The organism is Streptomyces sp. NPDC001156, from assembly GCF_053598275.1.
Genome location: NZ_JBSFJX010000043.1, coordinates 1 through 56,185 on the forward strand (window position 1 = coordinate 1; position 56,185 = coordinate 56,185).

The window sequence follows — 56,185 nt, forward strand, 5'->3', positions numbered from 1 at the left end:
CCGGGCTGGTGAACGTCACCTCGGCGATCTTCGCCACGGGCATGCCCTGCGCGGATAACAGCACCACCTGGGCCCGCCGCCAGGTCACCACCGAACCGGTGCCTCTGCGGATGATCCGCAGCAACCGCCGGCCTTCGTCGTCATCAACCTCCCGGACCTGCACACGTTCAGCCACCTGATCATTCTGGCCGTCCGATACCGCCTGGCGCAGCAAGCGAGCAACGCGTCATGCCAGGGCGAACGTTGATGCGGCACTAGCTACGCCGAATCGGAGGCCGGCCCGGGCAGCAGGCCCTGTGGAGGGCTTCGGGCGGTCCGGCCCGGTCACGCAGCCGATGCCAGGACGGGGGCGACGGGAACCGACGGGGCTGGCTGCTCGGCCCAGACGATCTTCCCGGTGGCGGTGAAGCGGGTTCCCCACCGCTCGGCGAGCTGGGCGACGAGAAAGATGCCGCGACCGCCTTCGTCCGTGTCCGCTGCGTAGCGCAGGTGCGGGGAAGTGCTACTGCCGTCGCTGACCTCGATCACCAGGTTGGTGTCGCGCAGAAGGCGCAGGTGGATGGGGGGTGCCGCGTAGCGGATGGCGTTGGTGACCAGCTCGCTGAGGATGAGTTCGGTGGTGAATGCCGTCTCCTCCAGGTTCCAGTCGGCCAGTTTCGCGAGCACCTCGGTGCGCAGGGCGGGCACCGCGGCGGGAATGGCCGGAATGTCCCATTCGGCGATACGGTCACGGGGAAACGCGCGGGTGCGGGCGACCAGGAGAGCGGCGTCATCGACTGAACGGGCGGGTAGCACCGCCTTCAGGATCCTCTCGCACGTCTTTTCCGGGTCGAGCCCCGCGCCGGAGAGCGTGTCGCACAGCAGCTTCAGGCCGGTCCCGATGTCGCGGTACCGGTTGTGGATGAGCCCGTCGGTGTAGAACACGAGCTGCGTGTCCTCCGGCAGCCGTCGCTCGACGGCCTGAAAGCGCAGGCCGCCCAGACCGAGCGGGGGTCCTTCGGGGAGATCGAGAATCTCCACGCGGCCGTCCGGATGAACGACGGCAGGCGGAAAATGACCGGCCCTTGCCATCGTGCAGCTACGGGAGACCGGGTCGTAGATCGCATACAGGCACGTAGCCGCGACGTTCACATCCTGACTGACGCTCGCCTCCGCATCCATCTGATTAACCAGATCGTCAAGGCGGGCCACCAGCTCGTCGGGCGGCAGGTCAAGGGTGGAGAAATTGAGGACCGCGGTGCGCAGCCGACCCATGGTGACCGCGGAGTGCAGGCCGTGGCCGACCACGTCCCCGACGACCAGGGCGGTGCGGAAGCCTGGGAGGGGGATCACGTCGAACCAGTCCCCGCCGACCTCGGCCTCGGCGGGCACGTAGCGGCACGCCGGCCGGACGGCGCTGGTGTCCGGCAGCACCCGGGGCAGCAGGCTGCGTTGCAGCGTGGTGGCGATGGCGTGCTCGCGGGTGTAGCGGCGAGCCAGCTGAGAGACCGCAAGGCCGACGACGAGCAGCAGCCCGGCGGTGATTATGTCGTCCGCGTTGTTGAAGCGGGTGAAGCTTTCGTACGGGGTGGTGAAGAAGAAGACGTACCACACGGCGGCGGACAGGGCCGCGAGGGCCGCGGCCCAGCGGTAGCTGAGGGCAGCCACTGCCACGACGACCAACATCAGGATCAGAGCCACGTTGGTCTGGGGCAGGGTGGCTCGGACGGGTGCCAGGAGCACACACACGACGAGCGGGACTGCCACTGCCGCAAGGAGCGCGGTCAGCCCCTTCACGAGGCCACGAGGCATGCCACACCTCCCTTCCCTCCGGTGTAGCAGGGCTCACGTGGGGCGGCCAGTCGATGCGGTTCTGGGCCGGAACTCGGGTCGAGGTCCTCGATGGCGCCCACGACCCAGCGGAGAAGCGTGGGCATGCCACTTTGACCAGCTCCTGTCGCCGGAGACAAAAGCCGCGCTTGTCAAGATCGCGTGCGGCGGCTGACACCAGCAAGCGTGAACAGCAGCGGTCGACGCCGGACCTCCCCGGACGATCGACCGGGGCGTAGGAACGGTTGGTCGACGTCGACGGTCCCCGGTGATCGACCTGATAAGGATGAAGCCACAGCTGAAAACTTTTCAGCCGTCCACCGTCGAGGCCACAGCGGCTACGATCTCGCCCACATCAACGGGGAGGAGAGATCTTCGTGGCTATGGGAGCAGCAGGGCTGCCCGGCAGAGAGTGGATGATCAAGGACGCGAAGGGCCGGAAGTACAGCTACGACTCGGAAGAAGAAGCGTTCGAGGAACTGCCCGAGTACGGGGAGGGCGCCACTGTGTGGACCCGCGAGTTCTATCGAGTTCTGTTCGTGACCAAGTCGATCGACGGCTGGAAGCAAGTCCCCGAACCCCGCGGATAGCATGCCCCTCGCGTGCCCGATCGACCGGGAACTGACGAGGAACAGCTCGGCCACAGAAGCCGCAGGTCACAGGCAGGACACCCCTACTTCCGCCTCGAAGCGGCTGTCGCAGGTTCGAATCCTGCCAGGGCACTACATCTGACCAGCGCGTTCACCCGGACGGGGTGGGCGCGCTGATCATCGTGGCCATGGCATTGACCATAAATAGGTTCCGCAGTTGTGGCGAACACGCGATCCAGGCGCCGTCGGCGCGGCAGCGTCTCCCCACGGGGACGGGCTCCAGGCGCGGGGCGTAACCGACCCACTCACCCCCCACTACGAGGACGACTCTCCGCCTTGCGGTGCACCGCACCAGCCGCCTCGGGGCCCGCCCTCAGAGCGGGCCCCGAGGCGATTTGACGACGCGCTCGGCGTCCCGGCGCGAGGCCTGCACGCGCCGGTGCCGCTGATTGCCGACCGCTTCCAATGCGCCATCGGTCCCCCCTTGTACGTGCTTCTCCCACGCCACGTATGACTTCACCATCCCCGCACCTTGGCACGCCTGCCCGTCGCGTGCCCGACCGGGCGGCGATGAGCGGGAACCCACGGGGAACCAGAGGTGCCGGCACCGCTTCTCACAGGTCAGCAACGTCGCAACTGAGGAAGCAACCGCGTACGGCGCCTTTTAACCGGTACTCCAGGTTGTGACCGCACAGGGAATCAGTCGTGGTCTTCCCGTCCGATCAGGGTCGTGGCGTTCCGGTCGCCCGCGGCTGCTCGGTGCCGCAGTGCCGACACTTGGTAGCAGCGGCCGGCAGGTCCTCGGACAGACAGGCCGGGCACGTCTTGACGGGCCCCGGCTCTCCGAAGACCACCGCACCGCGCCGCGCCGCGCCGAATAATGCTTGTACGGTACGACGATGAGGAAGTAGACGACGGCCATGAAGATGATGAAGTAGATGACTGCCGAGATGAAAGAACCGATATCGAGGTACGTGGTCTTGTTGCCCGCTTTGCCGAGTTGCCATCCCAATCCGACTGAACGGCTGCCCTGAGCACGCGCAATGATGGGATTAATGACAAAATCGGTGAACGCCTTGATCAAGGTGCTGAAAGCCAATGCGACAATGAGGCCTACGGCTACGACGATGACGTCGCCGCGCATCAGGAAGTTCTTGAAACCCTTGAGCATTCCCGGCTCCTCGCGATAGGACCCCCGAGCGGGGCAGGGCAGCACGCTACATTCTTCGGCATGCCTTGAGCGTTACGGCGCGGACGCAGGAGGCACTCTTCCCTCGGCCGCCGAAATTCACCGGCGACCGGCACGCCAATTGGACGAATGATCACAACCGGCCAGCCGGGACAGAGGTGGCCTGCGCAGCCTGGCCTACCAGTCGGTGGAGGCCGCCGGCCTGCAGTGAGGACGCCTAACCGGGCTCGTCCTCGAGGGTGAGGACCTCATAGACGCCAGCCAGGCCGCCCAGCGGATCAGCCTCGATCGAGCATGCGAGGCCCGCCTGGTCGCTGAAGAGACCATGGATCACATCCGCGCCACATACGGACCAGACGCGGTTGGCCCGGCCGCCACCTCTCACCGCGCCTTCTGACCCGTTGCAACCCGCGCATGAACACGAGTTCTGTGCTGCTTGACGCCCGAAAGCTGAGAGCTGGGCTGGCCTCCCCGGCGAGAAGGGTTGCCGCACAGCGGGCACACGGCGGGCGTATGACGTGACAGGGCAACGAGCACGGCGATCTAGCAGGTCTTGAAGCGTAGGGCTCCGTGATCCGCAAGGTCGCCGCGCTCGGCTCACATGAGCCACGCACTCGCGATCTACATCATCAAACCGCGCGAACGGGCCTCTCCCCGGGGCTCTGGGATCAACAGCCCCGCATCATTTTGCTTAGACCTAGAACCAGTTGATGCTCTGCCAGGAACCGTTGACGTACTTCTGGTATCCCTCCTGAGTTACGTCGAACGTGGAACCGCACTGGGCGGTGCTGTAACCGGCAGAAGAAAGGACGTTGCCGTAAACCTTCCCCGCTCCCGAGTTGACCCGCGAAAGGCAGTTGGCGACGGCGCGGACCTTCTGCCCACACTTCGGAGCCTCTCAGTAGATCTTGGCGCCGTTGCTCACGCTTTCCTTTACATGTCGAGGTTCCCGGCCGGGAGGGTCAGCCGCCGCCCGGTACCTCGGGAGGATCACCGGCCGCTTCAACGAGTGGATCCTCAGCCGCCCGGAGACTCTCACCGAGCCCGAACAGCGCCGGCTCAAGGCCGTCCGCACGCATTGCCCCGAACTCGATCCCCTCACCCGGCAGGTCCGCTCCTTCGCGGCGATGCTCACCGAGCGCCACGGCGAACGCTGCCGCGGCATGCTCGCCCCCGGTCGGCAGCGCCCGCACTCTTCCCACTCCACAAGAAGTCTACAGCTGTAGACTTACGGGAGAGAGACTTCGTATCACCGCAGAGTGCGGCGTGCGAAGCGGGTCCATGAGAGGGAAATACGAGATGAATCTCAACCTGACCGGTAAGCGCGCGCTCGTCACAGGTTCGAGCGCGGGGCTCGGCGAGGCCACTACGAAGCTGCTGGCGGCCGAGGGGGCCGCGATCGTGGTCCACGGCCGGGACAGGGACCGCACGGAGAAGGTCGCGCGGGAGATCCGCGAAGCCGGCGGCACGGCCGGCACGGTCGTCGGTGACCTCGCCGACGACCGTGCCGCCGCCGACGTCGCCCGGGCCGCCACTGCGGACGGCCCCGTCGACATCCTCGTCAACCACGCCGGCTTCTACCGGCACCTGTCCTGGGCCGAAGCCACCCCCGACGAGTGGCGCGACACCTACAACGTCAACGTCGTCTCAGGCGTCCGCATGATCCAGCACCTGGTCCCCGCCATGCGCGAACGCGGCTGGGGTCGTGTCGTCACCATCGGCGGCGGACTCGCCTCCCAGCCGATGAACACCCACCCCCAGTACAACGCCACCCTGGCCGCCCGGCACAACCTCGCCGTCTCCCTCGCCCGCGACCTCAAGGGCACCGGTGTCACATCGAACATCGTCTCCCCCGGAGCGATCCTCGTCGAAGCCACCAAGGACCTCGTCACCAGCATCGGGCCCGCCCGCGGCTGGGGCCGGACCTGGGACGAGATCCAGCCCAACGCCGTCCAGGCCCTCATCCCCAACGACCAGGAACGCTTCGGCGCACCCGATGAGATCGCCGCAGCCGTCGCCTACCTCTGCAGCGACTACGCCCAGTACGTCAGCGGAGCCACGATCCGCGTCGACGGCGGACTCATCCGCTCCGCCTTCTGAGCCAACACCCCGCCATCCCGCGTGTCGGCGACTGACGGCTACCCATCGGTGCCGTCGAGACCGGTTCCGGGCACAGAAGTGCCACCCGCCTCGCGGATGACCGGTTCAAGCATGTCGGCGAGCAGGGCGGCGAGGCGGCCCTCGTCGGCCCTGACGAGCGGGGTGGTACCGACGACGCTGCGCAGCAGCCACGTTCCGGCGACCAATGCCAGGGCGAGCTGCGCGCGGACGTCGGCGTCCGATCCGTCGAGCAACCCCGCGAGACGGGCGCCCACATGGGTTTCCACACCCTGCCGGACGATGTCCGCCGCCTCCGGATCCGGTGCCGAGCGCAGCAACAGGAGGAACGGGTCGAGCCGCTCGGCGCCGAACGCGGTGCGCTCGGCGAGCGTGTGGGCGATGGCGCCCGCCAAACCGGTGCGTTCGTCGCCGACGACGGTCGGCGGTGCGAAGGCACGATCGACGGCCTGCGCGAACAGGCCTTCCTTCGAGCCGAAGTAGCGGTTGATCATCATCGCCGTCACACCCGCCCGCTCTGCGATCTGCCGTACCCCGGCCCCGGCGTATCCGTGCTCGGTGAACTCCATGACTGCGGCGGCGAGAATCGCCTCGCGTGTCGCGGCGCCGTCGCGCTTACGGGCAGGATGTGCAGTGCTCATGGTCAGGAGCATACGGGGCGCTGATGCGCGGATTTCGGGATCACGGAGCCGCGATCGGCGCGCTGGGCCTCCCCGTCGTCGGCTCTGTGTACCGCGGCCGCACACCCGCCGATCCCGGCAGAGACCACGTCTGGGAGACGTCCTCGTTCACGCTGACCGGCCCGGACGGCCAAACCCTGGGCGTCACCGACACAGTCGTCGACATCACCGACCGCCACCGCACCCGCGAGCGCCTGGCCCTGCTCGACGAAGCCGCCGCCCGCATCGGAACGACACTCGATGTCACGCGCACGACCCAGGAACTTGCCGATGTCCTCGTCCCGCGCGTCGCCGACCTTGCGTCGATCGACCTCCTGGACGGCGTGGCGGCGGGCGAAGAGTCCCCGCCCTCAGGCCCAGGACTGGTCACGCTCCGTCTCACGGCGCGCAAGGCCTCTCGTCCCGAAATCACCGAAGGGCTCCGGCGGATCGGACAGGTCCAGGACTTCCCTGTCGGCTCGCCCCACACCCAGAGCCTCGCCGACGGGCAGCCCATGCTGCTGTCGACCATCGACCCCGAGGTCGACTGGATCCGCAACTCCCCTGACCCCAGAACCCGGAAAGTGCTGACGCACGGGACGCACTCCCTCATGGTGGTGCCCCTTCGCGCCAGGGACACGATCCTGGGAGTGGCGCATCTGTACCGCACAGCGGCCCGCCCGGACTCCTTCGAACCCGACGACCGGATTCTCGTACTGGAGTTGGTCGCTCGCGCCGCCGTCTGTGTGGACAACGCCCGCCGCTACACCGGCGAGCGCGACGCCGCCGTCACCCTCCAGCAGAGCATGCTCCCGCGCAGCGTGCCGGACCAGAGCGCGGTCCACGTCGCGCACCATTATCGGCCCGCCCGCGCACACGCCGGGGTGAGCGGCTGCTGGTTCGATGTGATACCGCTGTCCGGCGCCCGCGTGGCCCTGACCGTCGGCGACATACCCGGCACGGGCGTCGAGGCCACCGCTTGTATGGGGCAGATCTGCTCCGCCGTACGCACCCTCGCACAACTGGACCTAGCCCCCGACGAGGTGCTGGCCCGGCTCGACGACATGGTTCCGCGCCTGGTCGAACGCGAACACACCGCGGGATCCCCGCCCATCATGAAGAAGCTGGTCGGTGCCACGTGCCTGTACGCGGTCTACGACCCGGTCTCCCGCCGGTGCGTCATGGCGAGCGCCGGACACCCCGCGCCCGTGGTCGCCGATCCGGCCGACCAGGTCCGCTTCGCCGAACTGCCGTCCAACCAGCCGCTGGGCCAAGGCGACCCCGTCTTCGGAACCCCACGAAGTGGAGCTTGCCGAGGGAAGCGCCCTCGTGCTGTACACCCAAAGCCTCGTCCACGCTTGTCATGCGGACCGCACGCTGGAGGAGCGGCTCGGCGCGATCATCACGCAGTCCCGCCGTTCACCGGACGAGATCTGTCGAGCAGTTGTCGACGCGGTGACCCCTCACCTGGCGCCCCAGGACGACTTGGCGCTGCTGCTCGCCCGCACCCGCACGCTCGACGCCGAACAGGTCTTCACATGGGACGTGCCACCTGATCCCACCGCCGTCGCCGACGCCCGTTCGCTCGCCCTGCGCCGGGTCCACGAGTGGGGTCTGGAACGACCTGGCCTTCAGCACCGAACTCATCATCAGCGAACTGGTCACCAACGCCATCCGCCACGGCACCCCACCGATCCGCCTCCGGCTCATCCGCGACCGCATGCTGATCCTCGAGGTCAGCGACGCCAGCAGCACCTCACCGCACATCCGCCGGGCCGCCACCACCGACGAAGGCGGACGCGGGCTCTTCCTCGTCGCCCAGTGCTCCCACCGCTGGGGAACCCGCTACCACGCCACCGGCAAGACCATCTGGGCAGAACAATCCATGACCGACAGCCCTCTCGCCGCGTCGCACCGCGGCCCGGAGAAATTCTGAGGGTCCGGACAGCGCGCCTGCCGCTACCGACGACAACGCTGCCACCCGAACAGTCGACAGCGGTCGGGGAGGCGTGCGACCAGTCCGAGCGCACTGCCCGACAACGTCGACGGACGACGGCGGACAAGCGCGCACCGATGAATACGTGGGGCGAGAGGCACGGCCCCGCCCAGGAACCGCCGCTACCGGCCGGACTCACCGCTCTCGACAAGGGGTCTCCAGCCCGCCCGAGGCCCATCCGAGGGTGCTCCACGACGACCGGGAAGCCGCCCTTGGAGCCAATGGGTGACGGCCATCGCGTGGCGGGACGAGGCATGGGCGAGGCGGGTGAGGTGAGCGGGCGGGCAGGCGGGCGGCCAGTTAACCTGACCGGCCAGGAGCCCCCTCGACGTCGGGAGCAGCACGTGGCAAGGCTGGGAGTGTGGAAGTGGGCGGGAGAGCACGGCCGCCTGCTGCCGGCCGTCCTGCTCCTCTTCGCCGTGTCGATGGACCTCGGCACGCCACCCACCGTCAGCGCTTCGGCCCTCTACACGGCTGCGATCCTGGCGGCCGCCCCCCTGCTGTCCCTGCGCGGCACCATCCTCACCGGGGTGAGTGCGTTATTCCTCGACTGGGCCATGTTCGTCAATTTCGGCTATCGCCAGAGTGCGATCGCCTTCAGCGAGCTGAGCATGGTTGCGACAGTCACCGTGATCGCGGCCTTCCTCAATCGCCTCTTGTACCACCGGGAGATGCAGCTTCGGTCCGTACGCGACATTGCCGCCGCTGTTCAGCGTGCCGTCCTGCCGCACCCGCCGGAGAGAATCGGTCCGCTGCGCTTCGCCGCACGCTACGAGGCCGCTCAAACGGATGCGCAGATCGGCGGGGACCTCTACTCGGTGGTCGACACGCCGTTCGGCGTACGCTGCGTGATCGGCGATGTACGCGGCAAGGGGATGGGAGCCGTCAGGGCGGTCGCGGTCGGCATCGGGACTTTCCGAGAGGCAGCCCAGCAGGAACCCAGCCTGATCGGCCTCGTGGAACGGCTTGAGCGAGCCGTCGCTCTCGAGGCCCGGCAGTCGGGGAGTACGACCGAGCTCGAAGGGTTCATCACAGGCGTGTTGGCGGAATTCCCCCGGTGGGGAAAGGAAGTCCGGTTGGTCAACCGGGGACACCCGGCGCCTCTGCTGTTCCTGGGAGACACAGTGCAGTACGTCGAGCCCGGTCGGCCCAATCTGCCCCTCGGCCTGGCTGCCCTCGGTACCAACCCCGAGTGCGTCGACACGATGACGTTCCCCGAAGGGGCCAGTCTGCTGCTCTACACCGACGGACTCACCGAAGCCCGGGACGAGACGGGCACCTTCTACGACCCTGTCGGCAGGTTCAAGGGGCTTCGGCATCCCGGCCCGGAAGCCCTCCTTGACGCCCTGCTTGCCGACGTGTCCCGGCACACCGGTGGCCAGAGAACTGATGACTTGGCGCTGCTGGCCATCACCCGGACACCCGACAACGCTTGACCGACGAGCGCTCGCCGCTGGCACTCCGGCCTCTGGCGGTGTCGCCTCTCACCGACGGGGCTGTACCAGCCCGGGTGCTGCGGCCGTACCAGCAGCGTCACCGCGCGGGTCGGCATCGCTCGCTGTCCCAACGCCCCGCCGCTCACCGGTCGTTCGGGCAGGCTCGAAGAACGGCTCGGGCACGGACTGGGCCACGGAATAAAACCAGAACCTGGGATCGGTGAGGATCCGGTACAGGAACTCCGCGGCGGTCAGGTGGCCTTGGCTCTGTGACGACCGGACCGACAGCTGGGCGTGGACCCCTCGCCGGGGCGCAGCGGCGGTTGCCGTACAGCAGCGGAGTACGGCAACCGCGGTACGGCAACCACAGCAACAGACCATCACCGGCCCCTGACACCCACACGACCCGCCTCCCCAACCGCTATGACCTTGCAGCCGAGAGGAGGGCGTGGGCCGCGTCTCACCCTCGGTCGCGGTACGGGGCAAGGAACGTGGTCAGCGCCCCCAGCATCTCCTCGGGTGCCTCTTCCGCGACCCAGTGACCGCAGCCGGGAATGACCAGGCTCTGCACGTCGTCCGCGACAGCCCTCAAACGGTCAGACGATCCGGTTTTCCGCGCTGACCATCCAGGCGTACTTCTCCAGGGAGTCGATGATCGCGTGCAGCAGGTCGGCCGTGGAGGGATCCTCGCTGTCGACCTGGTCATGGTGGGTGCGCAAGGTGTCGACGGTGGCGCGCAGACGCGTGGTGACAAGATCGACGACCGCGCTCACGCTCAGCTCGCCCTCCGGGAACGGGGGGAGCGTGGTGGTCGTGGCCACGGTGTCGGAACGGCCGTCCGGCCAGGTTCCGAGAGCGCGCATGCGTTCGGCGATGGTGTCGGCCGACTCCCGGGCGTCGTCGACGATCTCGTCCAGTTGAAGGTGCAGATCCCGGAAGTTGTGGCCGACCAGGTTCCAGTGGGCCTGTTTCCCCTGGAGATGCAGTTCGACGAGATCCACCACGATCTGCTGCAGCGCTCGGGCCAGCTGTGGCGAGGCCGTGAATCCGGTGACGTCGGTCTCCGAGCGTCGGGAACCCCCAGGAGAAGCGGTCATGGCGTGTCTCCTTCAGAAAGCACCACACAGCAGACCCCCTGGAACAGGGGGCCTGTTCATCTACGCGATCAACCCTACGTAGGCCTCCCCGTACCGCCACTGCGCCTGATCCGGTCGGGCGGACATCCGAGGGGTACGTGCCGCCGCAGACAGAGCCCGTAGGGTTCCACCCATGGTGACTGCGACCGTCCGCGAGTGGAGCGACGAGGAAGGATGGGGCGTGCTCGACTCACCCGAGACGCCCGGCGGCTGCTTCGGCCACTTCTCCGCCATCCAGATGACCGGCTTCCGCACACTGTCGCCCGGACAGCAGGTGGACCTCACCTGGGAAGCCCCCGGCTTCGAACAGGACGGGTACGACTACCGCGCAGTGAACATCGTGCCTCGGCCTGCCTGACATCCGCATCCGGCTGTGAGGGTGTCGATGGAGCCGCCTGAAGTCTGCCCCTTCATCTGACAATGCGTGCTGCCCGGTTGATCGATGGCACGCCGATCACTCAAGGGAGATCAGGCAGCAGACGACGACGAACGCGGTGAACCAGCCGGTGAGCGCAGCGATTGTTCCGATGGCCCAGGGCCATTCGAGCTCCCACCGGGCGACGGCGCGCCACAACATGTGGACCGAAGCGAGGAGTGCCACGGCCAGCCCCGGAACGCCGAGGACGAATGCGGCGAAGAGCCAGGTGTCGTGAGGGTTGAGTTCGCAGCCGAAGCCGATCCCCTCGCATCGGCCCTCGGCGACCGACGTGGGGAGCTGCGTCCACCACAGGGTCAGGCCGCCGATGAGCATCGGGTTCACGATCGTGAGCGTACCCAGCCGTCCGGTGCGTACCCGTCGGCGTACTCACTCGCGCTGAGCAGGATCCTTGATCGCCACCCGGGCGTACGCCGTGCGCTCGTCGGTGTCATTCGCCGGACGTGCGGCCGGCCCGCCTCTCCAGGCGCATCGCGTCTCGGTGGCTTCTCACCGAACTGCGCATCCACACCGCGGCTACGAGGAACACCAGGCCGGACACCACCGCCAGCCCCCAGGACGCGTACGCGATGCCAAGGACGCACCCGGCCAGCCCGATCAGCGCGACGAGCACGCTTCTCCAGGCCGTCCACAGGACGCCCCGCTGCGCACTGTCGAACAGCATGCCGCCTACGCCGAAGCTGGTGACAGGACCGTTCTCGCTGTCCTCTCGTTTCGGCATCCCGGCAGTGTGCCGCCTCAAGACGTGGGCGCGCGTTAATGCCCGTCCAAGGCCAGCCGTCGATCCGGCGGCGGCTTCGCTCCCGTCTGGCAACGTGCTGGTGAGCGCGGTGGCCGTCAACAGGCTGATGCGCGAGGGGCGGTGAGTTCTCAGGCCGACTTCACGAGGGTGCCTTTCGCGAGCGGCACGGACAGCTCGCGAGCACCGTTCCCGGGCGCCTGGGCGGAACGCGCCCTGACGGCAGGGAAGTTGCAAGCGAAAGGTTGCCGTTCGACAACTGACGGATGTTCTGCGCGTGCCACCTCCACGCGCATGGCCCACCTGTTGTCGGAGCTGCCCCACCCGGGGGTCCCTGCGGGATTCACAGGACTCGGCACTGACGTTCCCCACCTGGATCGCCGCCGGGGCCACTGTCGGTGCCCCCGTCTAGATTCACCGCGTGACCGAGTCCTCCTACCTCGCCGCGGTCCGGGAGTCGTACGACACCGTGGCCGCCGCATACACCGCTCGTGTGAAGACCCCCGCCGAGCTGGACCCCTTGTCCCGCTCGATGCTGGCCGCGTTCGCCGAACTCGTACGGGCCGATGACCGCGGCCCGGTCGCGGACCTGGGGTGCGGCCCCGGCAAGGTGACGGCACACCTGGCCGGCCTGGGAGTCCCGGCATTCGGGATCGACGTGTCGCCGAAGATGATCGAACTGGCGCGAGAGGCCCATCCGGGCCTGCGGTTCTCTGTCGGTTCGATGACGGCGCTGGAGCTCGATGACGGAGTGCTCGGCGGGATCCTGGCCTACTACTCGACTCACCACACGCCGCCGGACTTGCTGCCGGTCGTGTTCGCGGAGTTCCATCGCGCCCTGGCGCCCGGTGGGCATCTGCTGCTGGTCGGTCATGTGGGGGACGGCGAGCAGGTGCGTCCCACGCACGCCTATGGTGGCCACCCCGTCTCGTACCGGTCCTATCTGCTACCGGTGGACCGGCTCGCCGAACTGCTGGACCAGACCGGGCTCGTCGTCACCGCACACCTGATGCAGCAGCCCGACGAAGGGACGAAGAGGACGATCGCCAGCTTCCTGGTCCGCAGACCGGAGCTTCCCGGGGCTTGAGATCACGGCCAGGGACGGGCTCAAGCCCTTCCTGGCCGCACCCGCCGAGATCCGGCCGGTGGAGCGAATCCTCCGCGGCGATCCCGACAAGGGCATGATCCAGTAGCGACCGGCCCCCTCGGGCCGTCACTGCGGAGCCCGTCGATGCGGTGTCCGCGCGGGGGCCCTGCGGACCACGGCGGCCGGGGCCGCCTCGACGCCACCACCCGGCGTTACTGCTGTGCACCCATCTGCATGCTCGACGTCGTACCACGGTCGGCTTCGTCGTGGACCAGCAGGGAGAGCAGGGACGCCACGGTCAGACCGGCCTCGGCCGGATGCCGCAGCACCTTGCCCGGCTCGATGCGGTAGGTGTTCGTGCGTCCCTCGCGCATGTGCGACAGATAACCGTCCTGCTCAAGATCGGAAATGATCCGCTGAACGGCGCGTTCAGTGAGCCTGCAGTGAGCAGCGATGTCTCGGATGCGGACGTTCGGGTCATCAGCGATGGCCGCCAGCACGCGTGCGTGGTTGGTGACGAACGTCCATCCGCTATGAGGTTCAGGCACTCCAACCATGGGTGAATCTTAAGGTTCACCCTTGGCTGCAGTCGAATACGTGACATATATTTCGTGCAAGAAATGACGTGTTCGATCGTGGGAAGACCCCGCGACGGAGGATGACCGGGTGTCCTGGGGAGAGACCGTGATACCGGAGCACGCCTCGGGAATGCAGGCATCGCCACAAGGTGAGGGCCAAGCCGCCCCATCGCCGAAGCTGCCGTACGTCATGACCCTCACCACCCGTCCTGAGGGCGACAGGGTGGTCGTGGTGCTGCGCGGCGCCATCGACTGGGAGGACGAAGAAGCGCTCAGGCGCGCCCTGCTCGACGCTCTCGGCCGGACCGTCCGGGGAATCGACCTCGACCTCAAGGAGGTCTCCTTCTGGGACTGCTCCGGCCTCAATGTCCTGCTCGCCGTGCGCCGCGTGGCATTGCTGGACGGCAAGACAGTGGTCCTTCGGGCGACCAGTCCCGTGGTGGATCGCGTACTCGAGTTGACCGACACGCTGGCGCTGTTCACTGTCGGCGCCGAGCAGTGATCTCTTCGGCGGTGCCGGGCCCACCAGGCTGACGCGCTCGCCGACCTCTCGGGCCGACCACGCCCCGCAGACCCTTGGGTAAAGTCTCCCCGTTGATCAGAAGGGGGCTCACATGCGACTTCGCTGTGCCGTGCTCGACGACTTCCAGCAGATCGCGACCTCCGTCGCGGACTGGTCGCCGCTGGAGGACCGGGTCGACGTCGTGTCCTTCGCCGAGCACTTCGCCGACGAGGACACCTTGGCCGAGGCACTCGCCGAGTTCGACATCGTCGTCACGCTGCGCGAGCGCGTCGCGTTCCCCCGCTCGCTGCTCGCCCGGCTGCCCCGTCTGAGGCTCCTTGTCGCCTCAGGGATGCGGAACAGTGTCATCGACTACGCCGCCGCCGAGACGCACGGAGTGACCGTGTGCGGCACAGCGAGTTCCTCCACGCCACCCGTCGAACTGACCTGGGCCCTGCTGCTCGGGCTCGCACGCGGCATCGTGGAGGAGACCAACGCCGTGCGCGACGGCGGGCCTTGGCAGAGCACCGTGGGAGCCGATCTGCACGGGCGGCGGCTGGGAGTGCTCGGCCTCGGGAAGATCGGCAGCCGGGTGGCGCAGGTCGGGCTCGCCTTCGGCATGGACGTCGTCGCCTGGAGCCGGAATCTCACCAAGGAGCGCGCGGACGAGGTCGGCGCCGAACTCGCCTCCTCAATGGACGTCTTGCTCGCAAGCAGCGACTTCGTCTCGGTGCACCTCGCGCTCGGCGACCGCACCCGCGGGCTGCTCGGCGCTCGCGAACTCGCGTTGCTGAAGCCGACCGCCTATCTGATCAACACCTCCCGCGCCGCCATCGTCGACCAGGACGCCCTGCTGGCAGCGTTGCACGAGGGCCGGATCGCGGGCGCCGGCATCGATGTCTTCGACGTGGAACCGCTTCCGGCCGACCACCCGATGCGCACCGCACCGCGCCTGCTCGCCACCCCGCACCTGGGTTATGTGTCGCGCGCCAACTATGCGACGTACTACGGCCACGCCGTCGAGGACATCCAGGCATACCTCGCTGGAGAGCCGGTACGCCGCCTGGGCTGATCCAGCCGGCCCGGTATCCCGGTCCCACCGGCCCCGCGGCGCGTCCGTCGTGGTCGGCCCGCCCCGTGCCGTACGCGGTCGGCTGCCGGTCCCGCGCGCCGGGCGCCGACCGCGCCCTGGCTCAGCCGCGCAGGTTGCGCGTCGGCAGCAACACGTGCGCTGCGGTGCTCAGGGTTTCCACCGCGCCCGCGAACGAGGCCAGTCGCGCCGGTGCGACGGGTCTGCCGGGCGCCGCCTCGGGCCAGGGGCGGGTGGCGAACATGAAGTAGGCGAAGCCGCGCGTACGGACCGCGGCGAACCACTCCGGAGGCACCGAGCACTGGGCATTGAGGTACGGCATGGTGAGGACGGCCTGACCCGCCTCTGCCAGCAGCGTCATGGGCAGGCCGGGGCGCTGTGCGCCGTCCACGACCTCCCCGCCCAGGTTCAGCCCGTTGTTGCGCAACAAGGCCGCCACGGCGGCCTCGGAGCCTTCGGGGCCGTTCGCGCCGTCGCCGAGGGAGTAGGCCAAGAGATAGGGCATGTCCCCGTCGGGAGCTTGCCCGCTCCAGGCCAGAACGACGAGCGTACCGAGGTCGACGGCACGGAAAGGACGCGTATCGCTGGGAGTTGTGGTCACCGCGGAACCGTATCGACGGGCCGCGGCGCCGCTGGACACTTCCTCGCTCGACCGGGGGATTCAGGCGACCGTGACCACACGAACGAGGGATCCACGGTGACGGCACAGTCGCGGGCAGCGGCGGAGGTCACCGGCCCGCGAGAGGAAGCCCGCCCAGCAGCCGGGCGGGAGTGCCCTGCTGGTTGAGCGTCTTCGTCGTGCTGTTCACGGTGCTGAGCACGGAGTCCTTGTTCTCGGTGTCGAGTCCGTCCGACTGGTGCGCGAGGGGGCGCACGTCCAGTGACTTCTGGCTGGTGATGGTCTTCAGGGCGCCGTTCAGGCTGGTGGGCGTGATGTCGGAGGTGTCCCCGGCGAATGCGGGAGCGGCGAATGCGGGAGCGGCGACACCGGTGGCGGCCAGGGAACCGGTGAGGACGGCGGCGACCTTGAGGGACTTCATGGTGTTCCTTTCTTCGGCGACCCATGTCACCGGGGGAAGGGGTGCTTCCTGGCTAACGAGCCCCCTGACCCGCGGAAACCCCGCTCGCGAAAGATTTCTGCGGCCCCTGCGGAAGAAAGGCGCACGTCCCCCGGACGGTACGACGCCGTACGCGTCCGAGGGACGTGCCGATGCTGCGAGTGTGCGGGTGCGGCGGACAGCCGTCGGGGTTCTTCACGAGCGGACCGGCGACTGTCCGGCGCGTGGGGTACCCCGACTCACATCATGGGACGGGACGGCGAGGCCGTGGACGGCGCGGTGAGGCTGGGGCTCGGCATGGGCCGCAGGCTGGGCATCGGGGGAAGACTGGGCGTGGGCGGCAGGCTGGACATCGCCGGCAGGCCGCCCTCGATCATGTCGGAGACGACGACCTTGACGAGCGCGCCCAGCACCCGTGCGGCAGCCGGCAGCACCCTGGTGGAGTCGCCCGAGGTGGCGGCCGCCATCAGCCTGTCGACCGTCGTCTGCAGGTCGGCGAGTGCGTCGCCGAGCACCGCCGACCGGGTGGGCGAGGTCATCGGCGCGGGCGACGCCGACCGGGTGGGCGAGGTCATCGGCGCGGGCGACGCCGGACTGCCCATCTTGGCGATGGCGTCCTTGGCGGCCTTGCCGAGCCTGGCCGCATCGCTCGCGGAGAGCTGACCGTTGTCCGCCTTGAGCACGGCGGTGACCAGTTCGGTGACCGGTACCACGGCGCTGTTGATGCTGGACAGCTCCTGGGCCCGCGCCAGCAGCGCGTCGGCGCCGGGCAGGGGTGCCGTCGCCACCTGCGGCCGGCCCCGAGCTGAGTCGTGGCCGGCGGCCACGGCGGCCGGCCCGGTTATTCCGAGGAGGAGCGTGGCGCAGAGGGCGGAGGAGGCGAGGCGGCGGGCGGGCAGAGCACGCATGGGTGTTCCCTTTCGTTGTGAGCCTTGAGCCTTGAACTCACCGTGAAAGGTGACATCGTCGCCTGCAACCGATCGGATGCATTCCGTGCTGTCCGCAACCCCCCGTAACCCGCTTCTTGCCTGGTCAGAGGCTCTTGCATGAGTTGAAACCCGATCCGCCCGTTCGAGTAACGCCCGGACGGGCGCACAACGCCAACCGGCCGTCCCCCGGAGGGGGGACGGCCGGTAGAAGGGTCCGCTGAGGCGTCAGCCGTTGACGCAGCTGTTGCCGAACGCAGGGTTCAGCAGGCCGACCACGTCGACCGTGTTCCCGCACACGTTGACCGGAATGTGCACGGGGACCTGCAGGACGTTGCCCGACAGGACGCCCGGGGAGCTGTCGGCGGCGCCGCTTGCGCCGCTGTCGGCGGCGGCGATGCCGGCGGTGCCGGCCACGGCCGCAGCAGCAACGGAAGTCAGGGCCAGGCCCTTCGCGATACGCGACATGGAGAGGTACTCCTTGGGAATCGTCACAACAGCCGGGGCGGAATGCCCGACGTTGAGTCAACTGCGAGGTGGACGCCGTGGTTGCGCCTCCGATGGGGTGATGTCCCACATCACCGTGGTTTACGTCTCCGGCGCATGTGGCCCACGCTCCACGGCCCCGGCCCGCGGCCGACGACCGGGACCGCGCCCATCGAGAACAGGTCGGCCCACCTGGAGCGGGCCCGCCCAAGCAAGAGGGCCGGACCCGCTGCGCCGGGCCCGGCCCGCCGGTCCGCGCGTCCCCCGAAGCGACGGCCGGCGCGCCCAGCCTGCCGTCAGATGATCCTTCCGGTCTTGGAAAAAAGCGCACTCCGGTTCGGCGGGAGCACAAGACTGGTCGCTTCACCGCTGATCCGGTCCGGCCCGGGCAACCCGGCCGGACCCGCCACGATCGCCCCGCGCGCCGCCGCGAACTCTCGCGGCGTGCAGCCGGTCAGCGCCCGGAACTCCCCGCTGAGATGCGCCTGGTCGTAGAACCCGCAGATCGCCGCGGTCTCGGCGGCCGACCTGCCGGACGCGAGCAGACGTCTCGCGCGTTGCATCCGCAGTACACGTGCGGCGACTTTGGGGGCGAGCCCGATCTGCTCGCGGAACCGGTTCTCCAACTGCCGTACGCTCCAGCCGACCTCGTCCGCGAGCCGCGGTACGGGGACGGCGCCCCCGCTGCGCCGCAGCACCGACCAGGCGCGCACCACCCTGGCCGAACTCGGCGGCCCCGTCCGGAACCAGCGGGTGAGCACGTCGTCGAGCAGGTCGAAGCGTTCCGTCCAGCCGGGCAACGTGGCCAGCGCGGCGGCGAGTTCACCCACGCTCGCCCGTCGCAACGTACCCGGCGGCCGGCCGCGGGCGAGCGCATGGGGCAACGCGTCCGGGTCCACCGCCCGGTTGGTCAGCTCATGCTGCGGCGTGCCGATCAGCGTGAACGCGGCCCACGGCGCGAGCAGAACCTCGATGCCGGCGATCCGCCCCCCGTGATCGCCGACGGCCGGGGTGGTGGTCGGCCCGGAGTAGACCGACACCAGGCTCGTCGTGGGCGCCCCGGCGCGGGAGATGCGTACGGGACCCTCGAAGCCCAGCAGAAGCGTCGCCGCGCCGATCGGGGCCTCCAGACGGCTGCGCGGACCGTTCAGCGCCAGCCGGAGCCCGCGGTAGGCGATCACGCCCGGGCGCAGCCGCGGATGGGGCGGCGCCACCACGGTGTCCCAGTCACCGCCGGGCCCGTGTCCGCCCCGCGACGCCATCGCACGTTCCATCGGCCCTCCCCCAGCAGACACCGGGACCCACCATGGTGCACGCCATCGGAGGAGGCCGGAACCCCCGTCTGCCGCCCTGTGCCCGTCGGTCCTCGTCCGCGGGTCTTCGTGGCGCCTACGCCCCGCAGGACCTCAGGAACGCCCGGGTCCGCTGTGCGATCGGCAGCGGCTTGTCCGCGTCGCACGGGTACATGTCCTGCTCCACGATCGCGAACAGGTCGACGTCGAGTTTCTGCGCGGCCGCCAGCACCGGCTCCAACGCGGGGACGCCGGAGGGCGGTTCGCACATCACGCCCAGCGCCACCGCGGGTCCGAACGGGATCTCGTCCGTCCGGACCCGGGCCAGGATCTCCGGGTCGACCTGCTTGAGGTGGAGGTACCCGACGCGCTCCCCATAGGTCTCGATCAGCTTGACGCTGTCGCCGCCGCAGTACGCGTAGTGCCCGGTGTCCAGGCACAGCGAGACGACCGAGGAGTCCGTGGCGTCGAGGAACCGGGTGACGTTCTCCTCGCTGTCGATGTGCGTGTCGGCGTGCGGATGGACGACGATCTCCAGTCCGTACCTCTCGCGCACCTCGCGTCCAAGCCGCTCCGTCTGCGTGGTCAGGTGCCGCCACTGCTCGGCGGTCAGCGTGCCCGGCTCCAGCACCTCGCCCGTCTTGTCGTCCCGCCAGAACGCCGGGATGACCACGAGGTGCGAGGCGCCCATGGCCTGGGTCAGCGCGGCGATCTCCGAGACGTGCGCCCAGGTGGAGTCCCACACCTGAGGCCCGCGGTGCAGTCCGGTGAAGACCGTGCCCGCGGAGACCCTGAGGCCGCGCTGCCCGGTCTCCTCGGCGAGCACCGCGGGATCGGTGGGCAGGTAGCCGTACGGGCCCAGTTCGATCCACTCGTACCCGGACTGGGCGACCTCGTCGAGAAAACGCCGCCAAGGCACCTGCCGGGGGTCGTCCGGGAACCAGACGCCCCAGGAGTCGGGGGCCGATCCGATGCGGATGCGGGAGAGTGGGCCTTGAGGCCACAACGACGTCATGGGCGTCAGCTTCCGATCCCTCCGAAGCCATGTCAAGCTGTCGTCCGAATGTCTGGACAAAACATTGACACGGCTCCCTCAGCGCGGCTAGACCTGGGGGCAGCCGATGCGAAGGGAACTCGATGGAGGAGTTCAAGGAGCCCGCGCCGCACTCCGCCGAAGGGCCCGGCGGCCCGCCCGGCCCCGGCGAGCCGTACGACCTGATCACCATGGGCCGGATCGGCGTGGACCTCTATCCGCTGCAGACGGGCGTGCCGTTGCCGCAGGTGACGTCCTTCGGGAAGTTCCTCGGCGGTTCGGCGACGAACGTCGCGGTCGGCGCCGCACGCCTCGGACGACGCACGGCCGTGATCACACGCACGGGCGACGACCCCTTCGGCACCTACCTCCACGAGGCGCTGCGCGGTTTCGGCGTGGACGACCGCTGGGTCACGCCGGTCGCGGGACTGCCGACTCCGGTGACGTTCTGCGAGGTGTTCCCGCCGGACGACTTCCCGCTCTACTTCTACCGGCAGCCCAAGGCTCCGGACCTGGAGATCGACGCGCACGAACTGGACCTGGACGCGATCCGCGCCGCGCGCGTCTTCTGGATGACGGGCACGGGCCTGAGCGAGGAACCCAGCCGCACCGCCACCCTGGCCGCGCTCGCCCATCGAGCCAAGGCCGGGATCACGGTCTTCGACCTCGACTGGCGGCCCATGTTCTGGCAGGACCCGGCAGCCGCGCGCCCGTTCTACACCGAGGCCCTTCGCCACACCACCGTCGCCGTGGGCAACCTCGACGAGGTGGAGATCGCCACCGGCGAGCGGGACCCGCACACCGCCGCCCGCGCGCTGCTGGACGCCGGCGTGGAACTCGCGGTCGTGAAGCAGGGCCCCAAGGGCGTCCTGGCCGTCGCCGGCACGGGCGAGTCGGCGGAGGTCCCCCCGCTCCCGGTCAAGGTCCTCAACGGCCTGGGCGCCGGTGACGCCTTCGGCGGGTCCCTCTGCCACGGGCTGCTCGCCGGCCGGCCGCTGGAGCAGATCATGCGGCACGCGAACGCCGCAGGCGCCATCGTCGCCTCCCGTCTCGAGTGCTCGTCCGCCATGCCCTCGGCCGAGGAGATCGAGGACGCGGTCACGGCGGGAGCGGTGCGATGACGGCCGGGCGCGGCGGGGACGCACGACCCGACGGAGCCGGCACCGTCCACCGGACGGGCCCCGCGGTCGTGCGCGCACGTGTGGAGAACCAGGAGGCCGCTGCCGCGCGCATGCATGAAGAGAAGAACGCGACCGCGAGCACGGCACAGAGAAGGGCCCCCAGCGCGCGCGTGGCACACGAGCAGACTCCCGCCGCGCGCGTGGACATCGCCGATCTCGTCCTCCTCCGTGCCCATCGTCCCGAGGCGATCGCCGAGGCGGCCGCTCGCCGGGCCCGCCGCCCCCTGATCGACGACGCCGGCCGGCTGATGATCGTCGCCGCCGACCACCCCGCCCGCGGCGCCCTCGGTGTCGGCGACCGCAGGATGGCGATGGCGAGCCGCGCCGACCTGCTGGAGCGGCTGTGCCTGGCACTGTCCCGTCCCGGTGTCGACGGGGTGCTCGGCACCGCCGACATCCTGGACGACCTGCTGCTGCTCGGCGCCCTGGACGGCAAGGTCGTCATGGGGTCGATGAACCGCGGCGGCCTTCAGGGCGCCTCCTTCGAACTGGACGACCGGTTCACCGGCCACCGCCCGCAGGACATCGAGCGGCTCGGCTTCGACGCGGGAAAACTGCTGCTTCGCATCGACTACGACGACCCGGGATCGCTCAACACCCTGGAGTCCGCCGCGCGTGTCATCAACGAGATGGCCGAGCGCCGACTGCCCGTCTTCGTCGAGCCGTTCATCAGCCGCCGCATCGCCGGGGGCGCGCTCCGCAACGACCTGAGCGCGGACGCCGTGACCAGGTCCATCGCCATCGCCAGTGGTCTGGGCGGGAGTTCGGCGTACACCTGGCTGAAGGTCCCCGTCACGGAGAACCCGGACGACATGGCCCGGGTCATGGAGACCTCCACGTTGCCCGCCGTGCTGCTCGGCGGTGACGTCGGAGAGGACCAGGAGGGCGCGTACGAGAAGTGGCGCGGAGCCCTCCAACTGCCCACTGTCAAGGGCCTGGTGGTGGGCCGTTCGCTGCTGTACCCGGCGGACGGCGACGTCATCGCGGCCGTGGACACCGCCGTAGGACTTCTGTGAGGGCCGCATGAGCAACGAGCTGTACGTCCCGAGGGGTGCCACCGCGAACGCGCAGTACGCCCTCGACATCGACCCCAAGCGGGCCGGCTGGAGTCACAGCAGCCTTCGGATCGTGGAACTCGCGCCCGGCGGTTCGCACATGTTCACCACCGGTGACAGCGAGTGGATCGTACTTCCCCTCGAGGGCGCCTGTAACGTGCACATTGAGGATAAAAGGTTCGAACTCCTAGGCAGGGACGACGTATTCGCGGGAGCTTCCGACTTCGCGTACGTGCCCCGGGACGCCCGGGTCCAGATCGCCTCCGGCGCGGGAGGCCGCTTCGCCCTGGCAGGAGCGAAGTGCGAGCGCCGACTCCCCGCCCGCTACGGCCCCGCGCCGGAGGTCCCCGTCGAAGAGCGCGGCAGTGGCACCTGCGCCCGCCGGGTGCGCAACTTCGCCTCGGCCGACGCCTTCGAGTGCGACAAGCTCATCGCCGTCGAGGTGATCACGCCCGGCGGCAACTGGTCCTCGTACCCGCCCCACAAGCACGACGAGACGCGGCCGGGCGAGGAGACGGAGCTGGAGGAGATCTACTACTTCGAGATCGAGGGCCCGAACGGTTTCGGGTACCAGCGCGTATTCCCCTCCCGTGAGGGCGGATCCGACGTCCTCGCCGAGGTCCGCAGCGGCGACGCCGTGCTCGTCCCCGACGGCTGGCACGGCCCTTCCATCGCCCAGCCCGGACACACCATGTACTACCTGAACGTCATGGCCGGGCCGGGTGAGGAGCGCCAGTGGCGGATCTGCTTCCACCCGGACCATACGGAGGGATACCGATGACCTCGACGACGAGGCTCACGGTCGCGCAGGCGCTCGTACGCTTCCTGGCCGCCCAGTACACCGAGCGCGACGGCGTGCGCCGCCGGCTGATCGGCGCGACATGGGGCATCTTCGGCCACGGCAACGTCGCGGGCCTCGGGCAGGCGCTGCTCGAGTACGGCGATGTCATGCCCTACCACCAGGGCCGTAACGAGCAGTCCATGGTGCATGCGGCGGTAGGCTACGCCCGCCAGTCGAACCGGCTGTCCGCACACGCCGTCACGACGTCCATCGGGCCCGGCGCCACCAACCTGGTCACCGGCGCCGCCCTCGCCACGATCAACCACCTCCCGGTCCTGCTGCTCCCCGGCGACGTCTTCGCCACCCGTCCGGCCGACCCTGTGCTCCAGCAACTCGAGGTCCCGCACGCCGGGGACGTGTCCGTCAACGACTGCCTGCGCCCGGTCTCGAAGTACTTCGACCGGATCACCCGCCCCGAAGCGCTGATACCGGCCGCACTCGGGGCCATGCGCGTCCTCGCCGACCCGGTCGACACCGGCGCGGTCACGCTCGCGCTGCCGCAGGACGTGCAGGCCGAGGGTTACGACTGGCCCGAGGAATTCTTCGCCGAGCGGACGTGGACGGTGCGCCGGCCGGCCGCCGACCCCGTCGAACTCGCCGAGGCCGTCCAGGTGATCCGCTCCGCCCGGCGCCCGCTCGTGGTGGCCGGCGGCGGCGTCCACCACAGCCGTGCCGAGGACGCCCTCGCCGAGTTCGCCTCGGCGACCCTCATCCCGGTGGCGTCCACGCAGGCCGGCAAGGGATCGCTGCGCTGGGACCACCCGCAGGACGTGGGCGGCGTCGGGCACACCGGGACGGCGACCGCCGACGAACTGGCCCGCACCGCCGACCTGGTGATCGGCATCGGCACCCGCTTCACCGACTTCACCACGGCCTCCGGAACCCTGTTCAGCGGCGACGGCGTCCGCTTCCTCAACCTCAACATCGCCCCGTTCGACAGCCACAAGCTCTCCGGCCGGCCACTGGTCGCGGACGCGCGCAGCGGTCTCGAGGAACTGACCGAGGCGCTGGAGCTGCACGACCACCGAGTGGACGCGGCGTACGTCGCCGAGTACACGGAGGACAAGCAGCGCTGGGAGCACCGGGTCGAGGCCTGCTTCGAGGCCGACGAACCCGACGTCCGGCCGACTCAGCCGCAGATCATCGGCGCACTCGACGCCGTCGTCGACGAGTCGGACATCATCGTCAACGCGGCCGGCTCGCTCCCTGGCGACCTGCACAAGCTGTGGCGGTCCCGCTCCCGTGACCAGTACCACCTCGAGTACGGCTACTCGTGCATGGGCTACGAGATCCCGGCGGCCATCGGCGTGAAGATGGCCGCCGCGGACCGGCCCGTGTGGGCGCTGGTCGGCGACGGCACGTATCTGATGATGCCGACGGAACTGGTCACGGCCGTGCAGGAAGGCGTGGCGATCAAGGTCCTGCTCGTGCAGAACCACGGCTACGCCTCCATCGGCGGCCTGTCGGAGTCGGTGGGCGGCGAGCGCTTCGGCACCGCCTACCGCTTCCGGTCGCAGGACGGCACCTACACGGGGGCGCCGCTGCCGGTGGACCTCGCCGCCAACGCGGCGAGCCTGGGCATGCGCGTGTTGCGTGCGAAGACCGTGCAGGGCCTGCGCGCCGCCCTCGCCGAGGCGCGCGACGCGGACACCCCCACATGTGTCTACGTGGAGAGCGAAACCTCAGACACTGTGTCGGGCGCGCCCCCGGCACAGGCCTGGTGGGATGTACCTGTGGCCGAGACCGCGACAAGGCCGTCGGCGGTCAAGGCGCGCGAGGAGTACGACCGGCACGTCTCGACCCGACGCCGCCATCTGTGAAGGAGTTCCTGGGCATGACGAAGATCGTCAATCACTGGATCGGCGGCAAGACCGTCGAAGGCGCGTCGGGCACGTACGGTCCGGTGACGGACCCGGCGACCGGCGCCGTCACCACGAAGGTCGCCTTCGCGTCCGTCGACGAGGTGGACGCGGCCGTAGCGGCGGCCAAGGACGCCTACCGGACGTGGGGCCAGTCCTCGCTGGCGCAGCGCACGTCCATCCTCTTCAAGTTCCGGGCGCTGCTGGACGCGCACCGCGACGAGATCGCCGAGCTGATCACCGCCGAGCACGGCAAGGTGCACAGCGACGCGCTCGGCGAGGTCGCCCGCGGCCTGGAGATCGTCGACCTGGCGTGCGGTATCAGCGTGCAGCTGAAGGGTGAGCTGTCCACGCAGGTCGCCAGCCGCGTGGACGTGGCCTCGATCCGGCAGCCGCTGGGCGTCGTCGCGGGCATCACGCCGTTCAACTTCCCGGCGATGGTCCCGATGTGGATGTTCCCGATCGCCATCGCGTGCGGCAACACGTTCGTGCTGAAGCCCTCCGAGAAGGACCCGTCGGCGTCCGTCCGCCTCGCCGAACTGCTGGCGGAGGCCGGACTGCCGGACGGCGTCTTCAACGTCGTCCACGGGGACAAGGTGGCCGTCGACCGACTGCTGGAGCACCCGGACGTCAAGGCGGTGTCCTTCGTGGGTTCGACCCCGATCGCCCGCTACATCCACACCACGGCCTCCACGAACGGCAAGCGTGTCCAGGCCCTGGGCGGCGCCAAGAACCACATGCTGGTCCTGCCGGACGCCGACCTGGACGCGGCGGCCGACGCGGCGGTCTCGGCGGCGTACGGCTCGGCGGGAGAGCGCTGCATGGCGATCTCCGCGGTGGTGGCCGTCGGCGCCATCGGCGACGAGCTGGTGGAGAAGATCCGCGAGCGCGCCGAGAAGATCAAGATCGGTCCGGGCAACGACCCGACCTCCGAGATGGGCCCGCTGATCACCAAGGTGCACCGCGACAAGGTGGCGTCATACGTGGCGGGCGCGGCGGCGGAGGGCGCCGAGGTCGTCCTGGACGGCACCGGCTACACCGTCGACGGCTACGAGAACGGCCACTGGATCGGCATCTCGCTGCTGGACAAGGTGCCGACCACAGCGAAGGCCTACCAGGACGAGATCTTCGGCCCGGTGCTGTGCGTGCTGCGCGCCGACACCTACGAGGAGGGCGTCGAGCTCATCAACGCCTCGCCGTTCGGCAACGGCACCGCCATCTTCACCCGGGACGGCGGCGCGGCCCGCCGCTACCAGCTCGAGGTCGAGGCGGGCATGGTCGGCGTCAACGTGCCGATTCCGGTCCCGGTGGGCTACCACTCCTTCGGCGGCTGGAAGGACTCGCTCTTCGGAGACCACCACATCTACGGCAACGACGGCACGCACTTCTACACCCGCGGCAAGGTGGTCACCTCCCGCTGGCCCGACCCGTCGGAGGCCCCCGCGGGCGTCGACCTCGGGTTCCCGCGCAACCACTGACGCACCGTCGTAAGCCCTGTCAGGCCGTCCGGATACCGGACGGCCTGACATTTTTTTAACGCGTTCGCTGCGGTTCCCGTGCGGGTGTCATCAAACGGGTGATGAAGGCTCAGCCCGCGATCCACCTTTGAAAACAAGGTCCAATGACTCAAAGTCTTGGGTAATGAGAAAGAATGGCGCCACGTCCTGGGAAAGCAACGTGACGTAGGTCGCTTTACAAGTACGGAATCCGAAGGTAAACGGCCATTGACGCAGCGGTTTTCGTCGGGGTTCCATGCAGCCCACCGGGAGAGGACGAGCAGCAGGACGACCCAGCCTCCGGAGGCGATAGCGCTCCCGCCCGAACCACCGCCGCACGAGTCGATCGGAACCCGCCGCATGACCGATACGCTCCGCCCTGTCGAGACCTCCGTAGCCCCGGCACCGGAGAGCAGTCCCAAGACGCTCAAGCGCTCCATCGGCGTCGTCGGCGGAACCCTGCTCACGCTGTCCTGCGTGACGCCCGCCTCCACGCTCTTCGTGGTCGTACCCGACCTGTTCGGCTCGCTGGGCACCGCGACCGCCGTGACGATCGCGATCGGCTCCCTCCTCTGTATCGCCGTGGCGTTCTGCTACGCGGAGCTGGGCACCCTCATCCCCAGCGCGGGCGGCGAGTACGCGATGGTCTCGACGCTGGCCGGACGGCTGGCCGGCTGGCTGGTCTTCGTGCTGTCCCTGCTGGTCGTCATGATCGTTCCGCCGGTGATCGCGATCGGCACGGCGGACTACCTCGCACCGGTCGTCCACCTGGACCCGGCGATGACGGGCGCGGGAGTCATGCTGCTCGCCACCCTGGCCGGTCTGCTGGACCTCCGCGCCAACGCCTGGATCACCGGTATCTTCCTGGTCCTGGAAGTGGTGGCCGCGGGCGTCGTCGCGGTCCTGGGCTTCACCCACAGCCAGCGAGGTCTGGGCAGCCTGGTCTCGATGCAGGTGGCCGGCTCACAGGGCCACACGGACACCGTGACGGCCATGCTGGTGGTCTCCGGGCTCGCCATCGCCCTCTTCGTCACCCAGGGCTTCTCGACCGCCGTCTACCTCTCCGAGGAGTTGGAGAACCCGCGCCGCAACGTCGCCCGCACGGTCCTCGCCACCCTCGCCATCTCCACTGTGGTCATCCTGGTGCCGGTCGTGGCCATCACCATGGGCGCCTCCGACCTGAAGGCGCTCACGAGCGGCGACATCAGCAGCATGGTGACCGCCTGGTCCAACTCGGCCGTCGGCACCTTCGTGAGCCTGTGCGTGGCGCTCGCCATCATCAACGCGGGCATCGTCATGGTCATCCAGAACTCCCGCGTGCTGTTCGCCTCGGCCCGCGACAAGGCTTGGCCCGGGCCGGTCAACAACGCCCTGTCCAAGCTCGGCCGGTTCGGCTCCCCGTGGGTCGCCACCCTGGTCGTCGGTGTCCCGGGCGCGCTCCTCTGCTTCGTCAACCTGGACACCCTCTACGGCGTCACCGGCGTCTCGGTGACCGGCATGTACCTGCTGGTGGCCGTCGCCGCCCTGCTCGCCCGGCGCGGCTCGCACCGGCACACACCGGCGTGGCGGATGCCGCTGTGGCCCGCGCTGCCGCTCCTGCTGATCGCGGTCCTCGCGTACGTCCTCAGCCAGCAGGAGGTCGACTACCTGCTGTGGACGGGCGGCATCACGGCGGTCGCCACGCTGTACTGGGCCCTGTACCTGCGCCCGCGCCGCGACACCCGCTGGCTGGTGTCGATCCCGGAGGACGCACAGGCCTGAACCCCTTGGAGAGTCCCGCCGGGGGCTGTCCGCAGCGGGTCAGAGGGCCGGAGCCACCCCCGTCTCCAGAGCGGCGAGTGCCGAGGAACCCGAGTACACCGGACGGCCGCCGCGCAGGACACGGAGGTGGACGGTGCCCACCGGATGGTGGGTGGAGTGGCCGAGACGGTGCGGGGTGAGAGAGGGCAGGGGCAGCCGCAGAACGGGGCTGCCCGCCGCCTCACCGGTGAGCTCCGCCCGGATGCGCGGGCCGGTGGCGGTGAGCCGCCACTGGCCGGCCCGGTGACGGCCCCGCACGATCGCCGCGGGGGGGAACAGGTGGACACGCCGGCCGCCCATGCTGATCACCATGCCGCTGACCGGCACGGTGACCGGGCCCCGCCCGAGCAGGCCGCCTGCGAACGCGACACCGATTCCGCCGCCCTCGAAACCCTGGGCCTGCCCCCACCACCACTGGGGAGGAAAGCCACGCCCCCAGGACTTCTCCGCGTACACCTCGCACGCCGAGAGGTCCCAGCAGTGCTCACCCAGCCGTACCGTCCCCTCGACCCGCGCGTCGAAGAGGTGAGGGTGCCAGTAGTGGTTGAGCCCCGGCAGCAGCGAGAAGACGCCCGCGGCCGGAAGGAGGGTCCGCCGCGCCGGCGCGGGCACGACGGTCGCCTCCAGGCACACGTCCGCGAAACGGACGCACAGCGTGTCGCGGGCGAAGTCGAGCACGGGCGGAACGCGCACCGCGTGACAGCCGGAGGCCGCCCAGGCCCCATCCTGAGTGGTCGATCGGACGAGGGAGAGCGGGCTCGCCGCGACCGTCACGCTTCCCCACGTACGGCTCCGGTGATGGTTGACCGAGCACGCGACCACGAGGACCCGGCGCCGCTCGATGTCCGTGAACCGCCACAGATACCCCTCCATCCGGGCACCGTGGGACCGAAGTGCGTCTCCCCAGGGCGGGGTCGCGCCCGTGCGGTGCCACCATGTGGCGGGCACCCTCAGGTCTCCCGCAGGGCGGTGTGCTCCGCCGCCGCGGTGCATAGCTCCCGCCGGCAGCGGGACATGGGCACGGCACCGGGGGCTTGGACACCGAGGGTTTGGAGTGCCGCCGCCGTCCCGCAGATCTGTGTGCCGGCCTCTGGCGCGTGTACCGGACCGCTCATGGCTGAGGTGCCCGGTCCTCGACGGGGCGCGGAGCCGGAGTGGCGAGTCCGGGCCCGGGCCGCCGCCGGTGCGCGGCCACAGCCGTCCGGACCAGCCACCCCACGAACAACGCGGAGGTGCCCACCGCGATGACGACCCACAGCGCGGGTGCCGGTGTGCCGCGCACGGCGAGGTCGACGAGCAGCGCCGTCGTGGTCGCGCAGGTGGTGAGCGGAAGCTGCATGGAGGCCCAGAAGGTGACGCGGTCCGCGCTGTACGGCTCCGCCAGCGCTCCGCGTCGCAGTCCCCGGAAAGCATGGATGCCGGCCGGAGCGCACACGAACTGGGCCGCCGCCACGATCAGCGGCAGCCGACCGGTGGCGGTCAGCGCCAGCACGCCGGTGTAGAGGCCCGCTTGCCCGGCCCCGTACGCCTTGACCACGCGCACCGGGCCGAGGGCGGCGGCGAGGGTGTGCTTGCCGACAAGTCGGTCGCCTTCGATGTCGGCCAGGTTCATGATCAGGCAGCGCAGCACCTGCAGAAGGCAGACGACGGCTGTGCACCACAGCAGCAGTGGGCTGAACCGGCCGGCCTGCAGCAGGGCGGCCAGCAGCGGGCCCATGCCGTAGAGCACGGCCGCGCAGGTCACTTCGCCGAACGCGTGGTAGTTCAGCCGCAAGGGAGGAGCCGTGTAGAACCAGGCCAGTGCCATCAGCGTGACGGCCAGGAATCTCGCGGATCCGCTCGGCATCGCGGCCGTCAGCGCGGTGCCGGTGAACAGGGCGACGAAGGCGGCGGAGAGGCTGACACCGGGCTGGAGGAGTCCGTCGACCAGGGTCCGGCTGCCGCCGGTCCAGGACGTGGGGGACGGGTTGGCCCGGTCCGCGTCGAGGTCGAAGTACTCGTTGCAGAAGTGCGTCATCAGGTGGGTCGACCAGGCGAACCCGAGAGTGAGCAGATACGCCGAGAGGGAGAACTCGCCCGTCGCGTGGACGGCCAGGGTGACTCCGAAGCCGGTCACCATCATGCTCTGGAACAGGAACTTGACCCGGGCCAGTCTGAGGAAGGCGGCCACTGGGCCGATCCCGGCCGGTGCGGCGGCCGCCCGAGTGGGGCTCATGGAGCCTCTTTGGTCGCCACGATGATGCCGTGCGGAGTCCAGCCGGGCACCGTCATCCGCTCGACGGCGTCGAACCCCGCTTCGCGCAGGCACTGTTCGTGCACGCGCCAGGGATAGATCATCCCGCCCTCGGCGGGCAGGGACGCGAAGTAGACGCTGTCGAGGGCGGCGATCAGCGGTCCGTCCCCCTCGTCGTGGGACATCGAGTTGAAGACGACGGCACGGCCACCGGGCCGCAGGACCTCGTGGGCCTTCCGCAAGAGGGCCGTGTTCTCCTCGGGGGTCCAGATGACCAGTTGGTGTGCGAAGAGCACACAGTCCATGGCCGCCGGGAACGGGTCGGCGAACATGTCGCACGGGTGTACCGAGACCCGGGAGGCCAGGCCCGCCTCGGCGATCCGCGCCTCGGTCACCTTGGCGGACGCGGGGATCTCCAGCACGGTGACGTCGAGGCCGGGATTGTGCCGGGCCAGGGCGATCGCGTTGACGGCGTCGCCACCGCCGCAGTCGAGCAGACGCTTCGCACCGGTGAGGTCGAGCTTGCGCACGAGGTGTTCGTTGGCCAGTTCGGACCAGGAGCGCATGTAGCGGTAGAAGACCTCTTCGAGGCGCGGGTGGCCGGCGAAGCGGTGGTACAGATCGGGGTCGTCACCCGGAATGCGCCGTAGGCCCACGTTGGTGTTCTGCCGCAGTGAGTCGACGAAGTCCGCCTGTCCTTCGTAGACGATGTGCTGTTCGAAGCCGACCGTGTCCTTGATCTTGGGCCAGGTCCCGTCCTTCTCGAGTGCGACGATGAGGTCGGCGACCCGGTAGCGCGACCCTTCCTTGACCGTCAGACCGAGGGAGGTGCACCCCAGCAGCAGAATGGCCCCGGCCCGCTCCTTGAGCTCCAGGTGGCCGCGGATCTCCGCCTCCGTCAGCGGGCCTTGTGCGAGGAGCAGTTCGATCAGGCCGAGTTCGCAGGCCGCGTTCAGGTACTGGAAGGCCGCGTGCCCGAACAGGATGAACGACAGGCGGTCCATGGTCAGCCCGTGAGCCGGCTGTCCGGGAGCGGCCTGCGCCCCGGAGGGCTGCGCCGTGGTGGATGACGTCATGAAGAGCCTTCTGGCGGCGTAGGAGGACGGGCGCGCATGCGCGGTGGCCGTGCGTCATGCGGCACTGTGGCGACGACGCATGCTCGCACGCGAGATCAGCGTGGCGAAGGACCCCTGGTCCCTGCGGGTGAACGGGTCACTCACTCGGTCCAGGGGCCGGTGTTTCCCGGCATCGGGCATGCCAGGATGCTGCGTCGGCGGGAATCCTTCCGTTTGTCCTCACGACAAAGGACTCCGGGCATGGAGCTGTACACGACCACGCTTTCCCCTCGTTCCCTGGAGCAGGACGCGGGTTCTGACGGAAAAAGGCCTCCGGAACTCCTGGGGATCGATCACATTCGGCTGTGCGTGGGAAACGCGCGGCAGGCAGCGTACTTCTATGTCACGGCTTTCGGCATGGAGCTGACCGCCCATCGCGCCGGTGAGAAGTCCCGCCACGGCACGGTGGAATATCTGCTCACCTCCGGTGAGGTGCGGCTCCTTGTCACCGGCGGAGTCGAGCCGGACAGCACCGCCGCCCGATGGGCCGCCGATCACGCGGACGGTGTCAGTGACATCGCCCTTGAAGTGGCCGACCTCGACGCAGCTGTGGCCCACGCGGTCGCCGCCGGGGCCACCCTGGTCCAAGAACCCACCACCCACGCCGACGAGTCGGGGCAGATCCGTACCGCCGCCCTCGCCACCTACGGGGAACTGCGCCACAGCCTGGTGGAACGCGGCCGGTACCAGGGATTGTTCATGCCCGGCTTCGACCGGCCGTCCGTGGCTCCCGCACCTCGCGGCCCCCGGCTCTTCCACCGCGTCGACCACACCGTGGGATGCGTGGAATACGGCCGCATGGACGAATGGGTCGACTTCTACCGGCGTGTACTGGGATTCAGCACCATGGCCGAGTTCATCGGCGACGACATCGCCACCGAGTACTCCGCTCTCATGAGCAAGGTCGTCGCCGACGGGACAGGAAAGGTGAAACTCCCGCTGAACGAACCGGCTCCCGGGAAGAAGCGGTCCCAGATCGACGAATACCTTCAGTACCACCGCGGGCCCGGCGTCCAGCACATCGCCCTGGAAACGGACGACATCCTCGCCGCGACCGATGCGCTCCGGTCGGCGGGCGTCGATTTTCTGACGACCCCCGACACCTACTACGACGACCCGGGACTCCGTGCCCGTATCGGGACGGTCCGCGTCGACATCGCCGCACTGCGCGAACGCGGAATTCTGGTCGACCGGGACGACGACGGCTATCTGCTGCAGATCTTCACCCGGCCACTCGTCGACCGCCCCACCTTCTTCATCGAATTGATTGAACGTCACGGAAGTCAGGGCTTTGGAAAAGGGAACTTCAAGGCCTTGTTCGAGGCTGTGGAACGTGAACAGGAACGCCGGGGAAACCTGTAGTCACGCCTGGACAGATCTGAGGAGCAGTCGGTGAACCGTGCGACTCTCGCCAAGAATCCGGATGACGTCACGCGCATGTTCGACGAAGCGGCCCACCGCTACGACCGGACCAACACGCTGCTGTCCGGCGGCCGCGACAGAGTGTGGCGCGCCCGTACCCGGGCGGCGCTGGGCCTCCGCGCGGGCGACCGATGCCTCGACGTCGCCTGCGGGACGGGGGTGTCCACCGAGGAACTGGCCAGGTCAGGAGCCACGGTCATCGGCATCGACCGCTCACCGGGGATGGTCTCCCAGGGCGGTGGCAGGTCCGTGGGCATCCGTGTCGGAGACGCTCTGTCGCTGCCCTTCGAGGCACACGCCTTCGACGCCGTGACCATCATGTTCGGCCTGCGCAACGTGGTCGATCCGGTGGCCGCGCTGCGCGAGATGGCACGGGTCACCCGGCCCGGCGGACGGCTTGTCGTCTGCGAGTTCAGCCACCCCGTCTGGCCGCCGTTCCGCACCGTCTACCTGCGCTACCTGATGGGCGGCCTGCCGCGGGTCGCCCGCGGTGTCTCCAGCAATCCGGCCGCCTACACCTACCTGTCGGACAGCATCCTCGCCTGGCCCGACCAGCCCCGGCTCGCCACGATGATCAAAGAGGCCGGCTGGGGACACGTCGCCTGGCGCAACCTCACCGGAGGCATCGTCGCGCTGCACCGCGCGACGGTCCCGCAGGCGTCCGACGCGTCGGGGTCCGACGCGTCGGGGTCCGGACCGAGGGAGCCACGAAAGTGAGGGGTCCGGAACGGATCGACTCACAGGTGCTCGTCGTGGGGGCCGGTCCGGCGGGATCGACGGCCGCGTACCACCTGGCGCGGCAGGGTGTGCACGTGGTCATGGTCGAAAAGGCGGTCTTTCCACGAGAGAAGGTCTGCGGGGACGGGCTGACCCCACGCGCCGTCCGGCACCTCGTGCGGATGGGCATCGACACGTCCGCTCCGGGCTGGAGCCGCAACCGGGGGCTGCGCTTCGTCTCCCGCGGAGTGGTCCTCGAGGTCGACTGGCCCGAAAGCGGCTCCTTCCCCGGCTACGGCCTCACCCGCACCCGGCACGACTTCGACCGGATCCTCGCCGAGCGGGCGGTCGCGGCGGGTGCCGTGCTGCACACGGGGACCAAGGCCGTCGAACCCGTCCAGGACGCGCGCGGGCGGATCACGGGCGTCGTCGCCGTGGGCCCCGAGCGCAGGCCCCTCACGTTCAGCGCGCCGGTGGTGATCGCGGCGGACGGCGTCGCCGGACGACTGAGCCTGGCCATGGGCGTCACCCGACTGGCGAGCCGTCCCGTGGGCACCGCTGTCCGCCGCTACTACCGCAGCCCCGTCAAGCACGAGGACCCCTATCTGGAGTCCTGGCTGGACCTGCGCCGCCCGGACGGACGGATCCTCCCCGGCTACAGCTGGATCTTCCCCATGGGCGACGGCCGGGTGAACGTGGGCCTCGGCGTCCTCAACGACTCGCGCACCGGGGCCACCGACATCCGCAAGATGCTCGCCCCGTGGCTCGATCGGACTCCGCAGGAGTGGGGGCTGCACGACGAGAGAAACGCCGACGGCCCGCTGCGCGGCGCCGCCCTGCCCATGGGATTCAACCGCCTGCCGCACTACCACCGCGGTCTCCTGCTGATCGGTGACGCGGGAGGCATGGTCAACCCGTGCAACGGCGAAGGCATCGCGTACGCCATGGAGTCGGCGGAACTCGCCGCCGACCTCGTGGCCCAAGCCGTCTGCCGGCCCTCAGGGGCTTCCCGTGAACAGGTCCTCAGCGGCTACTGCCAGGAGATCTCCACCCGCCTCGGCCGCTACTACCGCCTGGGACGGGGCTTCTCCTCGCTGATGGCCCATCCGATGTTCACCAGCCTGGTCACCCAGAACGCGGTGAAGTCGCCGCGCGTCATGGGTGCCATGGTGCGGTTGCTGTCGAACCTCTCCGACAGACCAGGGGCGGACGCCGTGGACCACCTGGTCAACTCCATGGTCCGCGTCATCCCTCGGGACCGGCGCCTCACCCTGCGGTAGTGGCGGCCGGCGAAGCCGGCGGGGGTGGCTGCGCCTTCCTCGCGGGCCGGGGAAAGATAGTGGCCGGTCGCGGTCGTCGGCCAAGAACCGCCCGGCCCGTTCGGTACGCACGAGCCGGTCGAAGGGTCCCCCGCGGCGGTCAGGAACCGCCCGGCCCGTTCCGCGCGCGGGCCGGTCGAAGAGCTCCCGGTCACGGCGACTTCCGCGGCGATCGTGGCACGGCCGTTTTCCTCCGGTCTTCACGTACCACGCCTGCGGTAGGCGGCAGCGGAGCCGTACGCCTCCGGGAGGGGCAGCGGTTCAGCCCGGCGGCTGCTTCGGTTCTCGGTGCCGGGCCTTACCGTTGACGCATGGATCTTCGACTGCGGGCAGTCCGGGGGCTGCGCCGAAGGACCGTGGCCGCCGTGGCCGCGGTCCTCCTCGTGCTGGCCGGTGCCGGCACGTGGACGGCCGCCGCCTTGGACGACGCGCCTGCCGTACACCGCGCCGACAGGCTCATGGACATGGGCGGCGGGGTCCGGATCGACACCTCGTACTTCACCTCGGGATCCGGCGGCCGCCGCCCGGCCGTCCTGCTGGCGCACGGCTTCGGCGGCAGCAAGAAGGACGTCGAGGGCCAGGCCGAGCAGCTCGCGCGTGACGGGTACGCCGTGCTGACCTGGTCGGCACGCGGATTCGGCAGGTCCACCGGGAAGATCGGGCTCAACGACCCCAAGGGCGAGGTGGCCGACGTCTCGAAGCTGATCGACTGGCTGGCGAAGCGGCCCGACGTCCAGCTCGACAAGCCCGGCGACCCGCGCGTGGGCATGGCGGGCGGGTCGTACGGCGGTGCCATCTCGCTGCTGGCCGCGGGGTACGACCACCGGGTGGACGCGATCGCCCCGGCCATCACCTACTGGAACCTGGCAGACGCCCTGTTCCCGAACGGGGTGTTCAAGAAGCTGTGGGCCGGCGTCTTCATGAACTCCGGCGGCGGCTGCGGCAGATTCACCACCGAGCTGTGCCGGATGTACGACCGGGTGGCCGAGTCCGGGATGCCCGACGCGCAGGCGCGGGCTCTGTTGGAGGAGCGGTCCCCGTTCGCGGTCGGCAAGGACATCAAGGTGCCCACGCTCCTGGTGCAGGGCCAGTCCGACTCGCTGTTCCCGCTCGGCCAGGCCGACGCGGCGGCCAGGGCGATCACGGCCAACGGCGCCCCCGTGGACGTCGACTGGATCGCGGGCGGGCACGACGGCGGGGACCTGGAGACGAGTCGCGTACAGGCCCGCGTCACGGCGTGGTTCGACCGCTATCTGAAGGACGAGACGGGTGTCGACACCGGCCCTGCCTTCCGCATCACCCGCACCGGCGGCTTCAACTCCACGGACGGCACGATCCTGCTCCGGGGCGCGAGCGGGGACCTGTACCCAGGGCTGGAGAGCGGGCGCAGGACGGTCTCGCTCAGCGGCCGGCAGCAGAGCTTCGCGAACCCGGCGGGTGCCAACCCGCCCGCTGTCTCCGCGCTCCCCGGTCTCGGCGGCCAGGGCGGCCTGTCCCAGCTGTCGTCGCTGGGCATCGGAGTGTCGCTGGACTTCCCCGGGCAGTACGCGCACTTCGACTCGCGGCCCGTACGCGGAGACCTGTGGATCACCGGCTCGCCGATGGTGACCGTCCATGTGACGTCGACGAGTGACGACGCCGTCCTGTTCGGCAAGGTGTACGACGTCGGGCCGGGCAGCGTCCAGCCGGTCCTGCCCTCACAACTGGTCGCCCCCGTCCGGGTGACCGGCGCCAAGGCCGGCAAGGACGTCACGCTGACCCTGCCCGCGATCGACCACGAGGTGCAGAAGGGACACCGGCTGCGGCTGGTCCTCGCCTCGACCGACCTCGGCTATGCCTCCCCGGCGGCGCCCGCCACGTACACGGTCGCCCTGAAGGGCGCTCTGGAGGTGCCCACGGCACCGGGTGTGACGACCGCGGCGGCCCCGCTTCCCTCATGGGTGTGGTGGTTCCCGCCGGCCGGCGCGCTGATCGCCCTCGCACTGCTCCTGACGGGCCGCAGGCGCCGAACGGCCACCGCGCCCGATCCCGTTCTGGACTCCGTGCCGCTGCAGATCACGGACCTGAGCAAGCGATACGCCGGCGCGGCGGACCGGTACGCGGTGCGGGACCTCTCGTTCCGCGTGGAGAAGGGCCAGGTGCTGGGCCTGCTCGGGCCGAACGGCGCCGGCAAGACCACGACGCTCCGCATGCTGATGGGTCTGATCAAGCCGGACGCCGGCGAGATCCGGGTCTTCGGCCATGCGATCCGTCCCGGTGCCCCGGTGCTGTCCCGGGTCGGCGCCTTCGTGGAGGGCGCCGGATTCCTGCCGCATCTGTCCGGCCGGGAGAACCTGGAGCTGTACTGGCGGGCCACGGGTCGCCCGCCCGAGGACGCGCATCTGGACGAGGCGCTGGAGATCGCGGGGTTGGGGGACGCGCTGGCGCGCGCGGTGCGCACCTACTCGCAGGGCATGCGTCAGCGCCTCGCCATCGCCCAGGCGATGCTCGGCCTGCCGGACCTGCTGATCCTGGACGAGCCGACCAACGGTCTGGACCCGCCGCAGATCCGCGAGATGCGCAAGGTCATGATCCGGTACGCGGCGGCGGGCCGCACGGTGATCGTCTCGAGCCACCTGCTGGCGGAGGTCGAACAGTCCTGCACCCACCTGGTGGTGATGGACCGTGGGCGCCTCATCCAGGCGGGCCCGGTGGACGAGATCGTGGGCTCCGGCGACACGCTCCTGGTCGGCCTGGCCGCCGATGTCCCCGACCCGCTGGTGGAGAAGGTGGCCGCGCTGCCCGGAGTGGCCTCGGCGGTACGGACGGAGGGCGGACTGCTGGTACGCCTGGCACCCCCCGCCGAGCCGATCGCCGCACCGGGACGCCACGCGGAGCCGACCGCCCCCGCGGAGCCGATGACACCGGTCGGTGTGTCCGGGGCGGCCGTTGCCACCGACGTGCCCGCCGGGCCGATGGTGACCAGGGACGGTTCTGCCGGGCCGGACTCGCCCGCCGGAGTCTCCGTGGTGGCACTCGCGCCCGCCGTGAGCCCTCAGGAACCGATCGCCTCCGGGACGGTCTCCGACGAGCCGGCCGTGTCCGAGGGCTCCGGCGAGCCGGTCGTGTCCGCCGTCTCCGCCGTGCCGGTCGGCGGCTCCGGCCGGTCGGCGGCAGCCGCTCGGCTTCTCGTCGAACTCATCCGGCTCGACGTGCCGGTGGCCTCGCTGGGTCCCCACCGGCGTCTCGAGGACGCCTTCCTCACTCTGATCGGAGGTTCCGCATGAGTGCGCTCGCCGAGCGGGCGGAGACGGCCGACGGTTACCGGGCACGGCGGACGCTGCCCCTGCGGGTCGAGCTCGTCCGGCAGTTGAAGCGGCGCCGGACGCTCGTCATGGGCGCGATCCTGGCTCTGCTCCCCTTCGTGCTGGTGATCGCCTTCGCCATCGGCGGTCAACCCGGCGCCCGCAACGGCCAGGTCACGCTGATGGACACGGCGACCGCGTCGGGCGCCAACTTCGTGGCGGTGAACCTCTTCGTGTCCGCCGGGTTCCTGCTGGTCATCCCGGTCGCCCTGTTCTGCGGTGACACGGTCGCCTCCGAGGCGAGCTGGTCCTCGCTGCGCTATCTGCTCGCGGCGCCCGTCCCGCGGTCCCGGCTGCTGTGGTCCAAGCTCGTGGTCGGTCTCGGCCTGAGCCTCGCGGCCATGGTGCTGTTGCCGGTCGTCGCCCTCGCGGTGGGCACGGCGGCCTACGGCTGGGGGCCGCTGGACATACCGACCGGCGGCTCCCTCGCCGCGGGCACGGCGGCCGGACGGCTCGCTGTCGTGGTGGCGTACATCTTCGTGTCCCAACTGGTCACCGCCGGGCTCGCGTTCTGGCTGTCGACCAAGACGGACGCGCCACTGGGCGCGGTCGGCGGTGCGGTCGGTCTCACCATCGTGGGGAACGTGCTGGACGCGGTCACCGCTCTCGGCCACTGGCGCGACTTCCTGCCCGCGCACTGGCAGTACGCCTGGGTCGACGCCGTTCAGCCCCGGCCGGAGTGGGCCGGCCTGATCCAGGGCACCGTGGTTTCCATAACGTACGCGCTCGTGCTGTTCGCGCTGGCCTTCCGGGGTTTCGCGCGCAAGGACATCGTGTCCTAGGTCAACGGAGGATCTCCCACCGGTCTCGGCGGCCGCCCGCCGTGGCCGGTTCGAGATCCATCCGCAACGCCCCGTACCGCACATCCGGGCCCCTTCCGCCGTCACAGTCACAGACGTCGACGTCAGCGGAGACAAGGGAGCACCCATGGGGGACTACCGGACACGACGACCGCGCGGCACACTGCTCGCGCTCGTGATCGCGGCTGGCCTGCTGATCACCGGCTGCTCGGGCGGCATCTCGGACCACTCGGGCAAGTCGTACGGCTCGGCCCCGTTCCCCGCCCCGGCGTACAGCGCGGGGCGGAGTGACGGCCGGGAGAGTGCGAACCACCTCTCCACGTTCGCACTGGACGTGGACACCGCCTCGTACGGCTACACGCGCCGCACCCTCGCCGAGGGACGTCTGCCGGATCCGGCGACCGTACGCCCGGAGGAGTTCGTCAACAGCTTCCGCCAGGACTACGAACGGCCGCACGGCAACGGCTTCAGCGTCACCGTCGACGGCGCGCGCACCGGCAAGGACGGCTGGTCGCTGGTCCGGGTCGGCCTCGCCACCCGCACCGCGCCGGAGGGCGAACGCCCGCCCGCCGCACTGACGTTCGTCATCGACGTCTCCGGTTCCATGGGCGAGCCCGGCCGCCTCGACCTGGTCAGGGACTCCCTCGGCATGTTGACCGACCGGCTGCGGGACGACGACTCGATCGCGCTCGTCACCTTCAGCGACGAGGCCAGGACGGTCCTGCCGATGACCCGCGTCGGCGGCCACCGCGCCCGCGTCCACGACGCGATCGACGAACTGCGGCCCACGGACTCCACCAACCTCGGCGCGGGTGTCCGCACCGGGTACGCCACCGCGGTCGAGGGTCTGCGCCCGGGCGCCACCAACCGGGTCGTGCTGCTCTCGGACGGGCTGGCCAACACCGGCGACACCGATGCCGACACCATCCTGGAGCGCATCGCGAACGCTCGCCGCGAGCACGGCATCACCCTCTTCGGGGTCGGTGTGGGCAGCGAGTACGGCGACGCGCTCATGGAACGCCTCGCCGACCGGGGCGACGGGCACACGACGTACGTCTCCTCCGACGAGGACGCCCGCAGCGTCTTCAGCGAGCAGTTGCCGCAGAACGTCGAGCTGACGGCCCGGGACGCGAAGGCCCAGGTCGCCTTCGACCCGCAGACCGTGGCGGAGTTCCGCCTCGTCGGCTACGACGACCGGCGCGTCGCCGACGAGGACTTCCGCGACGATCGCGTGGACGGCGGCGAGGTCGGTCCCGGCCACACCGTCACCGCGCTCTACGCGGTCCGCACCCGGCCCGGCACCACCGGGCACCTCGCCACGGCGAGCGTCCGCTGGCTGGATCCCGGCACCCGCGCCCCGCACGAGGAGTCGGGGCAGTTGGAGACCGGCTCCCTCGGCGACGATGTGTGGCGGTCCTCGTACGGACTCCAGGTCGCGGCGACGGCGGCGTACTTCGCCGACGACCTGCGCCAGGACGCCGCGTACCAGGCGGCCCGGCTCCCCGGCAGTCCAGGCCTCACCGCACTCGCGGAACACGCGGAGGGGCTGGCGGCGCGCCGGCAGGACACGGACGTACGGAGCCTCGCGAAGGCGATCCGGGAGGCGTCCGCACTGCGGGGCGCGGACTGACCCGTCCCCCGCACCGCGCGCCCTCGAACCGCACGATCCTTGTCCGCACCGTTGAAAATCCTTAACTCGCGAGTAAGTTGACCTCCAAGTAAGTACGCACGTCCGCACGCGAGCCGCGACCGGAGCCGTCATGAGCGTACGCAGGGATCTGAAACGGGCACGGAGGCGCAGCGACCTGGTGGACCGCACCGGGGTCGAGCTGATCAGGGACGATGCGGGGACGGTCCGCGAGGTGCGCAGCGCGCCGATGACGCCGCGCCCCTCGGCCGGCAGTACCGCCGACCTGCCCTTCACCAACGCGGCGGAGGCTCCCGGGGCGGTGGTGCTGCGCCGTCAGGAGGGGGCCACCTGGCGGCCGGTGACCGCGGCCGCCTTCGCCGCCGAGGTGACCGCCACCGCCAAGGGGCTGATCGCGGCGGGTCTCGAACCCGGCGACCGGGTCGCGGTCATGTCCCGCACCCGCTACGAGTGGACCGTTCTCGACTTCGCGATCTGGGCGGCAGGCGGACAGTCCGTTCCCGTCTACGCCACCTCCTCCGCCGAGCAGGTCGACTGGATCGTGCGGGACTCCGGAGCCCGCTTCGCCGTCGTGGAGAGCGCGGAGAACGCGCACACGGTCGCGACGGCGACGGCCTCGCATCCGCAGCCGCCGCAGGTGTGGCGTCTGGCCGAGGACGCCCTCGGCAGGCTCGCTGTCCTCGGCCGCGGCATCCCCGACGAGGAGGTGGCCAAACGCCGTGCCGCGCTCACCCCCGACACGGTGGCCACACTCTGCTACACCTCCGGCACCACCGGCCGCCCCAAGGGCTGCGTCCTCACCCACGCCAACCTGCACGCCGAGGCCGCCAACACCGTCGAACTGCTCCACCCCGTCTTCAAGGAGGTCACCGGCCAGGTCGCGTCGACCCTCCTGTTCCTGCCGCTGGCCCACATCCTGGGCCGCACCCTGCAGATCGCCTGTCTGATGGCCCGTATCGAGCTGGGCCACTTCCCGAGCATCAAGCCCGATGAACTGCGGCCCGCGCTACGGGAGTTCCGCCCCACGTTCCTGGTGGCCGTCCCTTATCTCTTCGAGAAGATCCACGACACGGGTCGTGCCACCGCCGAACGGATCGGCCGCGGCGCCTCCTTCGACCGCGCCGACCGTATCGCGGTCAGCTTCGGTGCGGCGCACCTGAAGAAGTTCCTGGGCGGCGGCAAGGGCCCGGGCCCGAGGTCGTATGCGGCGTGGGCACTGTACGACCTGCTGGTCTACCGGCGGATCCGCAAGGAGCTGGGCGGCCGGATGCAGTACGCCATCAGCGGCGGCTCCCCGCTCGACCGGGATCTCAGCCTGTTCTTCTACGCCGCCGGGATCATGGTCTACGAGGGCTACGGGCTCACCGAGACGAGTGCCGCCGCCACCATCGTCCCGCCCCTCGGGCCCCGCCCCGGCACGGTGGGCCTGCCCGTCCCGGGCACGGCCGTCCGCATCGCCGACGACGGCGAGGTCCTGATCAAGGGCGGCGTGGTCTTCGGCGGGTACTGGAACAACCCCGCGGCGACGGACGCCGTGCTCAGCGGCGACTGGTTCGCCACGGGCGACCTGGGGGCGCTCGACCAGGACGGCTATCTCACCATCACCGGCCGGAAGAAGGACATCCTCATCACCAAGGGCGGCAAGAACGTCTCCCCCGCCGTCCTGGAGGACCGGCTGCGCAGCCGCTCGCCCGTCGGCCAGTGCATCGTGGTGGGCGACAACCGCACTTATGTCGCCGCCCTGATCACCCTGGACCCCGAAGCGGTCGCCCACTGGCTCGCCGTGCGCAAACTGCCCGCGGACACCCCGATGTCCGAGGTGGTCCGCGATCCGCAGATGCGCGCGGAGGTGCAGAAGGCCGTCGACCACGCGAACCAGGCGGTCTCCCGGGCGGAGTCCATCCGCAGATTCGCCTTGGTCGAGGGCGAGTTCACGGAGGAGAACGGACTGCTCACCCCCTCCCTGAAGATCAAGCGGCAAGCCGTGACAAAGGCGTACGCGCGGGAGATCGAGGGACTGTACGGCGACTGAGGCCGTACGAGAGCCGTCGCACCGGCCTGAGCGCGCCAAAGGGGCGGCCCGCCGAGCCGCGGCGGGCCACTCCTGGTGTACCGGGCTCAGCTGTTGCCGGTTCCGTTGCCGGACAGGACCGGGATGTCGTCCAGGATGTGCGACAGCGGCTCGTCGCCCTCGGCCTGGGTGGAGTTCTCGGTGCACTGCTGGTTCTGCGGCGACGACAGGACCGGGACGTCCTGGACGGCGACCGGCACGACGCCCACGAGCGAACCGGCGTTGACCTTGGCCGGCAGGCCGACACAGGGCTTGTTCAGCGAGCCCTGGACGAGCGCCATCTGGGGGCTCATGCTGCCGTACGTGGCCGAGTTGCCGTACTGCTGCGTGGAGCTGTTGCCGTTGGTGGACGTCGTGCCACCGTCGTCGCTGATCGCCAGCGCCTGCTGTGCGGCCGCCGCCGAGGCGCCGACAACGGATGCGGCGACTACCGCGGCAGCCATGAACTTCTTCATCACTTGCTAGTCCCTTCTGGAGAAACCCCGTCCACCGGAGCGCTCTGGACAACTACCAGGCGATCTCTTGGTTGCTCCCATTCACTCCGATGGTCCATACGGAGGAGTGGAACAGGGCCGCGCCCCACCTGCGGAATGGCCGAATCAGCCGCCATGGACCGGCCCGTCCGAGTGAATTTCCGAAACCAATCCGAGGGGGCCAGGTCGGTGGCAGAGCAGGACCATGGATCTTGGCCGGGAAAGGTACGGGAAATGTTCCGCAAGGGAATGGCCGGCGTCCGCAGCGGCTGCTCGTCCAGGGCTCGCCCAGCAGGCTCTCCGTAGGCCCGCCGGCGAAGGCGAACGCCGGATCGCCCGTGGGCCTCATGCCGGTCGCGGCCCAGGACGTGCCGGCCCTCGGCCGCGCAGAACCAGCGGTGCACTGGGAACTTGACCCGGGCAAAGGGTGACGAATCGTTTTCGCACCTCGTGAACGACATCCCGGTCCCGTCGGGCAACGGCACCGGCAGCAGCCGAGGTTCGGGCTGCACGCGGCTGCACGCAACGAACAGGTCAGCGGCGAGTTGGGCCGTGCACCGGAGCAACTCCCCATCCCGCTGGGTGCATTGCCTCGACTCTTGCGGGACCGGATCGATCCCCGATGCACTTTGCGTATGAATTCACCGGCGGCGTTCGGGTGAATTAGTTGGCGCATGCAGTTCGGGAGTTGCTTCAGCCGCCTATTCCTCGTTTCACAGTGTGCAGGTCGTGCGGCGAGCTGTTCAAGTTGTGCTCGCTCGGCTCCGGCCGTCACAGGGGCACGACCGCACAGAAGGGAAACCACGTGAAGCACAAGAAGAGCGCTGCCGTTGTCGCCGGCGCCATCATGGCCCTGGGAATGGCTGCTCCGGCGATGGCCGACTCGGGCGCCGAAGGTTCCGCCGTCAACTCTCCGGGTGTTCTGTCCGGGAACGTCATCCAGATTCCGGTGCACGTGCCCATCAACGCGTGCGGCAACACGGTCAACGTCATCGCGCTGCTGAACCCGGCGTTCGGCAACGCGTGCTCCAACAGCTGACGTCATAGCCGCCGCGGCTGATGTCCTCACTCACCAGCCGCCCGGCCGTGTCAGGGCCGGCCTTGGACTGCACTTCACGGCTCCAGGGCCGGCTTTCCCACTACTACCAGCAGGAAGACAACTAGAGTGCGACAGACCCTGAGCAGGGGAATGGTCGCGGCGGCCGCCGCGACGGGCATCCTCTCCCTGTGCGGCAGCCCGGTGTTCGCGGACTCGCAGGCCGACGGCACCGCGGCCGGATCACCGGGCGTCGCGTCCGGCAACACCGTCCAGGTCCCCGTGCACATCCCGGTCAACGTCTGCGGCAACACGGTGAATGTGGCTGCGGCGCTGAACCCCGCGTTCGGCAACTCCTGTGCCAACGGCCGCCCCGCAGCGCAGGCGGCCCCTGTGCAACAGGCCCCCTCCGTCCCGGCGCAGACCCCCCGTGACAGCGGTTCCAGCTGCGCCCCGTGCTCGAGCGGCCCCGGCAGGGTCCAGCCTGGTGTCGGCGTCTCGCACACACCGGAGCAGGGGACCAGCCAGACCGGCCAAGAACACCCCGCACAGCCCAGCGTTCCTCAGCAGCCGAACACGCCGGAGATCGGCGTGCCGGCGATCAACTCGCCCAGCACGCAGACGCACGTGGCGCCCGCCGCCCTGGCCGAGACCGGTAGCGAGGGTCTGCTCGCGGCCTCGGCGGTCAGCGTCGCGATGCTGACCGGCGGGCTCATCCTGTACCGGCGGGGCAGGACCACGTCCCACCGCTAGCGGGCCGGTGCCGGGCACCTCGCGCGCCCGGCACCCGCGCCGCACAATTCCTCCTCACGGCACGGCCCAGGGGCGGTAACCCATTCACATGGGTGCCGCCCCTGGGCCGTATCCGTGTGCGGAACTCGACGGTGGGTCCGGTCCGGCGAAGACGCCGTCGACGGCCCCGAATTCATCATCCGTGTCACAAAGAACTCCTCCGTGTCACACATGTCCCGGATACTCGGCCCTTCCGTCACACCCGGTTCACAAGCCCTGTCCGCTTCGCGAGGTGCCTCGTTGAGGGAGCACAGGCTTTGTGATCGCCAGCGCAGCGCCCGGCTCCCCCGACGACCTCCCCCAGGTCGTCGCCGCGGCGCGCGCGGGGAGGTGCTGCTGATGACCGAACGTCGTCTCTGGTCCTACAAGGAGATCGCCGCGCACATCCGGGTGCGGCCGGACACCGTGAGGTCCTACCGCAAACACGGACTGCTTCCGCCGCCCGACCATGTGGAGGGCGGAAAGCCCTACTGGTACGCCGACACGGTGCGCAACTGGGTGGCCTCCCGCCCCGGCAATCGCGGCCGCGGAGAGACCTGACTTTCCCACGCCTGCGGCCCGCCCCACGCGGGGCGGGTCACTCGCCCGTCGTCGCCTTCGCGGCCGTGCCGGGTGCGTAGCTCCGGGGGCCGGAAGGGACCGCGACGACCCGGCCCGTCCGTCTAGGACGTCTCAGATCCACGGTTCGATCACCGTCACTCCGTTGCCCGGCGCAGTACCCATCGCTGCCAGGGCCTCGGGGGACGCGCTCAGCGGAATCGTCGAGGTGACCAGGAGGTCGGGGCGCAGGGCGCCGGAGCGCACCAACTCCAGCATGGGCGGGTAGGTGTGGGCCGCCATGCCGTGGCTGCCGAGGATCTCCAGTTCCAGGGCGATGGCCCGGGACATGGGCACCGGGGCCGTGCCTGTCGTCGACGGCAGCAGGCCGACCTGGACATGGCGGCCGCGGCGGCGCAGGCCGTTCACCGATGCGGCACAGGTTGCCGGGGAGCCGAGCGCGTCGAGGGAGACGTGGGCGCCGCCGCCCGTCAGGGCGCGGACGGCATCCGCCGTGTCCTCGGTGCCCGTGGCGTCAAGGCACTCGGCCGCCCCGAACTTCCGTGCCAAATCGAGGGCCTGAGGCGATACATCGACGGCGACGACCCTCGCACCACACGCCGCCGCGATCATCACCGCTGAGAGGCCGACACCGCCGCAGCCGTGCACCGCGACCCACTCCCCCGCCGCAGTCCGGCCCTGCTGGACGACCGCGCGGAAGGCCGTGGCGAACCGGCAGCCCAGCGACGCGGCCGTCCGGAACGACATGTCCTCGGGGACCGCGACGAGATTCACGTCCGCGTGCTCCAGCGCCACGTACTGTGCGAAGGAACCCCAGTGCGTGAACCCCGGCTGGGTCTGCCGCTCGCACACCTGCTGGTCGCCCGCCGCACAGGACGGACAAGTCCCGCAGGCGCAGACGAAAGGCACCGTGACCCGATCGCCGGGCCGCCACCTGGTCACTGCGGCGCCCACCTCCTCGACCACACCGGCCAGTTCGTGCCCGGGCACATGGGGAAGGGCGATGTCCGGGTCGTGTCCCATCCAGCCGTGCCAGTCGCTGCGGCACAGGCCCGTCGCCTCGACGCGCACCACGACACCGTGCTCGGAAGGCTCCGGGTCCGCCACCTCGCGCACCTCGGCCGACTCTCCGTACCGCTCGAACACCACCGCACGCATACGACCGCACCCTCCGCCCGCGTCTGCGATCTCCGGGGCCGAGCCCGGACCCGGAGATCATCCCTCCGACGGAACGCTAGCCGCGCGCCCCGGCCTTGTCGCGGCCCCGGTCGGCCTCCGGTTCCTGGACGACGACTGCCACCGGTTCCTCCTCGCGCAGCCCGAACCGCTGGTGGAAGCGCCGCAGTGGTGCGGGAGCCCACCAGGTGGCCCGGCCGGTCAGTCGCATCACCGCCGGGACCAGCAGGCTGCGCACGACCATCGCGTCCATCAGGACCGCCAGCGCGATGCCCAGACCGAGCATCTTGGTGTTGGTCACCCGTGAGGTACCGATCGCGACCATCACCACCGCCAGGATGGCCGCCGCCGCAGTGATCAGCCCGCCGGTGCGCTGCAGCCCGAAGCGCACCGCCTCACGGTGGTCGCCCGTGTGGTCGTACTCCTCCTTGATACGGGACAGCAGGAAGACGCCGTAGTCCATGGAGAGACCGAAGGCCACGCAGAACATCAGGACCGGCAGCGTCGTCTCGATCGAGCCTGGACTGGTGAAGCCGAGCAGGCCCGACAGATGCCCGTCCTGGAAGACCCAGACCACCGCACCGAACATCGCCGTGAGACTCAGTGCGTTGAGCAGGACCGCCTGCACCGGAATCAGCACGCTGCCGGTGAGCAGGAAGACCAGGAGCAGGGTGATCGCGGCGATGACGGCCGCCGCCCAGGGCAGCCGCTCGGCGATCGCGTGCTTGGAGTCCACCAGGATCGCGGCCGTGCCCGTCACCGACGTGTCGAACGGGGCTCGGACGCCGCGCAGTTCGCCGACCAGCCGCTGCGCTCCGGAGTCCACCGCTTCGCCCCTCGGCTGGACCGTGAAGTACGCCTTCTCGCCGCTGACCAGCGGTCCCTCCACCCGCTGCACCTCGGGCAGAGCTGCGACACGGTCCTTGTAGGCGGCGTACTGCGCCGGGGTGGCCCGTCCGTCGGCGAGCACCTCCAGGGCGCCGCCCGGGCTGCCCGGGAACCCGTCGCGAATATGCTGCTGCACCACATGGGACTCGGCGCCCGAAGGCAGCTGGCGGTCGTCCGCCGTGCCGAACTTCACGCCTAGGAAGGGCAGTCCGAGGATCACCAGGCCGACCGTGGTGGCCACGGCGAAGAGCGGGGCACGCCGCATCACGAGCCTCGCCATCCTGCCCCAGCCGGTGCCCTGCCGGGCCTCCCGCGGGGCCCCGCGCCTGAACAGCCGCCTCAGGTCGAGGGCGTTCACCCGGTGGCCCAGCAACACCAGGGCCGCCGGGAGCAGGACCAGGGCTGCCGCCGCGGCCAGGAGCACCACCGCGATGCCGGCGTAGGCGAAGGAGCGCAGGAAGTACTGGGGGAAGACCAGCATCGCGGCCAGGGAGACGGCCACCGTCAGGGCGGAGAAGAGGACCGTCCGTCCCGCGGTGCGCAGCGTCACGGCGACGGCGCTCAACGGGTCGCCGTCCGTGGACAGTTCCTCGCGGAACCTGCGCACGATGAACAGCGCGTAGTCGATGGCGAGGCCGAGACCCAGCGCCGTGGTGAGGTTCAGCGCGAAGACGGACACGTCGGTGAGCTCGGTGAGCCCGCGCAGCACGGCGTTGGTGCCGAGGATGGCGACGATGCCGATGCCCAGCGGGAGCAGGGCCGCGACCGCGCTGCCGAAGACCATCACCAGCAGCACCAGGGTGATCGGCAGGGCGATCAGCTCCGCCCGGGCCAGATCCTCCTGGATGGTCGTCTGCATCTCGGAGCGCACGGCGACCGGGCCGCCGACCTTCACCGTCACCGGGCCGTGTGCTCCCCGGTAGGAGGGCGCGATGCGGTCCAGGGTGTCGCTCGCCGCCTTCTCCTCGCCCGTGATGTGCGCCGCTATCAGCGCCTCGTGGCCGTCCGCGGCGCGCAGCGCGGGCGCGCCCGACTTCCAGTAGGAGCCGACTCCTGTGACACCGCGCTCCGAGGCGAGCCGCGCGGTCAGGCGCTCGGCCTCGGCGGCGACCGCCGGATCGTCCACGGACCTGTGCCCGGAGTCGACGAGGAGCAGCAGATTGGGCTGCGAGGCGGGGAACTCACGCTCCAGCGCCGTGGTCGCGTACGTGGACTGGGCGGCCGGGTCCTGCCAGCCGCCGCTGCCCAGCCGGTCGGCGACCCCGCTGCCGGCCACCACGGCCAGCGCGGTGAGCAGCAACGCGACGAGCAGCGACAGCCGGGGGCGCGCGGTCACGAAGCGGGTCCAGCCGCCGGGCCGCGCACCTCCCGGTCCTGTACCCCCAGGGTCCACGCCCGGTTCGGATCCGCCCCCTTCGTCGCGCCTGTCCCGGCGAACTGTGTTGTTGACTTCGGCCATGATGCGGTGTCCCCTTCACCGTGACCCCGCATCCTGTACGTCCGTGCAGGGGGCATGGGTCGTCCATTGCACATAGACTGGCAAACACGAGTCTTCGCTCGCGTTCCAAGAATGCGAGCGACCGCTCGCGTCTGTCAATCGCGTTCCGAGAAGCTGGGGATAACGCGTGCCCAAGAGTCAGCAGACGGAGGGGCCGGTCACCGGGCCGGCCACGGAACCGGCCGAGCAGCAGCCGCAGGAGACCAGGCCACGCCGCCGCCAGGCGCGCGGCGAGCGCCGCATCGCCCAGCTCCTGCAGGCCGCCGCCACGGTCTTCTGCCGCACCGGCTACACCGCCGCGAGCACGAACGCGATCGCCCGGGAGGCCGGCGTCTCCCCGGGCACCCTGTACCAGTTCTTCCCGAACAAGGAAGCGATCGCGATCAGCCTCGGCGACGAATTGCTGCGGCAGTGGCAGGAGTCGCAGGACCGGGCCCTCGCCCAGGAGAACCTCGGGCTGCCCCTGGCCGAGATGCTGGACGCGACCCTCGACCCGTTGATCGCCTTCAACGTCGAGAACCCCGCCTTCGCCGTCCTCCTGCACGGCCCGGACACCCCCGGACCGATCGCCCAGGAGCACAACACCCTGCACGAGGCCTCGCTCACCCGCATCGAGCAGATGGTCGCGGGCTATCTGCCGAGCACGCCGTCCGACGAGCGCTCCCGGACCGCGAACATGGCGCTCGCCCTCTTCAAGGCCGGCCTCGACCTGATCATGTCCCACGAGGGAGTGGAGCGGGAGGCGTACATCACCGAACTGAAGAGCGTGATGTACCGGTACCTGGAGCCACTTCTGGGCGACAAGCCCAGCCCCTGAGGCCGTCGCGCTGCCGCCGAGGCTCGGCACGGCGGCCGCGCCCGCGCAGCAGCCCCCATCCCGCGGTCCCGACCCCGGCTCCGACCCCCGCCGCCCCGGCCCGGCCCCATACCGCGACCCCGGCGCACCCCCACCCCGCCCGCCGACCCACACGCCGGCCCCGCACGGCAGACGGGCCCGCGCGGCAGCCCAGGTCCGCAGCCCGGCCCCGCGCGCCGGACCCCAGGCCCGAGGAGCGCGCCCGCGACGCGCCCCGAGCCTCTTTGATGAATACCCCCTAGGGGTATATTGTGGTTGCACGTAAGCCTCACGTGTCTCCTCGAGGAGTAAGACATGACCGCGCAGACCGACGCCCCTGGTTCCGTGACGACCCTCTACAAGGTGAGCGGAATGAGCTGCGGGCACTGCGAAGGCGCCGTCTCCGGCGAGATCTCCGGGATCACCGGAGTCAGCTCGGTCACCGCCGTCGCATCCACCGGCGAGGTGACCGTGGTCTCCGCCGCGCCCCTCGACGACGAGGCCGTGCGGGCCGCGGTCGACGAGGCCGGTTTCGAACTCGTCGGCAGGGCCTGAAGCACCAGCATCTGCTCTCCGCACCGGGCCGTGCCGACCAGCTGATACTGGCTCCGCACGGCCTGGTCCGTTGTCTGGAGTCCGGACATGACCAGCACCACAGCACCCGCCCCTACAGAGGTCGCCGCACTCGCCGAGGTCGAGCTCACCATCGGCGGCATGACCTGTGCCTCCTGCGCGGCCCGGGTCGAGAAGAAGCTCAACCGCATGGACGGCGTCACCGCCACGGTGAACTTCGCGACGGAGAAGGCGAAGGTCGCGTACGCCCCGGGGATCGAGGTCGCCGACCTGATCGCCACGGTGGTGAAGACCGGCTATACCGCGGAAGAACCCCCGCCGCCCCGGCCCGAAGCGGCCGACGGGCCCAAGGAGACCGACGGCGGCGGCCGGGACCCCGAGTCGGCCGCCCTCCGTCAGCGCCTCACCGTCTCGGCGCTGCTCGCCCTGCCCGTCGTGCTGCTCTCAATGGTCCCGGCCCTGCAGTTCGACAACTGGCAGTGGCTCTCACTCACGCTGGCCGCTCCCGTCGTCGTATGGGGCGGACTGCCGTTCCACAGGGCCGCGTTCACCAACGCCCGGCACGGCGCCGCGACCATGGACACCCTGGTCTCGGTCGGCACGCTCGCCGCGTTCGGCTGGTCCCTGTGGGCGCTGTTCTGGGGAGATGCCGGGATGCCCGGCATGCGTCACGGCTTCGACCTCACCGTCTCGCGCACCGACGGCTCCTCGACCATCTATCTCGAAGTGGCGGCCGGAGTCGTCGCGCTCATCCTGCTCGGCCGCTATCTGGAAGACCGCTCCAAGCGGCGCGCGGGCGCGGCACTGAAGGCGCTGCTGGAACTCGGCGCGAAGGACGTGGCGGTCCTGCGCTACGAGGAGAGCGGGCGCGACGCGCTCCAGGGTGACGGCGATGGCACGCAACGGGCCGTCGCTCGTGAAGTACGCATTCCGGTGGCGCGGCTGGCCGTCGGCGACCGGTTCGTCGTACGGCCCGGCGAGAAGATCGCCACGGACGGGACGGTCGTCGAGGGTGTCTCAGCGGTCGACGTCTCCATGCTGACCGGGGAGTCGGTGCCGGTCGACGTGGCGGCCGGCGACACCGTGACCGGTGCGACCGTGAACGTGGGGGGCCGGCTGGTGGTCGAGGCGACCCGGGTCGGCGCCGACACACAGCTGGCGCGGATGGCGCGGCTCGTCGAGGACGCACAGAACGGTAAGGCCGAGGTGCAGCGGCTCGCCGACCGCGTCTCCGGGATCTTCGTCCCCGTCGTGCTGCTCATCGCCCTGGGCACGTTCGGGGTGTGGCTCGGTGTCACCGGCGACATGGTGGCCGCGTTCACCGCGGCCGTCGCGGTGCTGATCATCGCCTGCCCCTGTGCGCTGGGCCTGGCCACCCCGACCGCGCTGATGGTGGGCACGGGCCGCGGCGCCCAGCTGGGCATCCTCATCAAGGGCCCGGAGGTTCTGGAGTCCACACGCCGGATCGACACGGTGCTCCTGGACAAGACCGGCACGGTCACCACCGGACGCATGACCCTCCAGGGGGTGTACTCCGCCGAGGACGCCGACGAGAAGGAGGTCCTGCGGCTCGCAGGCGCCCTGGAGCACGCCTCCGAGCACCCCATCGCCCAGGCGATCGCGGCGGGCGCCCAGGAGCGCGTCGGCGGCCTTCCTGAGGTGGAGGGCTTCGAGAACGTCCCCGGGCTGGGCGTCCGCGGGCGCCTGGAAGGGCACGAGGTCACCGTGGGCCGCTTCTCGGGCACCCTCCCTGCCTCCCTGGGCCGGGCGAAGGCCGGGGCCGAGACAGAGGGGCGTACGGCCGTCGTGGTGGCCCGGGACGGCGTGGCCCTGGGCGTACTCACCGTCGCCGACGCGGTCAAGGAGAGCAGTGCCGAAGCCGTACGGGAACTGCGCGCGCTCGGGCTGAAGCCGGTCCTGCTGACCGGTGACAACCGGGCGGTGGCGGAGGCCGTGGCGCGCGCCGTCGGCATCGACGCGGGCGAGGTGATCGCCGAGGTGCTGCCCCAGGACAAGGTCGAGGTCGTCCGGCGCCTCAAGGCCGAGGGGCGGACGGTCGCCATGGTCGGTGACGGCGTCAACGACGCCGCCGCGCTCGCCACCGCCGATCTGGGCCTCGCCATGGGTACCGGCACGGACGCGGCGATCGAGGCCAGCGATCTCACGCTGGTGCGCGGTGATCTGCGGGTGGCCGCGGACGCGATCCGGCTGTCGCGGCGGACGCTTGCCACGATCAAGGGAAACCTCGTGTGGGCGTTCGGATACAACGTGGCCGCTCTGCCGCTGGCCGCCGCCGGGCTCCTCAACCCCATGATTGCCGGTGCGGCCATGGCGTTCTCCTCGGTGTTCGTCGTCACGAACAGCCTTCGGCTCCGGACGTTCTCCTGACGCAAGAGCCGCAGCCCCTCTAGAGTCCGAGGCGTGCCTCACATAAGCTCTTCACAAGGCTCGCGCATCATCCTTACGCTGGAGCCTCGATCGCCATTTCGGGGCTCTTGCGCACCTTCAGGACATATGCAAGAGACGCAGATCACAATGATGTGAACGTAACCAGCGGAAGGGTTCGTGAGTCTAAGTTGGCGATGTCAGAAGCGTCTTGGGGGGCGTGACTGACATCTGGGGATGTCTTGGGGGACGTTCCCAGGAACTGCGTTGCCGGGGCACGTACACCGGGGAGCTTTGAGCGGCCCTCCCGTCGGTACGCGTCCCGGCAGACCGCATCGCAGTGGTACGCCGAGTTGTGCTCGTTTTGCTCGCAGCGATTCAGGCGCTGTCCCGCAGACGCCCGGCCGGATCCCGTGGGGGGAATCCGCACCGGGACATGGGAAGGCGCCCTGTGTGCCGGCCCGTGGGGGGACCGTCTGCAGGGCGCCTTCCGCTTATTGCATGACGCGCAACACGCACCAGGCGTACGCCGCTCTACGACGACGTACGCCTTACGTACACAGAGACATACGCCTCACGTACGCGGAAATACTCAGCGCTCCTCGACCGGAACGAAGTCGCGCTCGACCACGCCCGTGTAGATCTGGCGCGGACGGCCGATACGCGAGCCCGGCTCCTTGATCATCTCGTGCCACTGGGCGATCCAGCCCGGCAGCCGGCCGAGGGCGAACAGGACCGTGAACATCTCGGTCGGGAAGCCCATCGCGCGGTAGATCAGGCCGGTGTAGAAGTCCACGTTCGGGTAGAGCTTGCGCTCGACGAAGTAGTCGTCGGACAGCGCGTGCTCCTCCAGCTTGAGGGCGATGTCGAGGAGCTCGTCCTCCTTGCCGAGGGCGGAGAGCACATCGTGCGCGGCGGCCTTGATGATCTTGGCGCGCGGGTCGAAGTTCTTGTAGACCCGGTGGCCGAAGCCCATCAGGCGGACGCCTTCCTCCTTGTTCTTCACCTTGCGGATGAAGGTGTCGACGTCGTTGCCGGAGTCACGGATGCCCTCGAGCATCTCCAGGACGGACTGGTTGGCACCGCCGTGCAGCGGGCCCCACAGCGCGTTGATGCCGGCCGAGATCGAGGCGAACATGTTGGCCTGCGAGGAGCCGACCAGCCGGACCGTGGAGGTCGAGCAGTTCTGCTCGTGGTCCGCGTGCAGGATGAGCAGCTTGTCCAGCGCGGAGACGACGACCGGGTCGAGGTCGTACTCCTGCGCGGGGACGGAGAAGGTCATGCGCAGGAAGTTCTCGACGTAGCCGAGGTCGTTGCGCGGGTAGACGAAGGGGTGCCCGATCGACTTCTTGTAGGCGTACGCGGCGATCGTCGGCAGCTTGGCGAGCAGGCGGATCGTGGAGAGGTTGCGCTGCTTCTCGTCGAAGGGGTTGTGGCTGTCCTGGTAGAACGTGGACAGCGCGGAGACCACCGAGGAGAGCATCGCCATCGGGTGCGCGTCGCGCGGGAAGCCCGTGTAGAAGTTCTTGACATCCTCGTGCAGCAGGGTGTGCTGCGTGATCTCGTTCTTGAAGGCGGAGAGCTCGTCGACGGACGGCAGCTCACCGTTGATCAGCAGGTAGGCGACCTCCACGAAGGTGGAGCGCTCGGCCAGCTGTTCGATCGGGTAGCCGCGGTACCGGAGAATGCCCTGCTCGCCGTCGAGGTAGGTGATGGCGGATTTATATGCGGCGGTGTTGCCGTAACCGCTGTCCAGGGTGACCAGACCGGTCTGGGCGCGGAGCTTCCCGATGTCGAAGCCCTTGTCACCGACGGTGCTGTCGACCACCGGGTAGGTGTACTCGCCGCCGTCGTACCGCAGTACTACAGAGTTGTCGCTCACGTCTTCCCTCACCGACGTAGTGCCTCATCTTCGAGGTGCCCTGACTGTCTCTACCATCCCCCATTTGGCGCAGGAGAGTGCACTCGGGGTCGACCCTTGGGCTTATCGGCGGCACTGAGTGCCGTCAACCTGCTCATCCTGCCCGCCTCCGCGTGGTTCCGGAAGTGCTCTGTGACCTTTGCGACTCGTTTGATCGATCATTTTTTTGGATTGCCGTCGGGAGGCCTGCAACTCGGGCCCCGGAGGGCCTCGGGGACGGTCTGGAGTCTGCCCTTGCGGGGCTCCGGAGACGGGTCCGGACCCCGCCCTTCCGGGACCCCCGGGCGGTCTGGAACCGGGATGCCCGGGCTCAGTCCTTGAGGCGTCTCGGGGACAACCGGTAATCCAGGGCCGTGCCGCGCCGGCCCGCCGACACCGTACGCACCGCCTGTCCGATCGCCTTGCGTGAACCGACGAGCACGACCAGCTTCTTGGCGCGGGTCACCGCGGTGTACAGCAGGTTCCGCTGGAGCATCATCCACGCCCCGGTGGTCACCGGAATCACCACGGCCGGATACTCACTGCCCTGGGAGCGGTGGATGGTCACCGCGTAGGCGTGTGCCAGCTCGTCCAGCTCGTCGAACTCGTACGGGACCTCCTCGTCCTCGTCCGTCAGCACCATGAGGCGCTGATCGACCGGGTCGAGCGAGGTGACCACGCCCACGGTGCCGTTGAAGACACCGTTTTTCCCTTTTTCGTAGTTGTTGCGAATCTGGGTGACCTTGTCGCCGACACGGAAGACCCGGCCGCCGAACCGCTTCTCCTGCAGGTCGGGGCGGGCAGGGGTGATCGCCTGCTGGAGCAGCCCGTTCAGGGTGCCCGCGCCGGTGGGTCCCCGGTGCATCGGCGCGAGCACCTGCACATCCCGGCGTGGGTCGAGCCCGAACCGGGACGGGATCCGCCGCGCCGCCACGTCCACCGTGAGCCGGCCGGCCTCCTCGGTGTCGTCCTCCACGAAGAGGAAGAAGTCCTTCAGACCGTCGGTGAGC

The 56,185-nt window shown here is 69.9% G+C and carries 52 protein-coding genes and 3 pseudogenes (1 of these 55 cut by a window edge); 29 read left to right on the forward strand and 26 right to left on the reverse strand.

Features of this window, described 5'->3' with window-relative positions:
- Both ACWDA7_RS21385 and ACWDA7_RS21390 read right to left on the reverse strand, forming a co-directional pair.
- Nucleotides 1–175, reverse strand: a pseudogene (locus ACWDA7_RS21385) (IS630 family transposase); the annotation flags it as partial.
- A gap of 149 nt (nt 176–324) precedes the next feature.
- Complete coding sequence (locus tag ACWDA7_RS21390) at nt 325–1,791, reverse strand: ATP-binding SpoIIE family protein phosphatase (RefSeq protein ID WP_450605823.1); 1,467 nt, start codon at nt 1,789–1,791, stop codon at nt 325–327.
- A 395-nt stretch (nt 1,792–2,186) separates the two neighbouring features.
- Here ACWDA7_RS21390 and ACWDA7_RS21395 point away from each other — a divergent pair, with 395 nt between their 5' ends.
- Nucleotides 2,187–2,399, forward strand: a complete 213-nt coding sequence (locus ACWDA7_RS21395) for a hypothetical protein (protein ID WP_450605824.1) — start codon at nt 2,187–2,189, stop codon at nt 2,397–2,399.
- Nucleotides 2,400–3,063: 664 nt separating this feature from the next.
- On the opposite strand, the gene ACWDA7_RS21400 is transcribed toward ACWDA7_RS21395, so the two are convergent.
- From ACWDA7_RS21400 to ACWDA7_RS21410, 3 genes are all read right to left on the reverse strand, one after another.
- The gene (locus ACWDA7_RS21400; RefSeq protein WP_450605825.1) at nt 3,064–3,570 is read right to left on the reverse strand and encodes a large conductance mechanosensitive channel protein MscL; all 507 of its coding nucleotides are present in this window, start codon (nt 3,568–3,570) and stop codon (nt 3,064–3,066) included.
- A gap of 235 nt (nt 3,571–3,805) precedes the next feature.
- Nucleotides 3,806–3,973 (reverse strand): hypothetical protein, encoded by a 168-nt coding sequence (locus ACWDA7_RS21405; RefSeq protein ID WP_450605826.1) that lies wholly within the window; start codon nt 3,971–3,973, stop codon nt 3,806–3,808.
- 577 nt (nt 3,974–4,550) lie between these two features.
- Nucleotides 4,551–4,781, reverse strand: coding sequence for a hypothetical protein (locus tag ACWDA7_RS21410; RefSeq protein ID WP_450605827.1), 231 nt, complete (start codon nt 4,779–4,781; stop codon nt 4,551–4,553).
- Between the two features lie 106 nt (nt 4,782–4,887).
- Between ACWDA7_RS21410 and ACWDA7_RS21415 the strand changes: the two genes are divergently transcribed.
- Nucleotides 4,888–5,688, forward strand: coding sequence for an SDR family NAD(P)-dependent oxidoreductase (locus ACWDA7_RS21415; RefSeq protein WP_450605828.1), 801 nt, complete (start codon nt 4,888–4,890; stop codon nt 5,686–5,688).
- A 38-nt stretch (nt 5,689–5,726) separates the two neighbouring features.
- On the opposite strand, the gene ACWDA7_RS21420 is transcribed toward ACWDA7_RS21415, so the two are convergent.
- Complete coding sequence (locus ACWDA7_RS21420) at nt 5,727–6,347, reverse strand: TetR/AcrR family transcriptional regulator (RefSeq protein ID WP_450605829.1); 621 nt, start codon at nt 6,345–6,347, stop codon at nt 5,727–5,729.
- 23 nt (nt 6,348–6,370) lie between these two features.
- Between ACWDA7_RS21420 and ACWDA7_RS21425 the strand changes: the two are divergent.
- The 4 genes and pseudogenes from ACWDA7_RS21425 to ACWDA7_RS21440 form a co-directional block, all read left to right on the forward strand.
- A pseudogene (locus tag ACWDA7_RS21425) lies at nt 6,371–7,627 on the forward strand (PP2C family protein-serine/threonine phosphatase); the annotation flags it as partial.
- A 67-nt stretch (nt 7,628–7,694) separates the two neighbouring features.
- Nucleotides 7,695–7,814, forward strand: a pseudogene (locus ACWDA7_RS21430) (hypothetical protein); the annotation flags it as partial.
- Between the two features lie 106 nt (nt 7,815–7,920).
- The gene (locus tag ACWDA7_RS21435) at nt 7,921–8,301 is read left to right on the forward strand and encodes an ATP-binding protein (protein WP_450605870.1); all 381 of its coding nucleotides are present in this window, start codon (nt 7,921–7,923) and stop codon (nt 8,299–8,301) included.
- A gap of 314 nt (nt 8,302–8,615) precedes the next feature.
- Nucleotides 8,616–9,797: a PP2C family protein-serine/threonine phosphatase gene (locus ACWDA7_RS21440; RefSeq protein WP_450605871.1), complete on the forward strand. Its 1,182-nt coding sequence runs from the start codon at nt 8,616–8,618 to the stop codon at nt 9,795–9,797.
- Between the two features lie 460 nt (nt 9,798–10,257).
- On the opposite strand, the gene ACWDA7_RS21445 is transcribed toward ACWDA7_RS21440, so the two are convergent.
- Complete coding sequence (locus ACWDA7_RS21445) at nt 10,258–10,389, reverse strand: alpha/beta fold hydrolase (RefSeq protein WP_450605830.1); 132 nt, start codon at nt 10,387–10,389, stop codon at nt 10,258–10,260.
- A gap of 4 nt (nt 10,390–10,393) precedes the next feature.
- Nucleotides 10,394–10,894, reverse strand: a complete 501-nt coding sequence (locus ACWDA7_RS21450) for a Dps family protein (protein WP_359399164.1) — start codon at nt 10,892–10,894, stop codon at nt 10,394–10,396.
- Nucleotides 10,895–11,066: 172 nt separating this feature from the next.
- Here ACWDA7_RS21450 and ACWDA7_RS21455 point away from each other — a divergent pair, with 172 nt between their 5' ends.
- Complete coding sequence (locus ACWDA7_RS21455; protein WP_359399166.1) at nt 11,067–11,291, forward strand: cold-shock protein; 225 nt, start codon at nt 11,067–11,069, stop codon at nt 11,289–11,291.
- A gap of 96 nt (nt 11,292–11,387) precedes the next feature.
- Here the strand turns inward: ACWDA7_RS21455 and ACWDA7_RS21460 are convergent, their stop codons facing one another.
- Nucleotides 11,388–11,693, reverse strand: a complete 306-nt coding sequence (locus ACWDA7_RS21460) for a hypothetical protein (RefSeq protein ID WP_450605831.1) — start codon at nt 11,691–11,693, stop codon at nt 11,388–11,390.
- Nucleotides 11,694–11,799: 106 nt separating this feature from the next.
- Nucleotides 11,800–12,090 carry a hypothetical protein gene (locus ACWDA7_RS21465; protein ID WP_450605832.1) on the reverse strand — a complete coding sequence of 97 codons (291 nt, stop codon included), beginning with the start codon at nt 12,088–12,090 and terminating at the stop codon, nt 11,800–11,802.
- Between the two features lie 439 nt (nt 12,091–12,529).
- On the opposite strand from ACWDA7_RS21465, the gene ACWDA7_RS21470 reads away from it, so the two are divergent.
- Nucleotides 12,530–13,195: a class I SAM-dependent methyltransferase gene (locus ACWDA7_RS21470; protein WP_450605833.1), complete on the forward strand. Its 666-nt coding sequence runs from the start codon at nt 12,530–12,532 to the stop codon at nt 13,193–13,195.
- A gap of 212 nt (nt 13,196–13,407) precedes the next feature.
- Here the strand turns inward: ACWDA7_RS21470 and ACWDA7_RS21475 are convergent, their stop codons facing one another.
- Entirely contained in the window at nt 13,408–13,752 is a 345-nt protein-coding gene (locus ACWDA7_RS21475) for a MarR family transcriptional regulator (RefSeq protein WP_432927929.1), read from the reverse strand.
- A 211-nt stretch (nt 13,753–13,963) separates the two neighbouring features.
- Between ACWDA7_RS21475 and ACWDA7_RS21480 the strand changes: the two genes are divergently transcribed.
- Together ACWDA7_RS21480 and ACWDA7_RS21485 are read left to right on the forward strand one after the other, a co-directional pair.
- Nucleotides 13,964–14,275: an STAS domain-containing protein gene (locus ACWDA7_RS21480; RefSeq protein WP_450605834.1), complete on the forward strand. Its 312-nt coding sequence runs from the start codon at nt 13,964–13,966 to the stop codon at nt 14,273–14,275.
- 112 nt (nt 14,276–14,387) lie between these two features.
- On the forward strand, nt 14,388–15,347 hold the full coding sequence (locus ACWDA7_RS21485; protein ID WP_450605835.1) for a D-2-hydroxyacid dehydrogenase family protein: 960 nt from the start codon (nt 14,388–14,390) through the stop codon (nt 15,345–15,347).
- A 121-nt stretch (nt 15,348–15,468) separates the two neighbouring features.
- On the opposite strand, the gene ACWDA7_RS21490 is transcribed toward ACWDA7_RS21485, so the two are convergent.
- The 6 genes from ACWDA7_RS21490 to ACWDA7_RS21515 form a co-directional block, all read right to left on the reverse strand.
- Nucleotides 15,469–15,966 (reverse strand): DUF5949 family protein, encoded by a 498-nt coding sequence (locus tag ACWDA7_RS21490; protein ID WP_450605836.1) that lies wholly within the window; start codon nt 15,964–15,966, stop codon nt 15,469–15,471.
- Nucleotides 15,967–16,093: 127 nt separating this feature from the next.
- A complete protein-coding gene (locus ACWDA7_RS21495) occupies nt 16,094–16,405 on the reverse strand; it encodes a hypothetical protein (protein WP_450605837.1) in 312 nt (103 codons plus the stop codon).
- A 257-nt stretch (nt 16,406–16,662) separates the two neighbouring features.
- Entirely contained in the window at nt 16,663–17,331 is a 669-nt protein-coding gene (locus ACWDA7_RS21500; protein WP_450605838.1) for a hypothetical protein, read from the reverse strand.
- Nucleotides 17,332–17,577: 246 nt separating this feature from the next.
- Complete coding sequence (gene chpG / locus ACWDA7_RS21505; RefSeq protein WP_359399186.1) at nt 17,578–17,817, reverse strand: chaplin ChpG; 240 nt, start codon at nt 17,815–17,817, stop codon at nt 17,578–17,580.
- 314 nt (nt 17,818–18,131) lie between these two features.
- Nucleotides 18,132–19,109, reverse strand: coding sequence for a helix-turn-helix domain-containing protein (locus ACWDA7_RS21510; protein ID WP_450605839.1), 978 nt, complete (start codon nt 19,107–19,109; stop codon nt 18,132–18,134).
- 115 nt (nt 19,110–19,224) lie between these two features.
- Nucleotides 19,225–20,142, reverse strand: a complete 918-nt coding sequence (locus ACWDA7_RS21515; protein ID WP_450605840.1) for a sugar phosphate isomerase/epimerase family protein — start codon at nt 20,140–20,142, stop codon at nt 19,225–19,227.
- A 122-nt stretch (nt 20,143–20,264) separates the two neighbouring features.
- On the opposite strand from ACWDA7_RS21515, the gene iolC reads away from it, so the two are divergent.
- The 6 genes from iolC (at nt 20,265) to ACWDA7_RS21545 (ending at nt 28,353) form a co-directional block, all read left to right on the forward strand.
- Nucleotides 20,265–21,281: a 5-dehydro-2-deoxygluconokinase gene (gene iolC, locus ACWDA7_RS21520; protein ID WP_450605841.1), complete on the forward strand. Its 1,017-nt coding sequence runs from the start codon at nt 20,265–20,267 to the stop codon at nt 21,279–21,281.
- A 200-nt stretch (nt 21,282–21,481) separates the two neighbouring features.
- A complete protein-coding gene (locus ACWDA7_RS21525; RefSeq protein ID WP_450605872.1) occupies nt 21,482–22,357 on the forward strand; it encodes a Cgl0159 family (beta/alpha)8-fold protein in 876 nt (291 codons plus the stop codon).
- Between the two features lie 7 nt (nt 22,358–22,364).
- On the forward strand, nt 22,365–23,177 hold the full coding sequence (gene iolB / locus ACWDA7_RS21530) for a 5-deoxy-glucuronate isomerase (RefSeq protein ID WP_450605842.1): 813 nt from the start codon (nt 22,365–22,367) through the stop codon (nt 23,175–23,177).
- Nucleotides 23,174–25,057, forward strand: coding sequence for a 3D-(3,5/4)-trihydroxycyclohexane-1,2-dione acylhydrolase (decyclizing) (iolD, locus tag ACWDA7_RS21535; protein ID WP_450605843.1), 1,884 nt, complete (start codon nt 23,174–23,176; stop codon nt 25,055–25,057). The genes iolB and iolD overlap by 4 nt, the downstream gene beginning before the upstream one ends.
- A 14-nt stretch (nt 25,058–25,071) precedes the next feature.
- Nucleotides 25,072–26,574: a CoA-acylating methylmalonate-semialdehyde dehydrogenase gene (gene mmsA / locus ACWDA7_RS21540; RefSeq protein WP_450605844.1), complete on the forward strand. Its 1,503-nt coding sequence runs from the start codon at nt 25,072–25,074 to the stop codon at nt 26,572–26,574.
- A 378-nt stretch (nt 26,575–26,952) separates the two neighbouring features.
- Nucleotides 26,953–28,353 (forward strand): APC family permease, encoded by a 1,401-nt coding sequence (locus ACWDA7_RS21545; protein ID WP_450605845.1) that lies wholly within the window; start codon nt 26,953–26,955, stop codon nt 28,351–28,353.
- A gap of 39 nt (nt 28,354–28,392) precedes the next feature.
- Here ACWDA7_RS21545 and ACWDA7_RS21550 read toward each other — a convergent pair whose 3' ends face one another.
- The 4 genes from ACWDA7_RS21550 to ACWDA7_RS21565 form a co-directional block, all read right to left on the reverse strand.
- A complete protein-coding gene (locus ACWDA7_RS21550; RefSeq protein ID WP_450605846.1) occupies nt 28,393–29,265 on the reverse strand; it encodes a tocopherol cyclase family protein in 873 nt (290 codons plus the stop codon).
- A 77-nt stretch (nt 29,266–29,342) separates the two neighbouring features.
- Complete coding sequence (locus ACWDA7_RS21555) at nt 29,343–29,507, reverse strand: hypothetical protein (RefSeq protein WP_450605847.1); 165 nt, start codon at nt 29,505–29,507, stop codon at nt 29,343–29,345.
- Nucleotides 29,504–30,607 (reverse strand): prenyltransferase, encoded by a 1,104-nt coding sequence (locus tag ACWDA7_RS21560; protein WP_450605848.1) that lies wholly within the window; start codon nt 30,605–30,607, stop codon nt 29,504–29,506. Before ACWDA7_RS21560 ends, ACWDA7_RS21555 begins: the two co-directional genes overlap by 4 nt.
- On the reverse strand, nt 30,604–31,701 hold the full coding sequence (locus ACWDA7_RS21565) for a methyltransferase (protein ID WP_450605849.1): 1,098 nt from the start codon (nt 31,699–31,701) through the stop codon (nt 30,604–30,606). The genes ACWDA7_RS21560 and ACWDA7_RS21565 overlap by 4 nt, the downstream gene beginning before the upstream one ends.
- A 240-nt stretch (nt 31,702–31,941) precedes the next feature.
- Between ACWDA7_RS21565 and hppD the strand changes: the two genes are divergently transcribed.
- The 7 genes from hppD (at nt 31,942) to ACWDA7_RS21600 (ending at nt 43,022) form a co-directional block, all read left to right on the forward strand.
- Nucleotides 31,942–33,102 carry a 4-hydroxyphenylpyruvate dioxygenase gene (gene hppD, locus ACWDA7_RS21570; RefSeq protein WP_450605850.1) on the forward strand — a complete coding sequence of 387 codons (1,161 nt, stop codon included), beginning with the start codon at nt 31,942–31,944 and terminating at the stop codon, nt 33,100–33,102.
- 30 nt (nt 33,103–33,132) lie between these two features.
- Complete coding sequence (locus ACWDA7_RS21575; protein ID WP_450605851.1) at nt 33,133–33,879, forward strand: demethylmenaquinone methyltransferase; 747 nt, start codon at nt 33,133–33,135, stop codon at nt 33,877–33,879.
- Complete coding sequence (locus ACWDA7_RS21580) at nt 33,876–35,159, forward strand: geranylgeranyl reductase family protein (protein WP_450605852.1); 1,284 nt, start codon at nt 33,876–33,878, stop codon at nt 35,157–35,159. Before ACWDA7_RS21575 ends, ACWDA7_RS21580 begins: the two co-directional genes overlap by 4 nt.
- Before the next feature lie 350 nt (nt 35,160–35,509).
- Nucleotides 35,510–38,464 (forward strand): alpha/beta fold hydrolase, encoded by a 2,955-nt coding sequence (locus tag ACWDA7_RS21585; RefSeq protein WP_450605853.1) that lies wholly within the window; start codon nt 35,510–35,512, stop codon nt 38,462–38,464.
- Nucleotides 38,461–39,324, forward strand: a complete 864-nt coding sequence (locus ACWDA7_RS21590; protein ID WP_359399218.1) for an ABC transporter permease — start codon at nt 38,461–38,463, stop codon at nt 39,322–39,324. The genes ACWDA7_RS21585 and ACWDA7_RS21590 overlap by 4 nt, the downstream gene beginning before the upstream one ends.
- 145 nt (nt 39,325–39,469) lie before the next feature.
- A complete protein-coding gene (locus tag ACWDA7_RS21595; RefSeq protein WP_450605854.1) occupies nt 39,470–40,972 on the forward strand; it encodes a YfbK domain-containing protein in 1,503 nt (500 codons plus the stop codon).
- A gap of 130 nt (nt 40,973–41,102) precedes the next feature.
- Nucleotides 41,103–43,022 (forward strand): AMP-dependent synthetase/ligase, encoded by a 1,920-nt coding sequence (locus tag ACWDA7_RS21600; RefSeq protein ID WP_450605855.1) that lies wholly within the window; start codon nt 41,103–41,105, stop codon nt 43,020–43,022.
- A gap of 86 nt (nt 43,023–43,108) precedes the next feature.
- Here ACWDA7_RS21600 and ACWDA7_RS21605 read toward each other — a convergent pair whose 3' ends face one another.
- Complete coding sequence (locus ACWDA7_RS21605; RefSeq protein WP_450605856.1) at nt 43,109–43,516, reverse strand: rodlin; 408 nt, start codon at nt 43,514–43,516, stop codon at nt 43,109–43,111.
- An 865-nt stretch (nt 43,517–44,381) separates the two neighbouring features.
- Between ACWDA7_RS21605 and ACWDA7_RS21610 the strand changes: the two genes are divergently transcribed.
- The 3 genes from ACWDA7_RS21610 to ACWDA7_RS21620 all read left to right on the forward strand — a co-directional run bounded on the left by ACWDA7_RS21610 (nt 44,382) and on the right by ACWDA7_RS21620 (nt 45,902).
- Entirely contained in the window at nt 44,382–44,573 is a 192-nt protein-coding gene (locus tag ACWDA7_RS21610; protein ID WP_359399255.1) for a chaplin, read from the forward strand.
- A 126-nt stretch (nt 44,574–44,699) separates the two neighbouring features.
- Entirely contained in the window at nt 44,700–45,323 is a 624-nt protein-coding gene (locus ACWDA7_RS21615) for a chaplin family protein (protein ID WP_450605857.1), read from the forward strand.
- 378 nt (nt 45,324–45,701) lie between these two features.
- Nucleotides 45,702–45,902 carry a helix-turn-helix transcriptional regulator gene (locus ACWDA7_RS21620; RefSeq protein WP_450605858.1) on the forward strand — a complete coding sequence of 67 codons (201 nt, stop codon included), beginning with the start codon at nt 45,702–45,704 and terminating at the stop codon, nt 45,900–45,902.
- Nucleotides 45,903–46,034: 132 nt separating this feature from the next.
- Here ACWDA7_RS21620 and ACWDA7_RS21625 read toward each other — a convergent pair whose 3' ends face one another.
- Nucleotides 46,035–47,078, reverse strand: a complete 1,044-nt coding sequence (locus tag ACWDA7_RS21625) for a zinc-dependent alcohol dehydrogenase family protein (RefSeq protein ID WP_450605859.1) — start codon at nt 47,076–47,078, stop codon at nt 46,035–46,037.
- Nucleotides 47,079–47,154: 76 nt separating this feature from the next.
- A complete protein-coding gene (locus tag ACWDA7_RS21630) occupies nt 47,155–49,443 on the reverse strand; it encodes an MMPL family transporter (RefSeq protein ID WP_450605860.1) in 2,289 nt (762 codons plus the stop codon).
- A 166-nt stretch (nt 49,444–49,609) separates the two neighbouring features.
- Here ACWDA7_RS21630 and ACWDA7_RS21635 point away from each other — a divergent pair, with 166 nt between their 5' ends.
- The 3 genes from ACWDA7_RS21635 to ACWDA7_RS21645 all read left to right on the forward strand — a co-directional run bounded on the left by ACWDA7_RS21635 (nt 49,610) and on the right by ACWDA7_RS21645 (nt 53,278).
- Nucleotides 49,610–50,299, forward strand: a complete 690-nt coding sequence (locus tag ACWDA7_RS21635; protein ID WP_450605861.1) for a TetR family transcriptional regulator — start codon at nt 49,610–49,612, stop codon at nt 50,297–50,299.
- A 333-nt stretch (nt 50,300–50,632) separates the two neighbouring features.
- A complete protein-coding gene (locus tag ACWDA7_RS21640) occupies nt 50,633–50,872 on the forward strand; it encodes a heavy-metal-associated domain-containing protein (RefSeq protein WP_450605862.1) in 240 nt (79 codons plus the stop codon).
- Between the two features lie 87 nt (nt 50,873–50,959).
- Entirely contained in the window at nt 50,960–53,278 is a 2,319-nt protein-coding gene (locus tag ACWDA7_RS21645; protein ID WP_450605863.1) for a heavy metal translocating P-type ATPase, read from the forward strand.
- 589 nt (nt 53,279–53,867) lie between these two features.
- Here the strand turns inward: ACWDA7_RS21645 and ACWDA7_RS21650 are convergent.
- Complete coding sequence (locus ACWDA7_RS21650; RefSeq protein ID WP_450605864.1) at nt 53,868–55,157, reverse strand: citrate synthase; 1,290 nt, start codon at nt 55,155–55,157, stop codon at nt 53,868–53,870.
- A 349-nt stretch (nt 55,158–55,506) separates the two neighbouring features.
- Nucleotides 55,507–56,185, reverse strand: partial view of an SF1B family DNA helicase RecD2 gene (gene recD2, locus ACWDA7_RS21655; protein ID WP_450605865.1) — the 3' end only. It continues 1,598 nt past the right edge of the window; only the last 679 of its 2,277 coding nucleotides appear in the window; its start codon lies off the right edge, out of view — the gene reads right to left on this strand; the stop codon is at nt 55,507–55,509.

What these genes read in the sequence shown, in the direction of transcription:
- ACWDA7_RS21390 (WP_450605823.1), bottom strand. Translation starts at nt 1,791, where the DNA reads ATGCCTCGTGGCCTCGTGAAGGGGCTGACCGCGCTCCTTGCGGCAGTG.
- ACWDA7_RS21400 (WP_450605825.1), bottom strand. Translation starts at nt 3,570, where the DNA reads ATGCTCAAGGGTTTCAAGAACTTCCTGATGCGCGGCGACGTCATCGTC.
- ACWDA7_RS21415 (WP_450605828.1), top strand. Translation starts at nt 4,888, where the DNA reads ATGAATCTCAACCTGACCGGTAAGCGCGCGCTCGTCACAGGTTCGAGC.
- ACWDA7_RS21420 (WP_450605829.1), bottom strand. Translation starts at nt 6,347, where the DNA reads ATGAGCACTGCACATCCTGCCCGTAAGCGCGACGGCGCCGCGACACGC.
- ACWDA7_RS21440 (WP_450605871.1), top strand. Translation starts at nt 8,616, where the DNA reads ATGGGCGAGGCGGGTGAGGTGAGCGGGCGGGCAGGCGGGCGGCCAGTT.
- ACWDA7_RS21450 (WP_359399164.1), bottom strand. Translation starts at nt 10,894, where the DNA reads ATGACCGCTTCTCCTGGGGGTTCCCGACGCTCGGAGACCGACGTCACC.
- ACWDA7_RS21455 (WP_359399166.1), top strand. Translation starts at nt 11,067, where the DNA reads ATGGTGACTGCGACCGTCCGCGAGTGGAGCGACGAGGAAGGATGGGGC.
- ACWDA7_RS21465 (WP_450605832.1), bottom strand. Translation starts at nt 12,090, where the DNA reads ATGCCGAAACGAGAGGACAGCGAGAACGGTCCTGTCACCAGCTTCGGC.
- ACWDA7_RS21475 (WP_432927929.1), bottom strand. Translation starts at nt 13,752, where the DNA reads ATGGTTGGAGTGCCTGAACCTCATAGCGGATGGACGTTCGTCACCAAC.
- ACWDA7_RS21480 (WP_450605834.1), top strand. Translation starts at nt 13,964, where the DNA reads ATGACCCTCACCACCCGTCCTGAGGGCGACAGGGTGGTCGTGGTGCTG.
- ACWDA7_RS21485 (WP_450605835.1), top strand. Translation starts at nt 14,388, where the DNA reads ATGCGACTTCGCTGTGCCGTGCTCGACGACTTCCAGCAGATCGCGACC.
- ACWDA7_RS21495 (WP_450605837.1), bottom strand. Translation starts at nt 16,405, where the DNA reads ATGAAGTCCCTCAAGGTCGCCGCCGTCCTCACCGGTTCCCTGGCCGCC.
- ACWDA7_RS21500 (WP_450605838.1), bottom strand. Translation starts at nt 17,331, where the DNA reads ATGCGTGCTCTGCCCGCCCGCCGCCTCGCCTCCTCCGCCCTCTGCGCC.
- chpG (WP_359399186.1), bottom strand. Translation starts at nt 17,817, where the DNA reads ATGTCGCGTATCGCGAAGGGCCTGGCCCTGACTTCCGTTGCTGCTGCG.
- ACWDA7_RS21510 (WP_450605839.1), bottom strand. Translation starts at nt 19,109, where the DNA reads ATGGAACGTGCGATGGCGTCGCGGGGCGGACACGGGCCCGGCGGTGAC.
- ACWDA7_RS21515 (WP_450605840.1), bottom strand. Translation starts at nt 20,142, where the DNA reads ATGACGTCGTTGTGGCCTCAAGGCCCACTCTCCCGCATCCGCATCGGA.
- iolC (WP_450605841.1), top strand. Translation starts at nt 20,265, where the DNA reads ATGGAGGAGTTCAAGGAGCCCGCGCCGCACTCCGCCGAAGGGCCCGGC.
- iolB (WP_450605842.1), top strand. Translation starts at nt 22,365, where the DNA reads ATGAGCAACGAGCTGTACGTCCCGAGGGGTGCCACCGCGAACGCGCAG.
- iolD (WP_450605843.1), top strand. Translation starts at nt 23,174, where the DNA reads ATGACCTCGACGACGAGGCTCACGGTCGCGCAGGCGCTCGTACGCTTC.
- mmsA (WP_450605844.1), top strand. Translation starts at nt 25,072, where the DNA reads ATGACGAAGATCGTCAATCACTGGATCGGCGGCAAGACCGTCGAAGGC.
- ACWDA7_RS21545 (WP_450605845.1), top strand. Translation starts at nt 26,953, where the DNA reads ATGACCGATACGCTCCGCCCTGTCGAGACCTCCGTAGCCCCGGCACCG.
- ACWDA7_RS21550 (WP_450605846.1), bottom strand. Translation starts at nt 29,265, where the DNA reads ATGGAGGGGTATCTGTGGCGGTTCACGGACATCGAGCGGCGCCGGGTC.
- ACWDA7_RS21555 (WP_450605847.1), bottom strand. Translation starts at nt 29,507, where the DNA reads ATGAGCGGTCCGGTACACGCGCCAGAGGCCGGCACACAGATCTGCGGG.
- ACWDA7_RS21560 (WP_450605848.1), bottom strand. Translation starts at nt 30,607, where the DNA reads ATGAGCCCCACTCGGGCGGCCGCCGCACCGGCCGGGATCGGCCCAGTG.
- ACWDA7_RS21565 (WP_450605849.1), bottom strand. Translation starts at nt 31,701, where the DNA reads ATGACGTCATCCACCACGGCGCAGCCCTCCGGGGCGCAGGCCGCTCCC.
- hppD (WP_450605850.1), top strand. Translation starts at nt 31,942, where the DNA reads ATGGAGCTGTACACGACCACGCTTTCCCCTCGTTCCCTGGAGCAGGAC.
- ACWDA7_RS21585 (WP_450605853.1), top strand. Translation starts at nt 35,510, where the DNA reads ATGGATCTTCGACTGCGGGCAGTCCGGGGGCTGCGCCGAAGGACCGTG.
- ACWDA7_RS21590 (WP_359399218.1), top strand. Translation starts at nt 38,461, where the DNA reads ATGAGTGCGCTCGCCGAGCGGGCGGAGACGGCCGACGGTTACCGGGCA.
- ACWDA7_RS21595 (WP_450605854.1), top strand. Translation starts at nt 39,470, where the DNA reads ATGGGGGACTACCGGACACGACGACCGCGCGGCACACTGCTCGCGCTC.
- ACWDA7_RS21600 (WP_450605855.1), top strand. Translation starts at nt 41,103, where the DNA reads ATGAGCGTACGCAGGGATCTGAAACGGGCACGGAGGCGCAGCGACCTG.
- ACWDA7_RS21605 (WP_450605856.1), bottom strand. Translation starts at nt 43,516, where the DNA reads ATGAAGAAGTTCATGGCTGCCGCGGTAGTCGCCGCATCCGTTGTCGGC.
- ACWDA7_RS21610 (WP_359399255.1), top strand. Translation starts at nt 44,382, where the DNA reads ATGGCCCTGGGAATGGCTGCTCCGGCGATGGCCGACTCGGGCGCCGAA.
- ACWDA7_RS21620 (WP_450605858.1), top strand. Translation starts at nt 45,702, where the DNA reads ATGACCGAACGTCGTCTCTGGTCCTACAAGGAGATCGCCGCGCACATC.
- ACWDA7_RS21625 (WP_450605859.1), bottom strand. Translation starts at nt 47,078, where the DNA reads ATGCGTGCGGTGGTGTTCGAGCGGTACGGAGAGTCGGCCGAGGTGCGC.
- ACWDA7_RS21630 (WP_450605860.1), bottom strand. Translation starts at nt 49,443, where the DNA reads ATGGCCGAAGTCAACAACACAGTTCGCCGGGACAGGCGCGACGAAGGG.
- ACWDA7_RS21640 (WP_450605862.1), top strand. Translation starts at nt 50,633, where the DNA reads ATGACCGCGCAGACCGACGCCCCTGGTTCCGTGACGACCCTCTACAAG.
- ACWDA7_RS21645 (WP_450605863.1), top strand. Translation starts at nt 50,960, where the DNA reads ATGACCAGCACCACAGCACCCGCCCCTACAGAGGTCGCCGCACTCGCC.